The sequence below is a fragment of the Exiguobacterium sp. s34 genome, assembly GCF_018617435.1.
Taxonomy (GTDB): domain Bacteria; phylum Bacillota; class Bacilli; order Exiguobacteriales; family Exiguobacteriaceae; genus Exiguobacterium; species Exiguobacterium aestuarii.
The window spans coordinates 395995-453665 of sequence record NZ_JACSKE010000003.1 but is presented as its reverse complement, the minus strand read 5'-3'; the positions used below and the strand labels follow the sequence as shown (position 1 = coordinate 453665).

Genomic DNA, 57671 nt, shown 5'->3' with positions numbered 1-57671 from the left:
GTAGGGGAAGACATCTACACTCCAGGAGTGGCAGGAGACGGACTTCGTTCAATGTCGAACCCGGCTGCATATGGAGATCCAGATCACTACTCGAAACGTTACACAGGAACACAAGACAATGGTGGAGTTCACATCAACTCAGGTATCGTGAACAAAGCGGCATACCTCTTAGGTAACGGTGGATCGCATTACGGCGTATCTGTGCAAGGTGTAGGAGTCATGGAGATGGGTGACATCTACTACCGTGCGCTCAATGTTTACTTGACGCCAACATCAAACTTCTCAAGCCTCCGTCAAGCTGTCGTTCAATCGGCGAAAGATCTTTACGGTGCGACAAGCCCACAAGCGGTATCGGCTGCGAAATCATTTGATGCTGTCGGAATCTACTAAGAATCAATTTAAGAAATCCTTTCCGAATTGTTTCGGAAAGGATTTTTTGTGTCGATTTGGGGTAAATCAAATTGGAATGCTAAGTGAAAAGGAGAACCAAGATGAATCTAAAAAAATATATGGCCGCAGCGAGCACTCAAGTTCAATTAACGGATTATTCTACCCGTGTTGACGATCGACCTGATGATTCGGAATTGACCGATGAACTGATTCCGAATAGTGTGGAACGGTTGAAAGAACTGCATTGGAGACTATATGCCGAGAGCAAGACCGGTATCGTCGTCGTCTTGCAAGCACTTGATGCAGGCGGGAAAGACGAGGCGATCAGCTATATCTTTTCAAATTTGAACGCCCAAGGATTAAAGACGAATGCATTTCAGAAACCGTCTGATACGGAGAAAAAACATGACTACCTATGGCGAATGCACGATTTATTGCCAGAGCGCGGTCAAGTCGGAATCTTGAATCGTTCGCATTATGAAGAAGTGATTGCGCCTCGAGTTCATGACTTGTTAGGGGACGAGGTACTTCCGGATGAGGTTGATCAAGATAAAGTGTGGGAGATGCGATATCGCCAAATTAACGATTACGAATTGTATTTAAAAGAGAACGGGTTTGAAGTCATCAAGTTCTTCTTCAACGTTTCGAAGGAAAAACAGCGCGATCGTTTGCTTGAACGATTGAAAGATCCTAAAAAAAATTGGGAATTCTCATTTAGCGATGTGGAAGAGCGTCAATATTGGGATGATTATCAAAAGATATTCGAAGAGATGATCACGCACACATCAACAGACGTTTCTCCATGGTATATCTTGCCGGCCGATGATGAGTGGTACAGTCGTTACATCATTTCTTCCGTTATGATCGATGTCCTCGAACGAATTGATCCACAATATCCGACGTTTTCAGAAGAAGAGCAAGAACGTATCGATGAAGCGATTCAAATGCTTGAAAATGAATAACGGATGACGTTCTCGTGAACAATCAAAAATCCCCTTGCACTGAAAGCGAATTCAAGCTAAAGTGATACAGTAGAATAGAGGTCAGACATCTGTACAAAAGGGGTAATGAGTGTGGGTAACGTAAGTTTATTATTTGGTGGCGTCGCGCTATTTTTAAATAGTCTCGTCCTTCTCGGGAAGGTTGACATGAAGAGTGCTGGTGTTTTCAGTTTGTTCACTGGAATCTTGCAAACGTTTATCGCAACATGGTTACTGATTGGGGCAAGTCCTGAAGAACAGTTCGGTCTTGCAAGCATCTATCTGTTCGCGTTCACTTATTTATACGTTGGTGTGACGTTTATTTTGAACTTAGACGGACGTGGCGTCGGCTGGTTCTCATTATTCGTTTCTATCGCAGCCGCATTTTATGGGGTAATAGCGATTGCAGCAGCCGATCCAATGGGAGCGTTGACATGGTTTTTCTGGTCACTTTTATGGGGACTCTTCTTTTTCGGGATGGGTCTTGGCAAACCGAACGAGGCCATCACGGCACGTGTCGCTCTCGTATTGTCGTGGTTGACTCTGATCGTTCCTGCGATGATTGGGATGGCCGGACTCATGAACGGATTATACGACATCATCTGGTGGGCAGCGAGTGGGACAGCAATACTCTACTTCATCGTTTCGGTCAAACGAACGAAACAGGCAGTGGAAGTGGCTTAATACTATAAAAAAATCATAGAAGGTCATCTGGTGAAGTTTTATCACATCAGATGACCTTTTTGTATAGCGTGAAATAGTTTGTTATATACTATTTTAAAGAGAAAATGTTACGCAGAAAGAGGGGTATGGATTGGAAGCCTTGAAAGCATTGAAAAGTCGACTTGTAGACAATCGATTAGAAGTACAGAGGGAAGAGGGAGAGATTGAGACTTTATTATTTTTCTTCAATCAGCCTGCGACAGAACTTGAAATCAAACGATTACCAATAAGAACACCTGAGGACATGATGCACTTTTTGAAAATGCATAATGGCGCACGACTATTTGTCCACCCGGCATATGGGGGGGAATCCAACTCCTTTCTGTAGATGAAATCATCGAATATCGTGATGTATGGGAGTGTCCTGATCGTTTCATTCCCATAGGTACCGGTATGGATGGGGAATGGATTGTGTGCGAAATTGTCAACGAACATGAAAACTACATTTGGGTCGGTGAATTTTTGACTTACGAAGATGACATGGAAAAACTTCCGATGGATTATATACGGTGGCTCGACTATTTGATTGTCGCTCAAGGTGCTCATTTTTGGGATTGGTTCAGAAGGTAAAGATTGATTAGTAGTTTCTTCTATACATATTTGTTCTTGGTTGGCGCACTCTTCATGAGTGTGCTTTTTTCGCATCTATTTTGTGTCTAAAATGTGAAAAATGGGAATGATGAAGCTAAAGGAGGCGAAAGCAGATGAGTGATGGACTTGTATTATTACTCGGATTACTTTTATGTGGTTGGATGCTGTTTGCCGTCGTATTTGATGATAGAATAAAAAGAAGAATTTGATGACCCGTCTCGTAAGGAGACGGGTTTTTAATTGAGGAGTGAGATGTATGAAAAAAACACCTGTCGTCGTCATCGTCGGACCAACCGCGGTTGGAAAAACGAAGACGGGCATCGAACTGGCAAAAGCGTTCGACGGCGAGGTCGTCTCGGGTGATTCCGTTCAAGTGTACCGCGGCATGGACATCGGTTCGGCAAAAGTAACAAAAGAGGAAGCCGAAGGAATCCCGCATCATTTGATTGATATTTGTGACCCGGATGATGCAATGAGTGTGGCGGCATTTCAACAGTTGGCGCGTGCTGCCATCGATGATATTTATGCCCGTGGCAAGCTACCGATTATTGTCGGGGGGACAGGTTTATACATTCGTTCGATTTTATATGATTATGAATTTGTGGAACGACCTGTTGATGAGGAGCTGCGTGCTGAACTTGAACGAATGGCAGAAGTGGAGGGACCTGAAGCGCTTCATCAAAGATTGGCAAAACTCGATCCAGAACGTGCAGCGACAATTCATCCGAATAACGTCCGTCGCGTTGTCCGAGCGCTCGAAGTAGCGATGCAAGGAGATACGCAGACGACAGACAGTGCTCCTTCAGAACATTATGATTACCGACTGTTCATCCTACACGCAGACCGTGAACTTTTATATGACCGCATCAATCAACGAGTCGACGCGATGATGGAAGCTGGGCTTGTCGAAGAAGTAGAACGTTTGATTGCTGAAGGATATCGAGATACGCAAGCGATGCGGGCCATTGGATATAAAGAAATCATTCCATATGTAGAGGGCGACATCTCGAAAGATCGGGCGACAGACTTACTGAAACAACATACAAGACAGTTCGCAAAGAGACAGTTGACGTGGTTCCGGCATCAATTTGATGGAATTTGGGTCGATATGGGGCGAAAATCATTTGAACTATCATATAAAAATATTTATGATGATGTAGAGGGGTTTTTTCGAAAATTCCGATTATTTTAAAGAGATAAAGACTAGGGGGAATCCAGCATGAAAGCAAGTTACAACATTCAAGATCATTTTTTGAATCAACTCCGAAAAGAAATGGTACCAACGACCGTCTTTTTAGTGAGCGGGTTTCAAATTCGAGGTGTCATCAAATCGTTTGATAACTTTACCGTCATCGTTGAATCGGAAGGTCGTCAACAATTGATTTATAAGCATGCGATTTCGACATTTTCACCGGCACGTAACGTGACGTTGTATGAACCAGACGCAGTCGAAGTAACAGAAGGATAAGCATAAGAAAAGGAGCGGCACGGGGACCGCTCCTTTTCTTATGCTGTTTTTGTCGTTCCAGGTTGTTTGATTGCCTCCAAAACGCGCTGGATGGCACACCCACCGAGGAGTGAATCCATTTGTCCACAAATTTGTGTCGGCGTCGAACGGTGTAACAGCGTATATGTTCGCTTCCATGCGCGCTCTGACGATTGAATCCGGACAAGTAAGTCAGCATGGCTCAATTCTTTTAATTTATCAATGTTAAGACGATTCGTACGGGCGAAAGAGGATAAGATGACTGCCTTCGCAAGTGGAGTCTGAAGCGGATAACCGGACAGTTCGAGTGCGGCCATTGCCCCTTTCATCTCGTGCTCGACGATTTTGTCGAGTGACTCATCTTTTGCATATGGATTACCGGAAAGATGAGTGAGGGACTGTTCTAAGTCCTTGATCTCTACCGGACAACTAGATGCTTGTAAAATATGTTCGATGGATTGTTGCTCTTTTGCATAACGTGTCGCTTCCCCTGAGGCGATGAAACGTTCATACGTGTCGATTAATGAAATCATTATCGTTTCCCCCTTTGTAGAACTACCTTTATCGTACCAATAATCGTAAGCGCTTTCAATATAATGAATGTGAAATCGGGACCCTACTAGAAAGTATGTTCGCCTAATGAACGGAAACACGATACAATGTCAGAAGATGCGAGGAGGGAATGTTCATGAACTATTATCAACAAATTAATCCGGTCATCGGTTCATCAACGAACCATGAAAGATTTCAAATACCGAAAGTCGAAAAATCGAAAGAGCGATTAGATCAGCTAGCAGATGGAGCTCCCGTCCAGACGAAAGCACTCGTCAGTACGGTCGAAGTCAGAGAAGGAAAAAATGGAGCGAAGTGGCTTCAATTAACTGTCACGACGGCGAACGGAATGATGCGTGCGAAGCATTGGCTCCGTGGAAATGAAAGTGAGCTACTCCCGATCTATGAATCAGGCGTCATCGAATTGTCTGGGAAAATCGATGTCTATCCAAAACCGGACGGTGCAAAATCAATCACGATTGATCGAGTTCATCCGATTTCAAAAGATGAAGCGATTTCTTTACTTCCGGGATTACCGGGTGATGAGACGATGGAACAGTTTGCAGATGAATTGTTCAGCATAATCGATACGTTGTCACCGACCTATCAACAGATCGCCTATGGCCTCCTTGATTTCGTTTGGGATGATTTCGTACTATCACCAGCTGCACTTTACCATCATCATAATTACGCTGGAGGATTGCTGAAGCATACCGTTTGCATGTTACGTCTCGGATATCGGATTCAGGAACAGGACGACTATTTGGCGATGGTATTCCGTGTGATTAAAGAAGCCGAGCAGTTGCATAAAGTTGACCTTTGGAATACGATGAACGGTGTTAAAATCGAACAAGCTTATAAAGGGACGTTCGAATCATTGTATGCGGCCTGTGAAGCAATAGCAGAACGAAAAGAACCGTTAAATTGGGATGAGCTTGCACTAGGGATCCTCTTCCATGACATTGGAAAAATATATGAATACAGCCACCTCTTGTCGAGTCCGAACCGTTTTGAGAAATTATCGCCTGTCGAAGGGACAAGTGAGACGACTGGCATCTCCATCAACCCGATCGGAACATTGATTGGGCATATGCCGTATGGTGGCCTGTTATTCGAGGAAACGCTGCGCCGTACATCCGTTCGCTTGCCGATTGATGTGCATCATCGGGTTTGGCATATGATCTTATCGCATCACGGGAAACGTGAATGGGGCTCGAGTGTTTTACCGATGACGACAGAAGCGTGGATGCTTCATTTGATCGATTTACTAGACGCGCGCTATGAGAAATGGGCTCGCGCACACGAAGATTTGTAAGAAAAGGGTGGTATTATGATTCCCGTACAATTAGTGACCGGATTTTTAGGAGCAGGAAAGACGACGTATATGAATCGTCTACTCGCTGCGACGGATGAAAAGATTTGTTTGATCGTCAACGAACTTGGGGCGGTCAATATCGATGAACAGTTGATTGTAAAGATGGATCAAGAGCAAATCGAACTTTCGAATGGATGCATTTGTTGTTCGATTCAAAATGATTTGAGTAAGACGTTTTATCAACTCGTTGCAAAACAGGAAACCTTCGATCGCATCATCATCGAAACGACTGGTGTTGCCGATCCGGCACCAATTATCCAGACAATCTATTATGATGAGTACTTACGTCAACATTTTAAGATGAATGCCATCTTGACTGTCGTCGATGCCAGCCAAATGGAACGCGAACTGTTTAAGGAAGGCATCCATCAAATTGCTTATGCAGATTTAATTTTATTGAACAAGACGGATTTGGTCTCGGTAGAACAATTGCATGATGCCCGTGAACAGATTACTCAAATCAATCCGACCGTCCGTATCGTGGAAACGATTCAAACGGAAGGCGACTACGAACTACTTGAAAATACATTCCAACTTTCACGAGTCGATGAAGAACAATTGAGTCGACTGACAGAAGCGACTGCATCCGTCTCATCACTTCGAGCCATCACCTTGAATGCAGATCGTCCGCTCTCGCGTGAGCGTGTGACAAGGTACGTGCGTGAGGTACTGATGCATTATGAGGATTCGATTTATCGGATGAAAGCCATCGTCCGACTAAAAGACGAGAATCGAAAATTCGTCATTCAAGCAACGAATCAGCTCATGGGCGCGACCTTTGCGAATGAGTTACATGAAGGAGACCGTTCGGTATTCGTCTGGATTGGGAAGGAAATAGATGCCGAAGCGTTGGCACGAGGATTAAAAGCATGCGAGGTGGAGCAGGATGAAACTTATTCTAGTTGACGGATTTAACTTATTGTCACGCTATTATTTTGCGACTGAGCGTCGACGGGCACTCGACCCGGACGTGACGGTGAAAGGATTACTTCGAAAAGTTGATGCTTGGACGACAGACTTTTCACATATCGCCTTCTTTTGGGACGGGACAAGAGAGTCTACTCATCGTTACGCGTTGTATCCTGAATATAAAGCGACGCGCAACGGACTGCCGGAACCGCTCTTTGAAGATTATGTCAAATTAAGAGCAGCATTAGACGAACGAGGAATTTTACAGTCAGAGTTGACCGGGTATGAGGCAGACGACTTGATGGGAGCCGTTGCGACGGCGTTTCCTGGAGAATCGTATCTCTATTCCTCTGACCGTGACTTGTTGCAATTGTTGTCACCGAACGTGTTCCAAATCATGCCGAAAAAAGGTGAGGAGCAACTCGTCAATGAAAGTTTGTTTGAGTCGATGTATGGCGTGAAACCGTATCAGTTTGTCGACGTGAAAGCGTTGCAAGGTGATTCTTCGGATAATATCCCTGGCGTCCGCGGCATCGGTCCGAAGACGGCGACAATCCTGATTCAACATTACGATACAGTTGAAACACTGTACTTGCATGTGCAGAATGAAACGCTAGAGGCACCACACCAGAAATTTGCAAAAAAATTGGACGGACATGAAGAGATTGCACTCTTATCTAAACGTCTGTCACAGATTGATATCCATGCTCCGATTAATACGGACTGGGAGGCGTATCGATTTGGTTCACATTTATTTTGACGCAGCAACAAACCAGACATCTGGTGAGAACGGGATTGGTGTCTGGATCAAGTCATCAGACGGTAAGGTCTCGACGTATAAGCACCAAATGCAAGGTCTATCGACTGTCCATGCGGAGCTAGCGGCTTGTGCCTATGCGCTTGAACAGGCGCATAAGATACAAGGGGAGACGTCATTTATGCTCTACTCTGATGCTGAAGTGATTGTTCGTGCATTGGAGCAACGTTTCATGAAAGATGCATCGGCGAAACCGCTCTTTCTGAAAGCATTGATTGCGTATGATGATTTACCAAACGTCTTTTTGAAATGGATTCCGCGCGCGGAAAATCGTGCGGATGTGATTGCGCGTGAGGCGTTGAATGGAACAAAGTAAGCGACTAAGATCATTCTTGGTCGCTTTTTGGATTGAGTCATTTCTTTTTAGATGGTTTTTCGCTAAAATGAAAGCGTAGTCAACTATAGAGGGGGAATTTAGCATGGATTATCGTATCGAACGGGATACAATGGGGGAAATTAAAGTTCCAGCTACAGCGAAATGGGGAGCTCAAACACAGCGTAGTCTTGAAAACTTTAAGATTGGTGCAGAGAAGATGCCGCTTGAGATTGTATATGCCTTTGCCATTTTGAAAAAAGGTGCTGCTCTTGCCAATGCTGAGCTCGGGGTACTCGAAGAAGAGAAAGCTGAAATCATCGCGGAAGTAGCGGATGAGATTCTAGCAGGAAAGCATGACGCCGAATTTCCACTCGTCGTCTGGCAAACGGGATCTGGTACTCAATCAAACATGAACGTAAACGAGGTGATTGCGCATATCGCTAATGAAAAATTGAATGTACGCAATCAATCGATCACGATTCATCCAAATGATGACGTCAACAAATCGCAGAGTTCAAATGATACGTATCCGACAGCGATGCACATTGCTGCCATTCTTTCGGTACAAGATGACGTATTGCCGGCAATCGATTCTCTTTACCAAACACTTTCGCAAAAAGCAGAAGCATATATGGACATCGTTAAGATTGGACGGACACACCTTCAAGATGCGACACCCGTTACGCTCGGACAGGAGATCAGTGGTTGGGTACGTATGCTTGAACTCTCAAAACAAATGATCGAACGGACAATTGAACCACTGACTGAGCTTGCTCTCGGTGGAACAGCTGTCGGAACGGGAATCAACGCCCATCCAGATTTCGGGGATGTCGTGGCGAAGAAGATTTCTGAAGAAACAGGTAAGCCATTCGTGACGGCCGTGAATAAGTTCCACGCTCTCACAAGTCACGATCAACTCGTCTTTACACATGGTGCTTTAAAAGCGTTAGCGATGGATGCAATGAAGATTGCGAACGACGTGCGTTGGTTGGCATCGGGTCCACGTGCGGGAATCGGTGAAATCACGATTCCTGAAAATGAGCCAGGAAGTTCGATCATGCCAGGGAAAGTCAATCCGACACAAAGTGAGGCACTCACAATGGTTGCCGCACAAGTACTCGGTAATGATGCGACGATTGGTTTCGGGGCGAGCCAAGGAAACTTTGAGTTGAATGTCTTTAAACCGGTCATCATGTATAACTTCTTGCAAACATGTCGTCTATTGACTGACAGCTTGCATTCATTCAACGACCATTGTGCGGTCGGCATCGAGCCGAATCAAGACGTGATTTCTCGTAACGTTGAGCAGTCGCTCATGCTCGTCACTGCGCTCAACCCGCATATTGGATATGAGAATGCAGCGAAAATTGCCAAATTGGCACACAAAAATGGTACTTCTCTAAAAGAAGCGGCGTTGGAAACCGGTTTATTGACAGAAGAACAATTCAATCAATGGATTCGCCCGGAAGAGATGACGTCACCGAACTTAAAAGTGAAAAAATAACAGAAGGCGGTCGTAGGACCGCTTTTTGTATGTCTTTTTTAGGGCATAAGACCTATGTATATGTAAAACAATAGAAAATAAATAAGGAAATAGTTGTATTTTAACTTAATAAGTCGCATAATCGAAACATAAGAGAATTCGGGGAGTACGAACATAGGGGGGACGGATATGGAGCAAGGTCAACTCACTGAGCGTATACATATGATTTTGAAAAAAATATCAGAGTCTAGGCAAATTCCTAAAACAGATATCGAGTTTCTACTTGATTGGATGAAGAAGGAAGTACGACAACGACGTTTGATGCATCTTCTAGAAATCTTTAGTCGTGTCGAGTCTGATGCGAAGGAGTTGCCTAACGTCCTCACACAAGCAGAGGCGATGACTTTAATCTCTCCTGTGAAACGTTACATTCACACGGTTCTAGGAATCGAACAAGAAGAAGAGGACCTCGTTCTCATTTTATCTGCAAGCTTTTCGACATTCAGCCGCTATAAGTCGCGCGTAGAGAAGCTCGGGGCACGTCCTGTCTTCTTGCAAACACTCGAAGAAGCAGTCGAGTATGACTATGAGGACGTTCCGAAGGCGATCATCATGGATGTCGAACTATGGCCACAGTTTAAAGAGCGAGATATCCAATCGTTTGTGAGCAAGATGAGAAAATTATACGTTCCGCTCATCGTCATCGGAACGAATGAGCATTATCGACTCGCTGCCTATTCCTATGGATTCGATGATTATTGGGAATCGTGGGTACCGATGGAGGAGCGATTAGTCCGACTTGGGCTACATATCGAAAAGTCTCGTTTAGTTTCAAAAGCATTGCTTGTTGATGAACTGACCGGAGCGTTCAACCGTAAATATTTAAAGGCAACGTTCTCTCGCTTCATCTCGAGATTAGAACGTTCAGGCGAGAGCTTTGCCGTCGCTCTCCTCGATATCGACCACTTCAAACAATTGAACGACACGTTCGGTCATTCTTACGGAGATGACGTTCTTCATCGTGTATCGGAAGAAATTCGACACGCGATTCGTTCGAGTGATGAACTCATCCGTTACGGAGGAGAAGAATTTTTAATCCTCTTGAACGTATCAGACCGAGCAATCGTCGAATCAGTGTTAGAGCGTGTCCGTGCACGGATTGAAGAGATGGAATTCCCATACGATCATCACGTCACGGTATCAATTGGATACACTCGAGTTTGTCAGACTGGTTATACGCTTGGTGAGTGGTGTGCATATGCAGATGAGGCGTTATATAAAGCAAAACGTGATGGCCGAAATCGTGTCGTCCGCTATTCATCAGCTGTTCGCGAGGAAAAGCGGATTGCTTATGTGACCATGTCCGAGAATACATTCACATCGCTCGCGAACCGATTACCAAAAGAACATCGACGGTATGAAGTCGTGTACCGTCCTTATGAAGCATATTCTTGTAACGACAACATCGAGATGTTCGTCTTAGACGATACTCGTGCCCATGAAGCAAGAGGAACACTTTCTGCCGTAAAAGAACAGCGTGGTAAGTATAGTCACATCCTTGCGGTGTCCAAGCGAACTGCCTTCGAGCTTGAAGCGATTTATGATGACTATTCAGACGATGATCAAGATGAGGTTATTACGCAGAAAATTGAGCAGTGGTTAGAAAAACTACCTGACTAAAAAAGCAGACATCGACTATTCATCGATGTCTGCTTTGTCGTATTGTATGAACGAAAAGGCATAGGCATGCTTGTCGTCTTGCGGGTGATTCGATTGATGCGTGATCGTCCATGAACCGATTCGTTCTGGGTAAAACGTATCAGCCTCGAATGTCGATTCGACTTCAGTGGCATAGATTCGGCTTGTCACCGACATCGTTTGGTCATACAACGTGGCGCCGCCGATGACAAACCACTCCTCGTTTTGACTTTCTTCGACGAGACGTTCTAAATCATGCCATACTTCGATTTGATCTGCTTCAAACGAAGTATCAGACGTCACGACGATATTCCGTCGGTTCGGCAATGCCTTTCCGATTGATTCGAACGTTTTTCTTCCCATCACGACCGTTCCGCCAGAGGTGACGGTCTTGAAGTGCTTCAAATCATCCGGCAATCGCCATAACAAATCATTGTCTTTACCAATCTCCCGATTGAGTCCATATGCGACGACATGCGAAATCATACGCTCACTTCCCCTTTGATATGTGGATGCGGGTCATATCCGAGAATTTCAAAATCCTCAAAACGGAATGATTCGATGGAAGGAACGTCTCGAACAATTTTGAGTTGTGGTAATGGACGCGGGTCACGCGACAGTTGAAGCTCCACTTGTTCGAGGTGATTGTGATAGATATGAGCATCTCCGAGTGTATGCACGAAATCACCAACTTCGAGTCCCGTTACATGAGCGACCATGTGCGTCAACAGCGCATATGATGCAATATTGAACGGAACGCCTAAAAACGTGTCGGCACTCCGTTGGTATAACTGACAAGAGAGTTTCCCGTCAGCGACGTAAAATTGGAAGAGTAAATGACACGGCGGTAGGGCCATCTCATCGAGTTGTCCAGGATTCCATGCCGAGACAATCAAACGTCTCGAGTCAGGGTTTGTCTTGATTTGTTCAATCACTTGCGCCAACTGATCGACGGACGTACCATCCGGGCGCGGGAAAGAACGCCACTGTGAACCATATACTGGCCCAAGGTTCCCGTCTTCATCTGCCCATTCGTTCCAAATGCGGACACCGTTCTCTTGTAGATAACGAATGTTGGTTTCTCCCGAGATAAACCAAAGAAGTTCGTGAATGATCGAACGAGTATGTAACTTTTTCGTCGTGATGAGGGGGAACCCCTCTTGTAAATTAAATCGCATTTGATAGCCGAAAACGCTTGTCGTTCCTGTGCCGGTACGGTCTTCTTTCACTACCCCGTTTTCGAGGATATGTCGACATAAATCGTGATATTGCTTCATAAGGTGATGAACCTCCTTCTCAATCTCCAATGACTAAAGGTATCATAACATAACACAAGATATAGTATCTAGGAGCGGATTATATCCATATCCTGAAAAAACAATCGAGATTCTTCGTTTTCGCCACACTCGGTTTCGGGTATAATGGGGAATGAATAGAAGGAGGGGTTTGATGAAACTACAAGGAAAGAAAGTCCTTCAACTTGTCAGTGATGACTTCGAGGATTTAGAACTTTGGTATCCCGTACACCGTCTTCGTGAAGAAGGGGCGCACGTGATTTTAGCCGGAGAGAAGGCCGACCATGCGTATATCGGTAAATATGGTGTGCCAGCGAAGTCGGACGTATCATTTGATGATGTGGATATCACATCATTCGATGCGATTCTCGTACCGGGCGGCTGGTCACCTGACTTGTTGCGCCGTTTTGATTCGGTAAAAGGGTTCGTTCGTTATATGGATGAACAAAAGCGACCGATCGGTCAAATTTGTCACGCCGGATGGGTCTTGATTTCAGCAAATATTTTGGATGGTGTGAACGTTACGAGTACACCAGGAATCAAAGACGACATGGAGAACGCAGGTGCAATCTGGCATGACGAACCTGTTGTCGTTGATGGACATATCGTCTCAAGTCGTCGACCACCTGATTTACCAGACTACATGCGTGCGTTTATCGACGTATTCGCAAAACAGTAATTGACTCATAAAGGAGCTATACAACGTTGAACTTAAAATCGAATCCACTACTTCGTAAATCAATGCAGTCTACAGCTTACAGTGCCGAGCCGATGACGAAAGCAGGAACATGGTCAAAAGTGTTCACCTTGCTTCTTCTCGTGACAGCGGCAGCTGGAACGACATGGCTCGTCGTTCCTACAATCGGGGAAGGGCTCTTATTCCCGCTCATGATCGGGTCACTCATCCTCGGTTTTATCTTTGCGTTACTCATCACGTTCAAGCCGAATACGGCACCAATCGTAGCTCCTCTTTACGGAATCATCGAAGGGGTCTTCGTCGGTTCGATTTCATACTTCTTTGAAGCGATGGTCCCTGGTATCGTCGGTCGTGCCGTCATGACGACGTTCGTCGTCGCCTTTGCGATGTGGTTTGTCTATACGACAGGACTTGTCAAAGTGACGCAAAAGTTCAGAGCCGGGGTCATGGCTGCCATGTTTACAGTCATGCTGTTATATCTCGTCCAACTCGTCATGAGCCTATTCGGTTCAGGGTTGGCATTTATGACAGGTTCTAGCCCGCTTGCGATTGGTGTACAATTTGTCATTGTCATCGTCGCCTCGCTCGCACTCGTCTTAGACTTTGATTTCATCGCTCGTCAAGTCGAGGAACGGGCTCCAAAACAATTAGAATGGGTGGCGGCGTTCGGATTAATCGTCACGCTCGTCTGGTTGTATATTGAATTGTTAGACTTATTGTATCGTCTAGCGATGAGAGAATAATGATCAATCATCGATCCATCGGGTCGATGATTTTTTCACGAAAGGATGTGTTGATCTGTCTGTAAGGACAGATTCATGATGAAGAAAATTGTGATTATCGGGTCGGGAATCGTTGGTATCTCGACAGCCTATCATTTAGCTGGGAAAGCTGACGTGACGGTCATCGACCGCAAAGAAGAAGGTCGTGCGACAGATGCGGCGGCAGGCATCGTATGCCCGTGGATCGCGCAGCGCCGTAACAAAGCATGGTACGCACTTGCTAAAGGAGGTGCGAATTATTATCCTCAGGTCGTGAAAGAGTTAGAAACAGAAGGAGAGACAGAGACCGGTTACAAACGTGTCGGAACACTAGCCCTCCATGAAGAAACAAAACTCGATCAAATGATGGAGCGGACGATGATTCGTCGCGAAGAGGCACCAGAAATCGGTGAACTAGAACGATTGACCGCCGAAGAGGCGCAACGTCGTTTTCCTCCATTGTCGGATGAATATGATGCGCTTCTTGTCACGGGTGGGGCACGTGTGGACGGCGGGAAGTTCCGGGCTGCACTCGAGCGAGTCGCCATGAAACGCGGTATAGCATTTGTAAACGGTTCGGCACGTTTGACTGGCGGGGATACAATTGGCGTTGAATGTGACGGGGTTGTGTATGAGGCGGATGAAATCATCATTGCGGCAGGGGCGTGGCTACCGGAACTGTTACAGCCTCTCGGATATACGGTTCGTGTCGACGGAGAGAAAGCGCAGCTCGTTCACGTCCAGTTAAAAGATACCGACGCGTCGGATTGGCCGGTCGTCATGCCGCCACGGCGCCGTTATTTACTTGGATTTGAAGACGGGAAGGTCGTCATCGGCTCCACCCACGAAAAAGGAAAAGCGTTCGATGTTCGACCGACCGCGATAGGCGTTCACGAAGTGCTAAGCAAAGGACTTGAGTCAGCACCAGGGCTTGCAGAAGCAGAACTCATCGAAACGAAAGTCGGTTTCCGTCCAGTCACCCCGAACTCGATTCCAGTGCTCGGGAGAGTTCCCGGTGCTGAAAAATTGGTTGTGGCGAACGGATTAGGGTCATCCGGTTTAACAGTTGGTCCGTTCATCGGTAAAGTGTTGAGTGACCTCGTCCTGACGGGTGATTGTGAAATAGATCTTTCCCTTTATCCGATAGAAGATTTTATATTTAAAGCATAAGTTGAGGTGGTTGTCTGTTCATAGACAGCCACCTCTTTAGCGTTTGATGATGCCATTCAAAAAGAAATGAAAATAGTCTTCCATTGTCTCTTTCATATCCCCGATTGAAAAATGAGGATCAGATAGGATAGCCTGTTGCATCAATTGGACGTAACGTAAATAAGAACTGGTCGATAACGTGGCATCGATTGCGCCTTGTTGTTTCCCATATTCAATCAATCTAGCGAAGGATGCATAGCCACGGGACGCCAACTGTTCCCAGTTCGGATCTTGCTGAATCATCGTGGTGACGGTCTCGTCAAAAAGAACAGCTGTTTTGATTTTACGTTTCAAAATATCGACGAGTAACGTCTCAAACGGAGCGTTCGACTCAAGTTGCGCATCAATCCAATTCATTTGTTCCTCCGTCATCTGATTCAATACTTCCACCATGACTTGTTCTTTCGAACCAAAGTAATTATAGATCGACACAGGAGAGACATGTGCTTGCTTGGCGAGTTCACTTACGGTAAATCGAGATTGCTTCTCTGTCATCAAGTCATAGGCGGCACTTAAGATGGCCTGTCGTTTTTCTTCAGTGCGTTTTGCGAATCCATCCATTCGTCAGAGCGCTCCTTCCTCTAGTTTTGTAATAAATATACCATTTCCATTTCAAAAAAGAACGTGATATACTAGTTTTGTAATCATATCAATTATATATTTCAAAAAAGGAGGGTTTGTGATGATTCGGATTGAGCGATTAACGAAACGATTCGATGCAACTCACGGCATTTTTGATGTATCACTTCAAGTGTCACCAGGAACGATCTTCGGATTCATCGGACCGAACGGAGCCGGCAAGTCAACAACGATTCGTCATCTGATGGGTCTGTTGAAACCAAGTGAAGGCAGAGCAACCATTAACGGGTTTGACTGCTGGAAAGAAACCGAGCAGGTCAAGCAAAACGTTGGATATTTGCCGGGGGAAATCAACTACCCTCAAAATATGACCGGAGAAGAAATCATTCGATTGACGCGTCATTTACACAAGACGGATGCCAAACGAGAACAACGACTTCGTGAACGTTTCGCATTCGATGAGTCGACGAAAGTCCGGAAGATGTCCAAAGGGATGAAACAAAAGCTCGCCATCATCACCTGCTTCATGAAGGAGGCGCCCGTCTATCTCCTAGATGAGCCGACGAGTGGACTCGATCCACTCATGCAGGAACGATTGATTGATTGGCTCATTGAAGAAAAACAAGCAGGAAAGGCGATTCTCATGAGTTCACACCACTTCCCGGAAATGGAGCGGACGTGCGATCGTGCCGCATTGATTAAAGACGGCCGTATCATCATCGAGGAAGATATGGAAGAGCTTCGGCAGCATAGCGTGAAACGGTATCGAATCGAATTTGCGACGGAGGATGAGGCAATCCGATTCACTGAAACTTCTGGGACGAGAGATGGTGCACACGTTGAAGTCGCCATCACATCGCCACAAGATTTGAACAACTTGATTCGAACGCTTACCAACTTTGAAATTCGTTCATTAGAAAGTGGCGCAGACGAACTCGAACATTTATTTATGCAGTATTACGGGGAGGCGACATAAATGTTAATACGCTCCATGTTTAAACAGAATCGGAGTTGGATTCTCGGTTATTCGGTCGGGACGAGTGTCTACCTATTCTTTTTGGCTGCGATTTTCCCGTCCATTCAGGAGACGGGATTAATTGAAGCAAAATTAGAGTCGCTGCCGCCTGAGTTGCTCGAAGTGTTTCAAATCGATGCGACGATGGCGATGGATAATCTACTCAACTTACTGTCGAGTAATTATTATGGATTGATTTTCTATGTACTTGCCGTATTGTTTGCGTTGACGTTTGCCTCAAAACTATTGGCAAAACCGGTCGATTCAGGGGAAATCATGTTGTATATGGCTGCCCCCATTTCTCGTGTCACGTATGTGTTGTCCACGTTTATCATCCTCATCATAGCGGTAGTTCTATTTGTCGGATTGAATGGCCTCAGTCTCATGGCAGCAGATCTATTGTTCGATTTACAAATCGACTATACGATTCTATGGATGCTTCAATTAAATGGGGCTCTCATGCTACTCGTATTAGGTGTCGTCGCCTATATGCTGGCCAGTTTGTTTGATGATAGTAGTAAATCTTATATGGTGACCGGCGGAATCTTCACGTTCTTCTTGATGGTGAATATTATTAACGGAGTAAGTGAGCAGTTTGAATGGTTAGGAAACATCTCCTTCTTCTCTCTCTTCGATGCTCCGTCCATCATGCGTGAAGAGTTCGGTGGCGTTCACTTTATTTGGTTAATCGGCTTATTGATTGTTTTTTCATCTCTTTCATTCATCCGATTTACCCGAAAAGATTTAACGATTTAGTTTTCCGAAATAAATTGTCGGGTATGATACAATCAGCTCGTTAGAAAGAAAAGGGGATGAATGAAATGCTATATGCTACGTTACGAAACAAAGTAGAGATTCCGATGATTGGGTTTGGTGTGTGGCAAGTCGACAATGAGACGGAAGCACCAGCCGCTGTCGTCGAGGCGCTGAAGACAGGATACCGTCATATCGATACGGCTGCCATCTATAAAAACGAAGAAGGTGTCGCAAAAGGAATTAAAATCTCGGGAGTCGACCGTTCTGACCTATTCATCACATCGAAAATTTGGAATGATGATATCCGTGAAGGGAAGACGAAAGAAGCGTTTGAAGACTCATTGAAGCGCCTTGAGACAGACTATTTGGATCTTTGTCTTCTTCACTGGCCGGTAGATGGTTTCGTCGATGCATGGAAAGACCTCATCGACTTATATGAAGCAGGAAAAATCAAGGCAATTGGTGTGTCCAACTTTAAGGAACATCATCTAGAAGCGTTAAAAGAGGAAGGGTTGATGACACCACTCATCAATCAGGTAGAACTTCATCCTCAGCTTCCACAACCGGATTTATTGGACTATTGCCAAGATGAAGGCATCCAAATCGAGGCATGGAGTCCTCTTATGCAAGGTAAGTTCCTAGACATCCCAACTTTCTCTGAGATTGCAGAGAAGCACGGGAAGACACCAGCGCAAGTAGTACTTCGTTGGCATCTCGAATCGGGTCATGTGGCATTGCCAAAATCGGTGACACCGCACCGAATCCGTGAAAACTTCGATGTATTCGACTTTTCACTCGATGCGGACGATTTAGCGAAAATCGACCAAGTGGCGACAGGTGAACGCCTTGGGCCAGACCCGGATGAAATCGACTTTTAATAGAGGGGGGCTCGCATATGCGAGCCCCTTTCTACGTGTAGAGTCACATGGATGCGGGTAAAGATTGTTATGTTGCTAAAAGGAGGTGTTTGGTCTTCATTTCGAAGATCGTGCATATGGACTTATCAAAATGGCCAATTGTGAACTGGGTCGCTTTTTTGGCGACCATCGTCATCAATTACTTTGCGAGCGGTGACAATGCCGCAGTTTCAGACCGAATCGATATCTATTTTAAACCGGCGGGTTACGCCTTCTCGATTTGGGGTGTCATCTATGTGGCGTTACTTGTATGGTTAGTCTTACAACTAAAGAAAGGAACGACGGCGAATCGGCAGGCTGAGCGCATGAAAGCAGGATTCCTCATTTCTTGTGTGTTGAACGGATTATGGCTCCTTGCATTTACGAATGAGTGGTTCGTGCTCTCCCTTGTGATTATGGTTTCGTTCCTAGCGTCTCTTTGCTGGCTGTACTACATCGCCTTCCGGACATCCACGAGCTGGCTCGACCGCTTCCCGTTCTCGATTTATATCGGTTGGGTATCGGTCGCGACAATCGTCAATACGTTCGTCGTGATGAAGACGGAACGAATCACGTCGTTCTTAGGCCTTGATGAACTTGCTTGGACCTCGCTCATGCTCATGGTCGGTGTCGTTTTGGCACTTCTTTTCATGTGGTGGCATCATGATTTCATCTACCCACTCGTATTCGTTTGGGCGTATATCGGTATTTTTGCGAGAATTGAAGAGGGGACATTATATGTCGTCATCGTCAGTGCGCTCGCGTTGCTCGCAATCGGGTATATCGGTTTGATCTTGTGGAAGCGTCCTAAATCGTTTCTCCATCATCCGCGAAAAACAGTACAACAATGAATAAAGAAAAGGATATCTTTATAGATATCCTTTTTTTGTGTTCGTAAGAACCTATAAATAAATAATATTCGTGGATATTTATTCTTTATCTAACATAACTAAAACGATAAAACCTGTTGATATCAGTTGTGTATACGCTTTCATAGACGTTTCCAGACATTTCTATTATGCAAAAATACATACAGTCCACTTGATTTTTCAGAATATTTAGAACAGAATGTTAATTACGAAACTGTGAGTGAAAGGGGTCGATGATATGAGTCGAGTTGGACTGTATGACTCAAGATTTGAAAAAGACGCATGCGGGATTGGATTATACGTCAATCTACACGGACTAAAAAAACATGAGATTGTCCGTAAATCCCTCTCGATGTTATGCAACTTGGAGCACCGAGGAGGACAAGGTGTCATCGATGCCGGCGATGGTGCAGGTATCATGACCGAAATCCCACATGAATTGTTTACGCAAACGATGAACCTTCCGTCACTCGGTCGCTACGCTGTCGGAATGGTTTTTTTTCAGCCATCTGAAGATCGACTACAAGAAAAAATCAAATTGATGGAGTGTATGGCGGATGAATTAGACTGCTCGACCATCGAGTGGCGAGAAGTTCCCGTGGATTCGACGCAAATCGGAGAACATGCACGTGTGACACAACCAGTCATCTATCAGTGGTTTATCTCATGTCCGTTCCTCGATGAAGATGCGAATGAACGTGTGTTCTATGAACTCCGTCGAAAGATTGAAAAAGTCGAATCGTTACACTTATATATTGCAAGTCTATCGACAAAAACGATTGTTTATAAAGGGATGTTGACGCCTGTTCAAATCGACGCTTTTTATTTGGACTTGCAATCTCCACACTACAAGAGCACGTTCGGAATCGTCCATTCACGATTCTCAACAAATACGTTTCCTTCCTGGGAACGAGCCCATCCGAACCGCATGATCGTCCACAACGGAGAAATCAATACGTTACGAGGCAATATTGATGCGATGCGCGCGCGCGAAGGGGTCACATCGACAGACTTGTTTGAAGACGTGAACCATCTGTTTCCTGTCCTTCAGGAGGACGGGAGTGACTCATCGATGCTCGATAATGCCTTCGAATTCTTTACACGTACCGGTCGATCGATTGCGCATACAGCGATGATGTTGATTCCTGAACCGTTTGTAGAAGGAAAGATGGAGCCGTTCAAACGTGACTTCTATCAATACCATTCGTCGATTATGGAGCCATGGGATGGTCCGACAGGGGTCGTCTTCACGGACGGGCGACAAATCGGAGCAATCTTAGACCGAAACGGGTTAAGGCCGATGCGTTACGTCGAGACGTTGGATGGAGAGTTGATTCTGTCATCAGAGACAGGGGTCATCCCAGTCGACGCCGAAAACGTGAAATCAAAACAGCGACTACGACCTGGACAATTGCTTTTGATTGACTTGATCGAGAAGCGTTTGATTCCGGACGAGGAGATTAAAGAGACGATTGCGAAGTCCGAGCCGTATCATAAATGGCTCAAACAAATGATGAAAATAGAGGACAGAGGTGTTCAGGAGCAGAGTGTCTTAGAACTCGAACGTGTGCAACGTGCATTCGGGTATACAAAAGAGGACATTGAACAGTACATGATTCCGTTGATCCAAGACGAGAAAGATCCAATTGGATCGATGGGACACGATCAACCGATTGCTGTTCTTTCCACACGCCCTCGATCGCTCTTCCATTACTTCAAACAACACTTCGCTCAAGTGACGAATCCGCCAATCGATGCCTTACGGGAGAAAATCGTCACGGCGACATTTACTTGGATCGGTCCGCAAGGAGATCCGGTCCATACCGGACGTGGCCATGCCAAACGAGTATGGTTGGATCATCCAATCATTGACGGTGCGACACTCAATCAAATCGATGAGCGACTCAAGCTCACACGCGTCGATACAACGTTCGAGGATGATTTAGAGGCGTCGCTTGAAGCCCTTTTACAAAACGTCAGCCAGGTCGTACGAAATGGCGCGAACGTAATCGTTCTATCTGATCGCCTCATGTCACATGACCGGATTGCCATGCCTGCGCTTCTCGTACTCAGTGCGGTGCACCAACACTTGATTCGGGAGAACTTGCGGTCGAACTGTAGTCTCGTCTGTGAGAGTGGAGAAGTTCGAGAAGTGCATCAGGCAGCGACTTTGATCGGATATGGGGCCGATGCGGTATATCCTTACGTTGCCTATGCGACGATTCAACACTTGGTGGAGAATGAGCAGATTGTTCATTCATTTGAAGAGGCTGTTCGCTCGTACCAAAAGGCGGTCGTTGAGGGGATCGTCAAAATCATGTCAAAAATGGGAATCTCGACGTTTCAAAGTTATCGCGGGGCTCAAATTTTCGAAGCTGTCGGCCTCGACCGAGATATGATTGAAACACATTTCCGGGGAACGACGTCTCAACTATCAGGGATTGGATTCATTGAATTAGAAGATGAGGCGAAAACGCTCCATAAATCTGCCTATACGACGAATCGTCCCCTTGAAGCGGGCAGTGATTTTCAGTGGCGTTCAGACGGGGAAGAACATGCGTTCAATCCGAAGACGATTCATTTGTTGCAACGCGCTTGCCGTGAAAACGAACGAAAATATTATGATGCCTACGTGAAATTGCACGAGTCTTCGGGACAGTTCATCCGTCAATTGTTCGCCTTTAAAGCACAAAGTCCTGTGGCACTTGATGATGTTGAACCAATCACCGCAATTGTAAGTCGCTTTAAAACGGGAGCGATGTCGTTCGGGTCATTGTCGAAAGAAGCACACGAGACGCTCGCCATCGCGATGAACCAAATCGGTGCGAAAAGTAACTCGGGTGAGGGTGGGGAAGACCGTACCCGCTTCGTGCCGGACGAGTTTGGAAATGAACGGATCAGTCGTATCAAACAAGTGGCGAGTGGACGTTTCGGTGTGACGGCCGAATATTTGTACCATGCCGATGAGATTCAAATCAAGATGGCCCAAGGTGCAAAACCTGGGGAAGGCGGACAACTTCCAGGGAACAAGGTGTATCCATGGGTCGCTGAAGTCCGGGGGTCGGTTCCAGGCGTCGGTCTCATTTCGCCGCCTCCGCATCACGATATTTATTCAATTGAGGATTTAGCGCAACTGATTTTTGACTTGAAGCATGTGAACCCGAATGCAAAAATCAGTGTCAAACTCGTCTCGAAATCAGGAGTTGGAACGATCGCAGCGGGCGTGGCGAAAGCGAACGCGGATACGATTGTCATTAGTGGATACGATGGCGGAACCGGTGCATCTCCGAAGACGTCCATCAAGCATACAGGACTCCCGTGGGAACTCGGTCTCCTCGAGACACATCAAACGCTCGCATTGAATGGGCTACGAGGTAGAGTCACGCTCGAGACAGACGGGAAGCTCATGACTGGCCGCGATATCGTCATGGCGGCAATCTTCGGGGCGGAAGAGTTTGCATTCGCGACAGCACCACTCGTCGTCCTCGGATGTATCATGATGCGCGCTTGTCACTTAGATACTTGCCCGGTCGGTGTCGCGACACAAGACCCCGTACTTCGTCAGAAATTTATGGGGAAACCGGAACATGTCGTCAATTTGATGACGTTCTTGGCTGAGGAAGTCCGAGAAATTTTAGCATCACTCGGTGTGACATCGCTTGACGACGTGATCGGTCGGACGGATTTACTCGAAGAAAGTGAATGGAAGACGAATCATCCGAAAGCGGGGCGTTTAGATTTGTCCCCGATGCTCTCGATGCCGACTCCGTTACCAGAACGAGAAGAACTACCGCATCCGGCATACCGCTCTTATGACCATCGCAAGCTCATCCCTGCTGTATCACGCTCCATCACTTCTACCCAACCGACGTTCTTCGTAGGGCGGGTCCGAAATACGGATCGGGCGGTCGGAACGCAGTTAGGGTTTGAAGTGACGAAAGTTCATGGTCAGGTTGGCCTACCGGACGATACGATCTCGCTTCGGCTTAGCGGATCTGCCGGACAGAGTCTAGGAGCATTTTTACCAAGCGGGATCACCATCTCTGTCATCGGGGATGCGAATGACTATATCGGCAAAGGCTTGAGTGGTGGGAAACTTGCTTTGATCGCTGAAAAGCATGCCCCGTTCGATGAAAGTGAACAAATGATTGCCGGTAACGTCTGCTTATACGGAGCGACGAGCGGTCAGGCGTTCTTTAACGGGCACGTCGGTGAGCGATTCGCCGTTCGTAACTCTGGTGCGACGGCAGTCGTAGAAGGCGTTGGGGATCACGGGTGTGAATATATGACCGGAGGAACGGTCCTTGTACTTGGACAGATCGGACGAAATTTTGCAGCCGGTATGTCTGGTGGTACAGCTTATATTTACGGCACGCAAGCCTATGAACAACTCGTGAATAAAGAACTCGTCTCCGTCGTACAAGAACTGGATGATGAGGACATGGAACAAATTTATGCGCTTCTCGAAGCACATCAATTCCACACGGACAGTGTAAAAGCGCGGACGATTTTAGAGACATTTGAACAAGTACGTTCACACTTTGTGAAAGTCGTTCCGAGAGACTATGCGAACGTCTTAGACGTAATGCGTCAAATTGAGGCGAATCGTCCGGAATTGAGTGAGGCCGACCGAGCACTTGAATTGTTCCGTGTCGTGACTGAAGGAGGTACCGTATGAAACATAACTTTTTGAACATCGCGCGAACGACGCTGCCAGAACGTCATGTCGAGGAGCGGGTGAGGGATTATGATGAATATGCGTCTCGTATGAATGATCAATCCGTCCAACAACAAGCCGCACGCTGTATGGACTGCGGCACACCTTTCTGTCACGTCGGCGATTTGATTGGTCAGGAGACGATCGGTTGTCCGATCCACAACTATATCCCAGAATGGAACAAGCTCGTCACGAAAGCGGACTGGATGGGTGCTTACCATCGATTGATGGAGACGAACAACTTCCCCGAGTTCACGGGAAGAGTTTGTCCTGCACCGTGTGAAGGATCATGTACACTCGGGATCAGTGAAGATCCGGTTGCCATCAAATCGATTGAGCGAACGATCATTGACCGGGCATTTGAAGAAGGCTGGGTAAAACCGAGACCGGTCCATCGAAAAACCGGGATGACGGTCGCCATCATTGGAAGTGGTCCAGCCGGGTTGGCTGCAGCCGATCAATTGAATCAACTTGGGCACTCTGTCACGATTATCGAAAAGGCGGATGAAGCTGGAGGGCTCCTCATGTATGGAATCCCGAACATGAAACTTGATAAAGATGTCGTAAGACGTCGTGTTCGTTTACTCGAACAAGAGGGCATCGTCATCCGGACGAACGTGGAAGTCGGTACCGACGTGACGGTCGAATCGCTTCGGAGCGATTACGATGCGGTCATCTTTGCGACAGGGGCTCAGAAACAACGCACGCTCGGGATTGACGGCGATGATGCTGTTGGCGTTGAAATGGCGATGGATTATTTGACGGCATCGATGCATGAACGTAAAGGAGCTTCTCTCGCCTCCGTTTACGATGCCAAAGATAAAAACGTCATCGTCATCGGAGGTGGAGATACAGGAGCCGATTGCGTGGCGACGGCGATTCGTCAAGGCGCAAAATCAGTCGTTCAGTTTGGGAAGCACCCATCAAAAGGGTTGCTTCGTGCCCCTGAGAAACCTTGGCCGCTTCAACCTGACACGCTCACGACCGATTATGCGTACGCTGAATCACTCGAGGTCTATGAGAAAGACCCGAGGACGTACTTGATTCGCTCCAACCAAATCGTTACGCAAGAAGGGCGAGTCACCGGAATCGAAACGGAACGAATGACGAAAGTGGTCAACCCAGATGGTCAAGCGACATTCTTCGTAGAAGAAGACTCGATGGAGACGTACCCTGCGGACCTTGTCCTCGTCGCAATCGGATTTGAGCGTCCGGAGCACGAGTTGAGAAAAATTGGTGTCGAGAAGACGAAGGATTTTCATACAGCAGTGGACAACGTCTTTGTCGCTGGGGATGCGAAACGAGGTCAAAGCTTAATCGTATGGGCAATTCGAGAAGGACGAGAAGTGGCGGAAGTGGTCGATGCGTATCTCGATACTTGCAAGACCGTCTTAAAAACCTCATCATAAAAAGGAGCGACTGCCGTCGCTCCTTATCTTTTGTTTAGGAGGAGTTTTATGTTCACCGAAATCCTCATGTATACGGGAATCTGGTTTATTCTCATCCTGATTTTATTAGGGACCATTTATTCACGACGGAAAAAATGATCAAAGCACCATCGCGGCAATCACACCGAAGATGATGAGTGGAATGTTGTAGTGTAAGAACGTTGGCCAAACAGTTTCGCGAAGGTGATCGTGTTGACCGTCAGCGTTCAATCCACTCGTAGGACCGAGTGTCGAGTCACTCGCAGGACTTCCGGCGTCACCAAGAGCACCTGCAGTCCCGATGATAGCAATCGTCGCCTCGACAGAGAAGCCGTACTGTACACAAAGCGGTACGAAAATCGCCGCAATGATTGGAACGGTTGAGAAACTCGACCCGATTCCAAGTGTGATGACGAGTCCGACGAGTAACATGACGAGCGCCGCAATCATTTTAGAATCACCCATCAAATTGCTCGCGCCATTGACAAGCGGATCGATTGCGCCTGTTTCACGAATGACGGCTGCAAATCCACTAGCGGCAATCATGACGAAACCGATAAATGCCATCATGCGCATCCCGCTCGTGAAAATGTCATCGGCTTCTGACCATGGGATGAGGCGGAAGATGGAAAGCAAGATCAATCCTGTCACCGCCGATGCAATCATCGACTCCGTCTGCAATTGGACGATGAGGACGATTAGAACAACGACGAGCGTCATGATCATCTTGAAACCACTCATTTGACGAACTTCATAATCAGTTGGTCCTAGTGCGATTGTTTCGTACGAACGCGGTTTCCGGTAGTGAATGAACGCGGCAATCAAACCAACGACCATCCCTAATGCTGGGATTCCCATAATCGAGACGATGTTGACGTCTTCGACAGCCAAACCGTTCGCTTCGACGTTTGCAATCAAAATTTCGTTCAAGTAAATCCCGCCGAACCCGACAGGTAGCAACATATAAGGTGTCACGAGACCGAACGTCAAGATGGTTGCGACGAGACGGCGATCTAATTTCAATTCATTGAATAAGACGAGTAACGGCGGAATCACGATCGGAATAAAGGCGATGTGAATCGGAAGCACGTTCTGTGAGCTGATTGACAACAATAAGAGAAGCGACAATAAGAACGCTTTGACATAACTCACGCGTTTGCCTGATACGTCACGACCTGACATCGCGATCAACTTCTCAGCTAAGACGTCCGGTAGACCCGTCTTCGATAATCCGACGGCAAATGCACCGAGAAGTGCGTAACTAAGGGCGATGCTCGCTCCGCCGCCAAGACCGTCGCTGAAAGCGGTCAACGTATCGTTAAACCCAAGCCCTCCAACAAGCCCTCCGACTAGCGCAGCTAATATTAAGGACAATACAATGTGCACACGACTGATGGCGAGTGCAAACAAGACGATAACAGCAAGTAGTACTGCGTTCATATTGATCCAACACCTTTCACATTTTCTTTCTCTTGGTATCACTTTAATATGATAAAGACTTTTTGAAATTTAACATATGACGTGACCCTTGTCAAATCGAATATGAAAAAAGCGATAACTCGTGAAAGTTATCGCTGGCATGTTACATGTCGACGTTGTGATAGACTTGGCGCACATCTTCCAAGTCTTCGAGAACATCGATTAATTTTTCAAACTGTTCTTTCGATTCGTCATCGAGCGATACCTCATTTTGTGGAAGCATCGTCAACTCCGCTACGGCAAACTCTTCAACCCCAGCAGCCTTGAACGCAGTCTGAACAGCATGGAACGCTTCTGGCTCGGCATAGACGATGACCGTCTCGTCTTCCTCGATGACGTCACGGACGTCAAGGTCGTGTTCCATCATCAGTTCAAGGACGTCATCTGCCGACATTTGGTTCACACCGATGACTGCTGTCGCATCAAACATGTACGCGACCGAACCGCTGACACCCATGTTTCCTCCGTTTTTACCGAATGCGGCACGGACTTCAGATGCTGTACGGTTCACGTTATTAGTCAACGTATCGACGATGACCATCGCACCGTTCGGTCCGAATCCTTCATAACGAAGTTCATCGAAGTTTTCCTCGTCGCCACCTTTTGCCTTATCGATGGCGCGATCGATGATTGCACGAGGCACGTTATACGTTTTCGCACGCTCCACAACGAACTTTAATGACTGGTTCAACTCAGGATCAGGTTCCCCTTGACGGGCGGCCACATAAATCTCGCGACCGAACTTCGCATAGACGCGACTCGTGTTAGCGTCCTTCGACGCCTTCTTCTCTTTAATGTTGTTCCATTTACGACCCATTACATGTCATCTCTCTTTCCATTTGTACGTAGATTCATTACAGATTATATAAGAAGTTGCGTGAATTGACGAGAGAAGTTTTACTCGTCACCTTTATCCATCTTCTCAACAATCTCGGTGAGCGTCTTCAGACTGTCAATGAGTCGATCGGTTTCATCTTCATTTAGAAAGGCGAGACGTTCCTCGAAGAGTCTGCGGAACGAGTCTCTCCGTTCGAGTAAAATACGTTCACCTTTCTCTGTCAACTGATTCCAAATGACCCGACGATCCCGTTCGTCCGGTACGCGTGTGATATAGCCCTCATTCAATAGTTTCGTGATGAGCGGGGTGACGTTCGGCGGTGCGATGGAGAGTGTCTCGCTAATTCGACCGTTCGTGACAGCCCCCTCGTCCTCAATCAACATCAATAGATGGAAATGAGAGAAGTTCAAGTTCGGGATTTGTGGAAAATCAGATCGACGTAGCAGTTTACGACGAATTAAAGGGATCAGTTTGACGAACTGGTCCGCTGCATCTTGTTTCGGCATAGTAGATTCACTTCCTAGTTAGGTTCTACTTTCATTATACACGAGTTAGGTGCAGTTGAACCTAAAAACGGGTTGATGTGACGATTGATACAGCATAGAAGAGATACAACAGACACAATTAATGTAAGCGTTTACATGGATAGTGACTTACATTTTCATGAAAACGCATTCGATTTTACTGAGGACGCATATAAAAATCAAGAGCTATCAACAAAAGGCGAAAAAATATTGTGAAAGAGTTCACAATGTTGTCACCCACAAAATCTGAAAAACATTGTATTCTATGAATGTGAAGGAAAGCACAATCTCTTGAAAGCAGTCATCACATTGTGTCTTCCATCAAGTCAATATGTTCATTAAAAGCTCTCAATTATGAGGAGGAACCTAACATGGCAGTCAAAGAGAAAGCAAAAGTAGAAACTACGGCAGAACAAATGGTGGATACGCTCGTAGCGGGTGCACACGTCGCACTCGATACGTTGATGACGTTCGACCAAGAGAAAATCGATCATATCGTACAAGCGATGGCGCTCGCTGGACTTGAGCAACACGTCGCACTTGCGAAATTAGCACATACAGAAACAGGTCGCGGTGTCTTTGAAGACAAAATGATCAAAAACATCTTTGCGACAGAATATATTTACAACTCACTCCGTGGAGAAAAAACGGTTGGCGTCCTTGAAGACGATGTTCAAAACGGAATCACGTACATCGCGGAACCAGTCGGTGTCGTCGCTGGGGTCACACCGGTCACAAACCCTACATCGACCACGATGTTCAAAGCAATCATCGCCATCAAGACACGTAACCCAATTATCTTCGCCTTCCACCCATCGGCTCAACAATGCTCAAGTGAAGCTGCACGTGTCCTTCGTGACGCAGCGGTAGCGGCAGGTGCTCCTGAAAACTTGATCCAATGGGTTGAAGTTCCATCGCTCGACGCTACAAAAGCACTCATGAACCACCCTGGTGTGGCAATGGTTCTTGCGACTGGTGGGGCAGCGATGGTCAAATCCGCTTACTCGACTGGTAAACCAGCACTCGGTGTCGGACCTGGTAACGTACCGGCCTATATCGACAAGACTGCGAAAGTGAAACGTGCCATCTCTGACGTCATCCTTTCAAAAACGTTCGACAACGGTATGATTTGTGCGTCGGAACAAGCGATCATCGTCGACCAGGAAGTATACGAAGAAGTGAAGGCCGAAATGACGGCACTTGGTTGCTACTTCTGCTCACCTGAAGAAAAAGCAAAACTTGAAACACTCGTAATCCGCACGGACACATGCGCGGTTAACCCGGAAATCGTAGGGAAGCCAGCAGCGTGGATCGCTGAAAAAGCAGGACTCAAAGTACCAGCTGATACGAAAATCTTGATTGCTGAACTTGAAACGGTCGGCGCAACTGAACTTCTTTCTCATGAGAAATTGAGCCCGGTTCTCGGTGCTTATAAAGTACAATCGCGTGAAGAAGGATTCGCCATCGCTGAAAAAATGCTCGAAATCGGTGGTCTTGGTCATACAGCGGTCATCCACTCAACAGATGACGATGCGATCCTCGAATTCGGTCTTCGCATGAAAGCTTGCCGCATCATCGTCAACTCACCTTCAGCACATGGTGGAATCGGTGACCTTTATAACGAAATGACCCCATCACTCACGCTCGGTTGTGGGTCTTACGGTAAGAACTCCGTCTCAGAAAACGTGACGGCGAAACATCTACTCAACGTGAAAAAGGTGGCGAGACGTCGCGTGAATATGCAATGGTTCAAAGTACCTGAAAAAATCTATTTCGAGAAAAACTCAGTACAGTACCTTCAATCACTCACATCGAAAAAACGGGCGATGATCGTCACTGATGAAATGATGGTCAAACTCGGATTCGCTGACAAAGTTATCAAAAACTTGCCTGCAGGCGTCGAGTATCGCATCTTTGACCAAGTCGAACCAGACCCATCTGTTGAGACGGTCATGAACGGTGCCGAAGCGATGCGTCACTTCCAGCCAGACATGATTATCGCACTTGGTGGAGGTTCACCGATGGATGCTGCGAAAGGGATGTGGCTCTTCTACGAACGTCCAGAAGAGAAATTCTCAAACCTTCGTCAGAAATTCATGGATATTCGTAAACGGACTTACAAGTTCCCGACACTCGGTAACAAATCAATGTTCATTGCAATCCCGACAACTTCTGGTACAGGATCTGAAGTGACACCATTCACCGTCATCACAGACAAAAAACGTAACGTGAAATATCCGATTGCTGACTACGCGATCACACCAGACGTTGCAATCGTCGACCCTGAGTTCGTCATGACCGTACCAGCATCGATTACGGCTGACACAGGAATGGACGTCATGACACACGCAATCGAAGCATACGTTTCAGTCATGGCGAACGATTACACGGACGGCCTTTGCCTCCGCGCCATCAAGATGATTTTCGACTACCTACCAAAAGCGTATGAAAACGGTAGCGACGCGGAAGCACGTCAGAAAGTGCATAACGCTTCAACGATGGCTGGAATGGCATTCGCGAACGCTTTCCTCGGTATCAACCACTCGATCGCTCACAAAATCGGTGGAGAGTTCCACGTACCACACGGTCGTACGAATGCAATTCTTATGCCACACGTCATCCGTTACAACGCTACACGCCCATCAAAACTTGCGGCGTTCCCGAAATATGAGTCATTTATCGCAGACGAGCGTTACGCAGAAATCGCACGTTACCTCGGACTTCCAGCAAGCACGACAGCTGAAGGTGTCGAGTCACTCGTCCAAGCGATTATCGAGCTCGGTCAACGGTTGAACATCAAACTATCGTTCAAAGCGCAAGGCATCAAGAAAGCAGAACTCGATGCGAAGATTGACAAAATGGCAGTCGACGCTTTCGAAGATCAATGTACGACGGCGAATCCGAAAATGCCGCTCGTCGAAGAATTAAAAGAGATTATGTACGCAGCGTACGAAGGTGTATAAGTAAAGAATCGATCAAAGTGCCCGTTCGAGAGAGCGGGCACTTTTTTATTGTTTCCTAAATACAAAAATAAATCCCAAAATTATATTGAAATTGATGAAAAATTAAATAGTCACAATATAAATAGCAATTTATAATAAAACTTGGCATACATAGCTAATTACCTTATAGAGTGGAGAATTTAGAATGTTATTAATCATCGGTCTGCTACGCTCGGTAGCGACAGTATTCCTCTTTTTCAACCCGATTCATCCGACGCCGATTGAGACGGCTGAATATTTTTCGTCAATCGACCGAAGTGCAGACAGTTGGGAAAGTGCCGACTTTTTTGAAACATTAGGAACCGATTTACAGGTTGAAATGGATCGAATCGTTCACTACACAGAGCGAACGACTTATTGGTCCGAACTCCTGATTGAGGGCGAGACGTTTGAAGGGTATTCGAACATGTTGTTTGAAAAACCGTTTAAAGGTAAGGTTTTACATATGCAATGGGGACAAAACATTCCCGACGTCAAAGGAAGAGTGATCGTATTACCGACGACCGAGTTTTCCTACGAAAACGGAGAAGATGCGTACACGATCGACTACGCTGGAGAGATTTTGAATGACCGAGAAGCGAACGCTTATTTGTCATTACTTGCTTCAAAAGGGGCTGCTGGATACATCATCACACCGTATGAAAATAACTCATCTGATATGGGTTATTTGATTACATCATCCTATTTACCACTAGACGGTACAGGGATAGACTCGGAAACGGCAGAACAGCTGAAGGATGATCAAACCGTAAGGGTCAAGCCCTACCACGAAGAAATCCCATATGTCGAATTTGTTCAAACGGGTAAGTCAGACAAGGAAATCATCATCATGTCACGACTTGATTCAACATGGCACGGCGCACATTATTTATCTACGGTCGGTCCCTCAACTGTTTTATACCACCTGATGCAGGTGATGAATGCTGAGTTGCCTGAGCACACGATTCGATATGTCTTTTTGAACGGGAATGGTAACTCGAAAGAAGCGAGTGACGATTATCTTGAACGTCTGACGAATCGAACAGAGAAAATCGATGCGGTCGTCATGCTCGATATTCTTGGAACAGGGGACGGTCCCTTGTTCGTTCGGACGAAAGGAATGAAATCTTATTCTCTGCTTGAGGAGGAGCCGTTTGAAGAATTAGAAGTTCGCTCGTTAGCGAGTTCCCCTGGCGATGCATATGATGAAGCGAAACTCACATATCTCACGTTAAGTGACTCACTTGAAGGGAGTTGGCATGTGCTGACGGAGAAAGATTCCTTTGAACGCCTTTCAGAAGAAGGAATATCCAATGCTGTCGATTTTCTTCACGCTTGGCTGACAAATTAATTACACACATAATGTCGCTGTCCGATGAGACAGCGACATATTTTTTTGGTGGCCGGTTTCGGGTATGATAGAAGTGGAGGCGATACGATGAAACAAGAGATGACGATTACGACAGCATATGGAACGATTGCAGGAACTTTTCTTTCACATGAGGAGCCTCGGGCGACCATTGTCATGTTGAGCGGGAGCGGACCGAGTGACCGTGACGGAAATATGGGTGGCGTCGGTTTTAATACGTACGCCAAGTTAGCTGAGGCACTATACGATCATGGTTACAACGTGTTCCGATACGATAAGCAAGGAATCGGGAAGTCGGATGGTGACTTTAATAAGGTCGGTCTACATGATTTGATTAACGATGCGATTCTTGTGGTGCGAACGATTCGGCAACTAGCGGACGTGAACCATCTCTATATACTTGGCCACAGCGAGGGAGCAGTCCTCGCACCTGCCGTTCAGCTTGAAACGAAAGCGGATGGACTCATTTTATTATCAGGATTCCATGAGTCATCGAAACAGATGTTTTTGTATCAAGCAGACGCCTTAGCAAAGGATGTCGAACGGGTCAAAGGATTGAAAGGCATGTTTTACCGAGTGACAGGTGTGGCGAAAAAAGTAAGGCAACGACAGGATGATTTGCTCGAGCGATCTTTACGTACGAACGTATCCGCATTTAAATATCGGGGACAAGTCGTGAACGCGAAATGGATTCGCGAACATGCCTCGTATGACGTACGAGAGCGGTTAGAACATGTCACAGTTCCGGTCCTTGCGATTACAGGGGGACGTGACGTTCAAGTCCCACCGGAACACGTCCATATGATTCAGACGAAAGGGGAAGTTACGTCCTCTATCATCGATGACATGAATCACCTTCTCGTGGAGCGAGATTCGCCGCATTCTCTTCTGACGCTTCATAAAGAATACCGCGAGGCGATTGATGAACCAATTCATCCAAAACTCGTGCAAGAAGTGGTGGAGTGGTTAAGAAAACAGTCATAAACACAAAAAACGGTCATTTATTGACCGTTTTTTGTGTTATAATTGTGACAGATTGAATGTATCTGAATGTTTTTGAATGATTTTAGTTGTTTTTATAATGAAAACGCTTTATATTAGACGTATGGAGGGAACAAGATGTTAACGAAACAACGACATCAGTTGATTTTACAACGCTTATCTGAGCAGAAAGTCGTCAAATTGAAAGAGTTGGTTGATTTGACGGATTCATCCGAGTCGACGATTCGCCGTGATTTGACGGACCTCGAAGCGGAAGGATATCTGGTAAGGGTGCACGGGGGAGCGACACTCATCGCGACTCCTGACGAAGAACCGACATTTGAAGAGAAACGAGATCGTTTCGTCGATGAAAAAGTTGCGATTGCACGGAAGGCCGCAACATTCATCGAAGACGGCATGTCGATCTACTTAGATGCCGGTACAACGACGCAGGCAATGGTTCCGTTTTTAGAAGGAAAGAAAATTGTCGTCGTCACAAACAGTCTACCGATAGCGAATGAATTATTTGATCTTGATATTAAGACGTTTGTGATTGGCGGAGAATTGAAACGGTCGACTCAGGCGCTCGTCGGATACAACGCGCGTGAGAGCATGATGAACTATCGAGTTGACCTCGCTTTCCTCGGAATGAACGGAATCGACCTTGACGCAGGCTACACGACACCAGACCCAGAAGAAGCGCTTGTCAAAAAGACGGCAATTGAATTAGCACAGACGTCATACGTGCTCGCGGACGCATCGAAAATCGGGAAACGAACGTTCAGCCGAGTCGCCACGTTAGACGCTGCGCAATTGATCACATCAAGCGATGCATCAATGAGTTCCATCCAAACAATAACAAAGGTGGTGAATGCGAAATGATTTACACGTTAACACTCAACCCTTCTATTGATTACTATGTGACATTACCAGAAGTAAATTTAGGAGAAGTGAACCGAATCGAAGAAACGACCGAACGAGCAGGTGGAAAAGGGATCAACGTTTCGATCGTACTTCGAGAATATGAAAAAGAAACGAAAGCTCTTGGCTTTATCGGTGGAACGACAGGAGACTTCATCAAAAAGTCGCTCGTCGACCATGGCGTACACACGGACTTCGTCGAAGTGAACGGAAATACCCGAATCAACGTCAAGATTCGTGCTAAAGAAGAGACCGAATTGAACGCGAGCGGACCGAATATCACGGATGGTGAACTCGAACATTTACAAGACAAGTTCGACCAAGTCGATGAAGGTGACATCGTCGTTCTTGCAGGGAGTATCCCAAGCAATTTACCAGACTCGTTATACCGGACAATCGCTGAATCGATTCGTGAAAAAGGTGCCGACTTCGTCGTCGATACGACGAAAGATGCCATGCTTGAAGTCCTTTCGCTCGAACCGTTGATGATCAAACCGAACCATCACGAGTTAGGCGAACTGTTCGATACAGAGATCGAGACGTTTGAGGACGCTCTTCCTTATGCGGAGCAGCTCGTCGAACGTGGCGCGAAAAACGTCATCATTTCATTTGCAGGTGATGGAGCACTACTCGTCAACAAAAACGGCGCGGTTACGGCGAACACACCGGTCGGGAAACTCGTCAACTCAGTCGGTGCCGGAGACTCACTCGTTGCCGGTTTTGTCGCAAACGTCAAAGAAAAAGGCGAACAGGAGGCGTTCCGCTACGCTGTCACAACAGGTAGTGCGTCCGCATATACGTTTGGTCTTTGTTCAAAACAAGATATTGACCGATTGATCGATCAAGTACAACTTACACCACTTAAACGAATGGAGGAAACAACATGAAAATCACGGACTTGCTCCAACGCGATACGATTCAATTGAATCTTCGCGCCAGCTCTAAGCGTGAGGTCATCGAAGAACTCGTCGATGTCCTAGACCGTGCCGGCAAACTATCTGACCGTAACGGATATCGTGACGCCATCTTAAAACGTGAAAGCGAGAGCACGACAGGACTTGGAGAAGGGATTGCCATCCCCCACGCGAAAACGAGCGCCGTCAAAACACCAGCCATCGCTTTCGGTCGTTCAGAAGGCCTCGATTATGAAGCGTTAGACGGTCAACCAAGTCGTCTCTTCTTCATGATTGCAGCTGGGGAGAACGCAAATAACGAACACCTTGAAACGCTCTCTAAATTATCGGTCTACTTGATGGACCCAGCATTCCAAGACCGCCTTTATGCAGCAACTTCTGAAAGCGATGTCATCCGTGCCATCGAGGAGAAGGAAGCGGCTGAAGAGAAGCCAGAAGTCGTCAAACCTACGAATGAAGATGCACCGTTTATCTTAGCAGTCACGGCTTGTCCGACAGGAATCGCCCATACGTATATGGCAGCGGACAGCTTGAAACAAAAGGCGGAAGCGATGGGCGTCGATATTAAAGTCGAAACGAACGGTTCTACTGGAGTGAAAAACGAACTTACACGTGCAGATATCGATCGTGCAACAGCAATCATCGTCGCAGCAGATAAAGCCGTAGAAATGGATCGTTTCGCTGGAAAGCGTGTCATTGAAGTACCGGTCGCGCAAGGAATCCGTAAACCAGAAGAACTCATCAATCGCGCCGTCAATCAAGATGCGCCGGTATATGAAGCTTCAAAAACATCTGGTGCACCGAAAGAACAACGTACAGGTATCTACAAGCACTTGATGAGCGGTGTATCTGCAATGCTCCCACTCGTTGTGGCTGGTGGTCTCTTGATCGCGATCAGCTTCTTCTGGGGCATCAACTCGGCGAACCCGGATGACCCGTCTTACAATGAATTTGCCGCCCAGTTAATGACAATCGGTGGAGCTGCCTTCGGTTTCCTCGTTCCGATTCTCGCTGGTTTCATCGCCATGTCGATTGCCGATCGTCCAGGTCTCGCGCCAGGTCTCGTCGCAGGGGTACTTGCAAGTCAAGGGAACGCCGGATTCCTCGGTGGTCTCATCGCCGGTTTCTTGGCAGGTTATGTTGTTCTCTTCTTGAAGAAGGCACTTGCGAAGTTGCCAGCTTCACTTGAAGGAATCAAGCCGGTCCTCTTATATCCGCTACTCGGATCGTTTATTTCAGGTATGGTCATGTTGCTCGTCGTCAATGAACCGATTGCAGCACTGATGACATGGTTAATGGATACGTTGAACAGCATGAGCGGCGCAAACGCCATCCTTCTTGGTGTCATCGTCGGTGGTATGATGGCAGTCGACATGGGTGGTCCGATCAACAAGACGGCATACGTGTTCGGTACGGCAGCCCTCACAGCTGGAAACCAAGAAGTCATGGCAGCCGTCATGGCGGGTGGAATGGTGCCACCAATTCTTGTCGCACTCGCATCGACTGTATTCGCTCGTCAGAAATTCTCGAAACAAGAGCGTGAAGCAGGTAAGACTGCCTATATCATGGGAGCCTCATTCATCACCGAAGCGGCCATCCCGTTCGCTGCAGCGGATCCGATTCGCGTCTTACCATCTGCAATCCTCGGCTCTGCAATCGCAGGTGGATTGTCAGCATTCTTCACGATTCAATTGCCAGCCCCACACGGCGGAATCTTCGTCTTCCCACTTCTTGAAGGAGCTGGAAATGTCGCGATGAGCATGGGACTCTATGCCCTTGCCATCTTGACAGGTGCCCTCGTCGGCGCATTGCTCCTCTCATTCTTGAAGAAGCCGTTAACGTCGTCTACACCGGTCCAATCAAAAGAAGTCGCATAACGCTTGAAGAGCCGTTGCCTCGGTCGAGGTGACGGCTCTTTTTTGTGGTAGAAGAACGACGAAAATTCACATAATCTCGGATTGCAAGTTGGGGATTTGTGGTAAACTATTTGTAAAGCTTCGGGTTAGGAGGGGGTCACATTGGACATTCGGGTCGCCAAACCAGATGATGTGTATGGGATTGCGAGAGTGCGTGTGAACGGATGGCGAACGACCTATCGGGGGATCGTGCCGACTGAATATTTGCTAAAAGTATCGTCCGGTTCCATCGAATGGGCAGAACGGTTGCGGACAGCGCTTCGTCAACAGGAAGTAGCCGGCTTTGTGGCGACTGTGGATGATGAGATTGTAGGCTTCGTCCTTTACGGAGAAGAGCGTACGGGTGAGTACCCGGACCACACGAACGAAGTGTATGCCATTTATATTTTGGAGAATCATCAAGGGAACGGAATCGGGTCCGCTCTCCTTGAGCACGCCGTACAGTCGATGTGCGAGGCGGGACTTTTGATTTGGGCGCTTGAGATGAATCCGTTCCGCACATTTTATGAGCGGAAACAAGGGCAAGTCATCGACCAAAAGGATCGGGAGTTTGGTGAATTGTTACTCCGCGAAGTGGCGTATGGTTGGGAAACGACCCGTCATGATTCGATTATGGGTGCCTAAGCTTAGAGACTGTAGAATGTTCTACGGTCTTTTTTTGTGCCGATCTGAGCTTTTTTATCTATAGCGATTCATTCTGCCTTTGAGCTACAATCATAAACATACATGAAATAAATTCACCGTTTCATCTTCTATGTTCAATAAATCATAGTAATGTGCGTCTAGTTATAATTTGGGAACTCATATTGCTACTTCATGTGTGGTGACAAAATGGTATTCAAATCACCTAGTTAAATTAGGGGGAAGTAGTGAAAATTTGTTTTTTAAGGGTAAGAGAAAATGATAAATTTTGATCAAGAAATCCAAAAGATACAAACTATGGCACAATCGCCAAAGAAGCTATTCCTTGCAATCCGTGCCGCCAGAGAATTAGTCCGAGAGTACCCAGACGAATTCATCGCCTGGACGACTCTCATTAGCGCTGAAATGGATACGCCGGAAGAAGACTATGAGAGTGCCTCTAAACACTTATTCGAAGCATTTGATAAGTTTCCGGAGCATTCGATTTTCTTCGCCCTCGGCGTATATCTTGAATCAACTTTCGTCTATCCAGTATTAGACGAAGCAAAGATTGAAGAGATCAAGTCGATGCTGAATAAAATGGATGCTAAGTCAAAAGGGATCCTCTACTATTCAATGGCCAATCTACATGAATTCGAACATCCAGAACAGTATGAATCGTATCTGTTAAAAGCGATAACGGAGTACCCAGAATTTCCTCGTTACTATCTTTGTCTTGGACGGTACTATATCTCAAACGATAATATTGAAAAGGGAAAACTGTACGTAAGAGAAGGTTTGCTAAGAGTAAAAGAGTGTCTTAATGAATCATCACTCCATGACTTTGAAATTTCTCTATATTCGTTCATTGATGAAGAAATCGGTGGACTTTATATGTTCGAGGAGTCTTATCAGGAATATAAAGAAATGTGCTCATGAATCAATTAAAAATAGTGTTGTTCCATTATTTAAACTCTTCTATACTGAATTGAACAAAAAATTCCAAATGAAGGGTTGGGGAAAGATGGAACATCGGAAAATCTGTATTAAGTTAAGTGGAGCCGCTCTAGCTGGTGATGGAACGGATAATTTTGATGAAATGAGTCTCAGCCTGATTGCAGAGGAAATATTGTCACTCGCAAAGAGTGGGGTTGAAGTTTGCGTCATGGTCGGCGGGGGCAACCTCTTCCGAGGGAATCAAGCAGAAGCGTGGGGCATCAATCGCGTCGAGGCAGATCATATCGGCACTCTCGGTACCGTCATGAATTCATTGATGTTGCGGGGCATCTTGAAACGAGACGTCGATCAAGAAGTTCGCGTCATGACGTCAATCCCGATGCCGAGCGTTGCCGAGCCATACATTCAACTTCGTGCCATCAATCATTTGAAAAAAGGATATATCGTCATTTTCGCAGGCGGTAACGGTCAACCGTTCGTTTCTTCAGACTATCCGGCCGTTCAGCGTGCAATCGAAGTGGGGTGTGATGCCTTATTCGTCGCAAAAAACGGTGTTTCTGGCGTATTTGATCGAGACCCACAATTGGATGCAGCGGCTCGTCAATATGAAACCCTTCACTATAACGACGTCATCTCCCATGATTTGAAAGTGATGGACCAATCAGCGTTACTACTCGCAAGGGATCACGGATTGCCGATTCACTTGTTCGATTTCAAGGAGCGGAATGCGATTCAACGAATCCTTCAAGGAGAGACGATCGGGACGATGATTCACCACCATGACACGCAACTTTTGCAGAAATGAGGGAACGATATGTATGAAGAAAAAGAGGGTCGAGTCATCGGCACAAACGGAATACCTGTCTCGTATTCATTTCTCCAGTCTAATTCGTCATCCGACACCCTCGTGATCTTGTTGCCGGGATACGGATATACGAATGATTCCCCGATGTTTCGCTATACGACAGCGCTTTGTTTAGAGAATGGATTGAACGTCCTTGAGGTCAACTACAACTATCGGGATGAGCGATATGAATCAGTCGATGTATCAGTGGCGATTGTTAACGATGTTCGGCTCGTCATCGATCAACTGCTACAATCCCATTCCTTTAATAAATACATAATCATCGGAAAATCGCTCGGTACGATTGCGATGACGAGTGAACGTGGCCGTCATGTGTTTCGCGACGCCGAACTGGTCTGGTTGACACCGTTGTTGAAACGAAATGACGTATACGAAGCGATCTTGTCTCATGAGGGAAAACAGCTCGTTCTCATGGGTACGGAAGACCAACACTACATACTTGAACGAATCAAGAATCTTGAGCATGAGGCATTGACTGAACTCGAGATTGTCGAACAGATGAACCATAGTCTCGAGTACACAGGAGACACATACCGGTCACTACGCTTACTCGAAACACTTCTCAAACGCGTTGAGGAATTTGTCGTTATACCATAAAGTTATTAGGTTGTGAGTATTCTTACGATACTCACGACGATTTGCAAGGGGGAATCGATATGGAATTTACCACTGAACGTCTAGAAATCAGACCATTCAAGAAGGACGATCTGTATGCTACATTTGATATTTATAAAAATCCTGACGTGTGTAGATATCTCTTACATGACCCTTGGACATCTGAGAATATGAATGAAGCGTTTGCTAAAAAATTGACCAATTCTACCCTTACCGAAACAAGTCCATTGAATTTGGCGGTTGTCCTTCAAGATGAAGTGATCGGGGATCTCACAGTTTGGTATACGGGGATAAAAGAAACTGTCGAGATTGGCTATTGCTTCGCTGATTCTCACTCTGGGAAAGGGTTCGCTACTGAAGCAGTTAGAGGATTGGTCAAAGAGTTGTTTAACGAGTTCAACATACATCGAATACAAGCCAATCTTGATGCAAGGAATGTCGCTTCCCAAACATTATGCGAGCGAATTGGAATGAGAAAAGAAGCTCATTTCTTGAAGGACTATTGGAATAAAAATGAATGGACCGATAGCATGGTGTATGGAATATTGCATGAGGAATTCAAGAAGTGATAAGACAATCAGTAAAAAATGGTACAAGAAAAGGAGATGACAACGTCACCTCCTTTTTCATTTATAATTGTTCAACGACCGTTTTCGGGTCGACACGTTCTGTATAGTCAGCGGGCACATCACTGAATGAAATCGTACCATCCGGTTGGATGATAAACGTCGCTGGCTTCGGAAGCTGCCAGTCCTCATTGCCGTTATGTGCATCGACGTGGAGACCAGATGCTTCATAAATCTCAATCAAATAATCCGGCATATCAAAAACGAGGTCAAATTGACGTGCGACTTGATTATCCACGTCGCTCAACACGTAAAAGTCGAGCTCGTTCTTCTCTTTCGTAGATAGTGAGTAATCAGGTGTCTCTGGGCTGATCGCCACGAGTGTGGCACCCTTTTCCTCAATTTTGACTAATTCACGCTGATACGCTCGAAGTTCGAGGTTGCAGTATGGGCACCATCCACCACGATAAAACGTGACGATGACAGGTCCTTTCTCGAGAAGTGCCTTCAAGCCGACGTTTGTCCCGTCTGCATGAGGCAATTCAAACATCGGTGCTCGATCGCCGACGGTTAGTCCCGATGCAATCCCTGAATCTTTCAATTCTTGCGTCGCTTGTGCCATCAATCGCTGCTTTTCGGCCGGTGCTTTTTGCTTGAATTGATCTTTGTACGCTTTAATTTCTTCCAATAATGTATTCATGCTTTTGCCCCCTTTTCCGATATGTTAACTGAATAAAATACAGATTGCGAATATAATGATTTCTTTCTATATTGATTCTTGGAGTGAAACTCCATTTCAGGTTCCGAAAAATAATTTTCGAATAATTCAATCAATGATCAACATCTATTTTTCCTAACCGATATTGTAGGTAACGAAAGGAGTGTTCGGTCTATCAGACCGATCCTTCTTCAACATTCTATTCGGGGTAAGGAGATGTTTTATGAGACAGAAACGTACCATCAGCATCAAACAAAAATTGATTGTCTTATCAGTCTTATTATTGCTCATTCCGGCGACATTGATCGGGGTCGTCGCATACGCGCAGGCAAAGCAAAAGATTGAGTCACAAATGATCCAGTCTGCCAATTCGGGAGTAGACCGGATGAACAACGAAGTGACAAATTTAATTGCGCCGATTCAAACGGACATTTCATTCTTCTCCAATCGGCTCGATGCTTCTATCTATGAAGAAGGTGAAGAAAATCAGGCGTTAGCAGAAAAGTTCACGGAGTATTTAGAAACACATCCAAAAGTGACGAACATTTATTTTGCATCAGCAGCGGGGGCGATGACGATTTATCCTGAACAGGAATTGCCTGAAGGGTATGATCCTCGTACCCGTCCTTGGTATGAGGCGGCAGAGGCAAGTGGGCAAGAGGTCGCCATCACGAATCCCTACGTCGACGCCGCCTCTCAGAAAATGATGATCACGGTCTCAAAAAAGACAGCGGACGGTCGTGGTGTCGTTGCGGTTGACGTCGATGTCAATGATATTGCTGACGTCGCATCGAGTATTCAAATCGGTCAGGAAGGATATGTGGCGATCTTTGATGAGGCACAACAAGTCGTCATTCATCCATCGATTGAAGTCGGAGAAAAGTCTACCGAGGCTTCGACAGAGTCATTATTTGCAACAGATGAGGGAATTCTATCAGTAGAGGAGAACGGAGAGGGTGTCGAGAAAGCGTTCGTGACGAACCCACTCACTGGATGGAAAATCACAGGTACACTTTATGACGGTGAGATTCAAGACGAGACTGTCGGTATTCTTTGGACGACCGTATTCGTCATCGTCGGTATGTTCGGTGTGGCAGCGGTGCTCTTGTACTTCGTGCTCCGGTCGATTTTACGCCCATTGCGCTTATTGACGGAAGGCGCTGAACGGATTAAGTCCGGCGATTTGACTGAACCAATCCCTGTCTTATCGAATGATGAGATCGGTCGCGTTTCAGAGAGTTTTAATGAGATGAGTGCCTCACTACGGATGGTGTTGCTACGTCTAGACGATTCAATCAGTCAAGTCGCGGCATCTTCGCAGGAATTGATGGCAAACTCCGCGCACAATACCGCTTCGTCAGAACAGATTGCTCGTGCGGTCGATCAGATGGCGGTCAGTGCCGATGGTTCAAAACGTCAACTTGATGACAATGCGACATCGCTACAAGCCATCACATCCGGAATTATGCGTATCTCAGAGAGCTCGATGGACGTGTCTGAACTATCACGCGAGACGTCAAATGAAGCGGAAGATGGGTCGACGACAGTGAGAGAGAACGTCAAGCAGATGCAGGCAATTGATGCATCAGTCGTGACGTTTGAAGGCGTCATTCAATCGTTGGCACATCGCTCGAGTGAAATCGGCGAAATCGTCTCGGTCATCAACGGGATTGCGGAACAGACGAACCTGCTCGCATTGAACGCAGCGATTGAAGCGGCGCGGGCTGGCGAGAACGGGAAAGGATTCGCCGTCGTCGCGAGCGAGGTTCGGAAACTTGCGGAGCAGTCTCAACAGTCAACGAAACAAATTGCGGCATTGATTGATCGTATTAAACAGGAAACGGAGCAATCCGTTCATTTGATGCAAGAAGTATCTACCCACACGAAAGCCGGACTTATTTCTTCAGAAATGACGGCAGACCGATTTGAGAAAATTAAAGAGCGGACAGTCGCTATGACCCCGAGAATCGAAGACGTGACGGCAACTGTCGAGGAGATTGCAGCGAACGTTCAGGAAGTGGCGGCGACTGCATCTCAAATCGCGGACATCGCCGACGAGAACTCGAGTACCTCTAAGCAAGTCGCAGCAACGACAGATGATCAATTGAAATCGATTGAAGAGGTGTCACAATCGGCGAAAGCACTTGCGACGATGGCAGAGGAACTACAGGACCTTGTCTCACGATTCAAGTTATAAAATGACAAAGAAGCAGAGCGTTCAGCTCTGCTTCTTTCTTATAGAATCGGACTGAGGAGTCGTGAGACCCCTTCGCGTAAGCGAACCGTCCATTTTCGCTTTTCATAGTCTTCCATCGTATACGTTCGACTGACTGCAGTGTCTGTCTCAAATAAGGAAACAAGTTCGAGGGCGACGCGTTCATCATAAATGACTGCGTTGACTTCAAAGTTGAGACGAAAGCTTCGGGCATCCAAATTCGTCGTTCCGACCGTCGCAATCTCATCATCGACGACGAGCGTCTTCGCGTGAAGAAAACCTTCATCATACAGATAGACGTTTGCCCCATAGTCGAGCAATTCTCCGAGGAAGGAGAGCGATGCCCACATGACGAACGGGTGGTCCGGTTTTCCTGGGATCATGATGTCCATTTGAACGCCGGAGTTGAGTGCCATTTTACATGCATCCATAAAACTCGTATCAGGTATGAAGTAAGGGGTTTGGATGACGACCCGTCGTTTCGCCGACATGATCATTTTAATCATCATATTTTTTAAATGTTCCGTATCCGAGTTCGGACCGCTCGTGACGATTTGCATCGGGGAGTTGTCCTTAATCTCATGTTTCGCAAAGCAGAACGTATTTTCCGGATCATGCTTGCGGTGACCTGAGTAATTCCAGTCCAGGATGAATCGGTGTTGAAGATTATAGACGACGTCTCCTTCAACACGCAAATGGGTGTCGCGCCAGTATCCGAACTTCTCAACGAGTCCGAGATATTCGGTCCCGACGTTAAAGCCACCGACATAGCCGATCTTCCCATCAATGATGACGACTTTTCGGTGATTTCGGTTGTTTAACTTAAAGTTGATCATTCCGAGCGTCGGTGGGAAGAAGACACGTACCTCCCCATCATTCGCAATCAACTCTTTAAAGTCTGAATTACGGAGACTGCGAGAGCCGACTGCGTCGTAAAGGAGTCGGACTTTGACACCCGCTTTCGCTCGTTCAATCAATTCCTTTAACAGCGCCTGTCCGAGAGCATCGCGCTGAATGATATAGTACTGGATATTGATTTCCGTTTCGGCAGAGCGGATGTCATCCATTAACGCTTTGAACTTTTGTTCACCGTCATGCAAGATGAGGGAGCGGTTATGTACACTAATCAATGATTTTGAAGATCGCAAGTTCATTTGTAGCAGTTGATCATACTTTTCAAATAACGGTTGAGCAATCTGCGTTTGAGGCGTGTGAATCTGTTCGAGCTGTGCTTCAACTTGAAGCGCATGAAAAGAACGTTCTTCTACACTCAAATTATAGAAGTTATCCTTCTTAAGCTGTCTCCCGAGGAAAAGGTAGATGATAAATCCGAGCACCGGCAAGAAAAACAAAACGAGTAACCAGGCCCAGGTCGCGCCGACGTCACGTCTTTCGGCAAAAATGACGGCGAGTGCGAACAATAAGTTTAACCCGAGGACAATATATAGCCCCGAACTGAAAAGAATGGACCAATCCAACGACATACACCCCTTAAAATTGATTTATGGCTTAATCATACATCAAATGCGGGAATAGGTTGCTATCAAATGAAATAGGGGGAGAAGATCATGAACATGGAAGTAGTATGGAAGCAAGGCATGGCGTTTGAGACGCATACGCCATCGGGGCATACAGTCACCCTCGATGCGTCAGAGGACGTGGGTGGACTTGATACAGGACCACGTCCGACCGAGATGTTGCTTCACGCGACAGCGTCCTGCACCGGAATCGATATCGTATCGATTTTGCATAAGATGCGTCAACCGTTAGAATCGTTCGAAATGAAGATTGATGGGGTAAGGGCAATCGATCATCCAAAACGCTTTACAGCCATTCACATCTTGTATATCCTGAAAGGCGACTTGTCTGAAGAACGGGTGCGACGTGCGATTGAACTGTCCGTTGAACGATATTGTTCCGTCTCCCACAGCTTGTACGCTACCTTGTCCTATAGCTATCAGTTGAACGAAGGTGAGGTCATTCCGTTCGAACTTCAACAGTGAGCAAGATGGTTGAAAGGTAAAGTGTTCTCCGTTATATTTGTATTTCAAATACTGTATAACTAAAGGAGGACGTTATGATTCGACTCGCGACGAAGCGCGATGCCAAAAACATCGCGAACCTAATCGAACAACGAGCCGTAGCGCTAAATGAACAAGGAAGCGACCAATGGACCGAATATTTGGAACAGGACCTCGTAGAGCGTGTGCGCACTGACATTACAGAAGGCAGTGTATATGTCTTTGAAGATGACCAACAAATTTTAGCTTCAATCGCATTGTTACCTCCAGACGCCTGGGATGATAACTTATGGGACGACAGTGAGCGTGGACAATATATCCATCGAATCGTCGTCAGCGAAAAGCTGAAAGGTCGCGGCGTCGGTCAGCAGCTCATGGAGCATGTACTAGAGGAAGCCGATGAAGATGAACCAATTCGTCTCGATTGTGTCGCTGACAATGAATTTCTAAATAGTTATTATCCACGTTTTGGTTTCGTCTTTGTCGATTCACGAAACGGGTACAATACGTTCGAATACAGATTAGATGAGAGCATGAGTGCATAAGGGTCTTTGGACCCTTTTTTTGATATAATGATGAAAGTGAAAAAGGAGGAGTTTCGATGATTAAAACTGTCTTGGTAGGTTTCGGCTTTTCAGCGAACACGTTCCATTTGCCGTTTTTAAAGGCGATTGACACTTTTGAAGTGAGCGGTGTCGTGTCATCACGCCCGGAAGAAGTACAGGCTGAATTACCTGGTGCAACGGTATATGCGTCGTTAGAGGAGGCACTACAATCGGATGCTACATTGTATGTGATTACCACACCATCGCATTTACATAAAGAGATGATCGTTGACTGTCTCAAGGCTGGGAAAGATGTGCTAGTTGAAAAACCTGCATTCCTGACAACGGAAGAAGGATATGAGTTGATGGAACTTGAAGCGAAATCGAGGGGGATCGTCAACGTCTATCAGAATCGTCGTTATGACGGAGATTTCTTAACAATCAAGTCACTACTCGACTCGAATGAATTAGGGGACTGGAAGGTAGTGGAATCGCGTTTTGATCGTTTCCGTCCAAATGTTCGGGACCGTTGGCGTGAAAATGCAGGACCGGGTGCAGGGATCTTGTTTGACCTAGGAAGTCATCTTATCGATCAGACGCTCGCTTTGTTTGGAAAGCCGGACAAAATTCAAGCGGATGTGATGATTCAACGTGTGGGTGGACAGTCTGACGATGGATTCTGTGTGACATTCTATTATGGAGAGAAGCGAGTTTACCTTCGCTCGAACCCATTCATCGCTGGAGAGACTCCACGATTCGAAGTGCATGGGACGAAGGGAAGTTTCATGAAATTTGGTCTCGACCCACAGGAAGAAGCGTTGAAACAAGGGAAATTAGCAAGTGACGTGTTAGAGACTGGGATTTTATCGACGGACGAGGTCGAAACGATTCAAGTCGAGAAAGGCAGCTATTTTAAGTATTATGAACAGTTGGCTGAAAGTTATCAGACGCGTCAGCCTATCATATCTCTAAAAGATGCGACACTCACGACGCACTTGATTGAACTTGCTCGACAATCGTCCGAGACGGGTCAAGTGATGTCAGTAGATTGATTTCCATAAGATTTCTAAAAGAACGAATTCGCCTGAGTGTGAGTTCGTTCTTTTTTTGAACAAAAACGTAAAAAGAAATAACGATATTTATTTCGTAAATTACTTTAAACGGATATTGATTGTTAACAACAAAAAGTTAAATTCTTCACTGGTGTGCTCATCCTTTAATGGGAAAAGTGGTTATGGAAATCACTTACTGAAAAGGGGATGAGATGATGGAATTCAAAATCATCAAAGACCAAATGGAATGGGAAAAATGGTTGGATTTAACAACATGCGATGCGTATGATCATTTTGATTATGTCAACGTGAATTGTGAATCGAACGACTCACCAGAGCTGTTTCTTGCCATCACATCGAAAGGGATGCTTGTATATCCATATATCCGTCGCCGAATCAATGAAAAATATGATGATCTTGTAACAGCTTACGGATATGGTGGTCCGTTTCGTGTTGGAACGTTCACAGATGATGAAGTGAAAGTCGCAAGGCAACATTTCATTAAACGTAAGGAGAACGAGAAAACTGTGACCGAAACGATTCGTTATCATCCATTAAGAATTGATGAGGTCATTATGGAAACATTCGGGAGAGCAGTTCCAGTACGAAAGACTGTCCATGTCCAACTAGATGAACCGTATGAATACTTGACTGAGCGGTTCCATAAAATGACGAAACGAAACGTGAAACGAGCCATCCGTGAACAGTTGACTGTTGTGCGTGGTGACGCATCTGACATTCACACATTTATGCATCTTTATGAGGCGACCATGAATCGTCGGGATGCAATTGAAGACTACTATTATCCTGATTCTTATTTCACTCAGTTACTGACGAGCGAATCATTCGAAACCGAGTTTCTATTTGCAGTTTTTGAAAATACCGTGATTGCAGGAGTATTAGTCTTATATGGTGACGAGGGAGCAAACTACCACTTAGGAGGGTCTCTCAAAGACTATTTACCTCTCCGTCCTAACCATTTCCTATTCAGTGAAATGATTCGTCGTGCGGGTGAAAAGGGTAAACTTCATCTGCATCTCGGAGGAGGGGCCGCCGGTCAAGATGCACTCTATGACTTTAAATTGAGTTTTTCCGGAGATGAGCCGCTTCCTTACTACATTGGTCAATTTGTATTCAACGAACAGGTTTATCAGCAATTAAATGCAAAGCACATTCAATTGCATGGATTATCTGATTATTTCCCAATCTATCGCACCCCTGTCAGAATAGAGGCCCCACTTCCGAAAGCAAAATAAAAATCGATGCCGCTGAACAAACCGTTCGAGCGTGCATCGATTTTTTTATGCGGCATCTTCTTCTGTTGATTCAACTTTTTCCGTATGACGGACAATCGGGAAGTTTTTAAAGAGTCGACTTCCAATCAATCCGAATCCGATTCCGAGGATGAATAAAACAACAGCTGTCAGTGTGACGGTCTGCCAGTCGTTGAAGCCATACATGACGAGTAGACCAGGAATACCCGCAGCCGACCCGGGCGCATCATTGATCATACCGGTCATCGCTACAATCAATCCTGCGATTGCACCCCCTACAAAGTTCACACTATAGATTGGGATTGGATTCGCCGAGATGAGGTCGGCCTGTGTCAACGGTTCAATGGCTACAGAAAGCTGGTCTTTTTTCGTACCGATTTTCAGTTGACGGAACAACAGGTAGTTCATCGAAATGGATGCAGTCAACGCGAGAGCGGCAATCGCCATCGGCACACCTGTCAATCCGAGCATCGCCGTCAAAGCCATTGAGCTGAGAGGTGACGTCGACACGACAGTAACGATTCCACCGAGAACGAGTCCCATGACGACCGGGTTTTGCGTCGCGGCGAGTTCGATGACTGCACCGATTTGTGCAAGTGTATTTGAAACCAGTGGGTCCACGCCAGTAGCGACGAGACGTGCGAGCGGTGCCATCACGATGACGTAGAAAATCATATCGACACCTGTCGGAAGATAGCGATTGATTCGTGTGCCAGCCAGAGCCAGGATATATCCTGCGAAAAATCCAGGAAGGATCCCGAAACCAGACACGGATAATCCGATCATTAAGCTATAGACGGGGTTGATTCCGAGTGCGATGGCAACGAGTGCCGCGGCAGCAGGACCAGATAATGAACCGGCTGCCTGCCCGACTTCTTCATATAAAGGGAGTGGCAGTAATCCGCCGATGGCATATGCGTTGAATGCTTCGACGAGGAAGCTTGCGATTGCCGCACCTGCCAATGCGCCCATCGCTTTCATTCCGAATGGCGCCTTGTAACTGAAAAGTGTGAACAAGGCGAGGATGAGCAGTAAAAGTGCAATTCCTTGAATAATGACCATAAACTCTTCCTTCTTTCTATCTATCTGTATTCATTCATAATTTCTTCTATATTCAATGATTGAAAGACTTCTGTAAAGCCATTTTCATCAGAAAAATCAAAATTGATTCATGATACCGTTTACATGAAGAAACAAAAAATCATGGGAGCGTTTTCTTTGAAAAATGACATCAATTATACAAGTTTGGACGTGTCGAGCCGCATCAGATTGGGAACAGATAGGGGATAGATGTTTCATAAAGTATTGGTCGAGGAGGAAAGAACATGCAGAACGAGAACAGGGAATGGCATGCGCTCGAAGTAGACGAGGTTCAATCCCACGTGGAGACGGATGTGGAATCAGGTCTCTCGAAGCAAACGGTCACCAATCGGCAGGAGGAGTTCGGAAAGAACGTTCTACCTGAAAAGGAGAAGACGCCTGAAATCATAAAATTTTTAAGACAGTTCAATGATATTCTCGTTTACGTCCTTTTAGGAGCGGCAGTTGTCACCGGTTTTCTTGGCGAATATATCGATACGATTGTCATCGTCTTGGTTGTGACGGTCATCGGAGTTGTCGGTTATCTTCAAGAGAACAAAGCTGAGGAAGCGCTAGAAGGAATCAAAAAGTTGTTGGAAACGAAAGCGACCGTCATTCGTGACGGTAAACAATCCGAGATTGACTCAAGTGATCTTGTGGTCGGAGACGTTCTCGTGCTCGCTGCCGGTGATAAAGTGCCAGCTGATGCACGGGTCGTTCAGGCAGAAAAATTCAAAGTGGAGGAATCCGCATTGACGGGTGAAGCCACGACGGTCGAGAAAAAGCCAGACGTTGTTAAAGAAGAAGCCGTACTCGCTGATCGAAAAAACATGGTCTATTCGGGAACGAGTGTGGCGACAGGAAGTGCCAAAGCAATTGTCACAGCAATCGGAGAAGGCACTGAACTAGGTCAGATCAATGCGTCCATTTCAGAAGTGCAAACCGTGAAGACGCCGCTCATTCGTCAAACGACGAAATTTGGTCAGACCGTATCAATCGCTATCTTGATTATTTCTGTCATTATTTATGCGTTTGGGTATTTCTTACGAGATTATGAGCCAGTCGAACTTATGTTGACGACGATTGGTCTAGCAGTCGCGGCCATTCCGGAAGGATTACCAGCTGTCATCTCCATTATCTTGGCGCTCGGGGTCCGAAATATGGCAGAGCAAAAAGCAATTGTTCGAAGTCTGCCGTCTGTTGAAACGTTAGGCGCAGTCTCGGTCATCTGTACCGATAAGACCGGAACGTTGACGAAAAACGAGATGACCGTCAAACAAATCGTGACGGCGAAACATGACATTGAAGTCTCTGGAAGTGGATATGCACCGAACGGAGACTTAGAATTGAACGGCCAACCGTTTGACTTGGATGACGATGAGTCAATGATTGACCTATTAACTGTCGGAAAGACGTGTAACGATGCACAGTTGAACGAAGAAGATGGGGATTGGGTCATCAATGGGGACCCGACCGAGGCGTGTTTATTAACTGTCGCTGAGAAAGCAGAGCGCCCAATCGAGCGTCTCAAAGTCATCTCTAAAATTCCTTTTGATTCAGAGTACAAGTACATGGCGACGCTCGTTGAATATAAAAACGAGCGCATGATCTTCGTCAAAGGGGCTCCGGATCGCTTGTTTGATATGGCGGCAACAGATGGCTTCAAACAAGAGTATTGGGATGAAAAGCGAAAAGAGATTGCCGACCGTGGTCAACGCGTCCTCGGTGCCGGATTAAAACGTGTCGACAGTTCAAAACAGTCGATTGACCATGAAGATGTTGAAAATGGTTTAACTTTCCTCGGTTTATTCGGTATCGTCGATCCGCCACGTCAAGAAGCAATCGATGCGGTAGTCGCGTGTCGCGATGCTGGAATCCGAATTAAAATGATCACAGGTGACCATAAGGATACGGCCGTCGCCATCGCAAAAGAGCTTGGTATGGAAGTTGAAGGGGCGCTCGAAGGTCGAGAGCTGACAGACATGTCTGATGAAGAAATCAAAGAAGCATCGATTCATAACGATGTATTCGCGCGAACGAGTCCGAACGATAAACTTCGTCTCGTGAAAGGGTTACAAGAGAATGGATTGATCACCTCGATGACCGGAGACGGTGTGAATGATGCACCAGCCTTAAAACGTGCCGATATTGGGGTCGCAATGGGGATTAAAGGGACGGAAGTCGCAAAAGAAGCGTCTCAAATGGTTCTTGTCGATGATAACTTTAAAACAATCTACAATGCTGTCCGGGAAGGTCGTCGCGTATACGACAACCTGAAGAAAACAATCCTTTTCTTGCTTCCTACGAACGGAGGACAGGCATTACTCGTTGCGATGAGTATCTTACTCGGGGCAGCAGCTCCGCTCAGCCCTGTTCAAATCTTATGGGTCAACATGGTCGTCGCGATTACCTTGTCATTGGCAATTGCCTTTGAACCGTTAGAGGAGAGCACGATGAAGCGACCTCCAAGACCGGCCAACGTGCCGCTTCTCAGCCGATATTACATCTTCCGTGTCACGTTTGTGTCAATCCTGATTGGGGGCGGTAGTTTATGGATTAACTACATGCTTGGTGATTTTGATTACTCGACCGAAAAATTACAAACAATCACCTTAAATGCGATCGTTATGGCACAGTTGTTCCACTTGTATAATTGTCGAACAGAATTGGTACCTGCATTTAATCGTCGTTTCTTCGATAATAAGATCGCGTTTCTCGTATCTGGGTTGCTTATCGCTCTTCAAATGTTCATCACGTACGTTCCGTTCATGCACACGTTGTTCGGAACTGCACCACTTACGTTAGAGGATTGGATTTACCCAGTATCGTTTGGGGCAGTCGTGTTTATCATCGTTGAGATTGAAAAAGCGATCTCAAGACGAGTAATTGGGAATCAAAACATACACTGATACGTTTCATGAATGAGGAAAACGGATAAACTGATGGAGTAAAGATGAAGGAGGGATACGATGAAACGAGATGAATCACAACCAGGGGTACATCCAGATCCAATTCCGGATGATGAATCGAATCCGGCACAAAAACCGGCTCCGACCCAACATCCTGATCCAAATCCCGAAGAAGAATCGGATGAATAAACGCCATGTCTATGATAAAAACCTCCCCGTCTAATAGACGAGGAGGTTTTTCATATCGAGATTACTTATTCGTTTTAGAGGAACGGCTGTTTTGCAGACGATTAAATTTCTTTTCATCGGTGTGCTCCGTGATGACAAAGTCACCGACAGGACATTCCCACTTTCCTTTCCCAACAACGCATTCACGCAACGAGACTTGATCATCATACAGATCAAGCTCTAACGTTTCTTTTAAAAATTGATCTACTTTTTGATTGGGCACTTTTACATACTCATTTAAGACAAGTTCTTCATTTTTAACAGTCACATAAGACGTGACCTGAAAATAGCGCATGTGATGATCTCCTTTAAATACAAAACTAATATCAAGTATAACGGTTCAAAAGAAAAAGGGGAATCAATGTTTCATTTCGGCGCGTTCACGTTTTGGTGGTGCTTCGTTAAAAGGTTTTTGATGACGGATCATGAGCCAGAAAATCAAGCCGAACAGTGGAATGTATGGAAGCGGCCAAAGGCTCATCTTATATCGTTTCGCATCGCGGTTCATTAACGTGATCTGAATAAATGCCAACAAGAAGAAATCGACGGTCATCGTTCGGACAAACTGATTATTCTCCACATACGACCAATATTCTGCAACATTCCCGGTATTCGCGGCAGCGATGAACAATCCAATCGTCACTATTAGCAAGACGACGCCAAGAATGCGGGTCGGAAGCGGTTTGACGGGAGTCGGATAAGGTGATTGTCTTGCGAACGCCAAATAGGGAGCGAGTAAGAAGCCACCAACGAAAAAGCTACTGATGGCAGCAATGAGTGGATTCGGCTTGAGCTGGTTCACTTCTGACCAAAGAAGTGGGAACATCGCTAACGGGAACACACCTAAAATGCTGAATAAAGAGAGGGAATAGCCTTCATAGGCATCCGTGTTATACGTCACAAAATCAAGTAAGAATCGCCCATCAAACGGTACGTTCGGGCCAAAAATAGCCAATGCAATGGCCACGCCCCATGGGATTAATAGAAATTTTCTTGTCATACGAACACCTCGCCCAATAATAGTCGTAATAGTAGTATACCCTCTTTTGGAAACACGAAAAAATGAGAAGATGCAATGGCGCATGTTCTCATTTATTTTCACGTGCATACATTTTAATCATCGTGACGAGTTGCTGAGTTTCGTCCATTTTGGCATCCAGTAAAATACCATAATCATACAATGACCCTAATTGGCTGCGATGTCTGACATGACCGACCAGTTCAATAGGTTGGAGGGTCGGAACGAGATCGAGGACGAAGTGGACCTGTAAATCATCGGAAAGCGGGAAAAGATAATCTGATCGCAACTTCAGTCCATGGGAGCTCACATTCAATAGAAGTCCCTCTCCGTCATAAAGTTCTTTCTCTTCCCAAACGAGTCGATAAGGGATCGTACGGGGATTTGGTAGAATATAGCGAAAAGTTTCCTGTCTGCGATAACGCATCAATTCACCCCATTTCTCTATTCTTTATATCGGACATTTACGATTCGAAATGAAGAGGAAATATGTATAATCTAAAAGTAAGCTCGCTTTACAAATATGAAAACGCTTTCTATAATAGGTGTACGATTTGAATAGGGAGGAGATCAGATGAATGTACATGATTTACTCCGACGTTACTCGATTCAAACACCAGTCATCTATGAAAAAAAACGTAACGGGGAGTGGGTTAAACTCGAGCGTTTGCCTGTCTATACGATTCTTGAAGTCGAAACGAACGATCAAACGATCGAAGCGGTCGCCATTGATCCGTTCAAAGCCATCACCGTCTGTCGTGAGTCGGCATCGATTGAAGAAGCCCGTCCGTATGCTGTTCGTATCCAAATAGAACGACCATGATAAAAGCCGTAACTTCGAAATTGAAGTTACGGCTTGTTTTATGCTGCATGTTGTTCGGCTTCATCTTGCGGATTCGTACGTTTCGCGTAATACATGAACGGTGTCGCCATCCAAGCAATCACGAACTTCGCCACGTACGTCGTAATGAAGATATTCCACCAAATCTCCCAATCCATTCCCCAGAAAGCGATGATACAGAATGTGAACGTATCAATTAATTGTGAGAGCACAGTCGAACCTGTCGTTCTGAGCCAAAGTTTTTTCTCGCCCGTTTTGGCGCGAATCTTCGAGTAGACGAAGACGTCAAACAATTGCGAGACGAGGTAAGCAGCAAGGCTACCGAGCGTGATCAACGGAAGCATCGAGAAGAGTGCCTCAAAACTTTCGTGCATGAAGAGCGCTTCTTCGAACGGTTCATATAATAGGGCGTACTGCATAAGTACCGTCGAAACGATCAAAATGAAGAACCCGAGCCATACCCCTTTTCGAGCCGCAGCTCGTCCGTGTTTTTCGTTCAAAATGTCAGTCGCTAAATAGAGCGAACCGTAGACGATGTTACCAAGCGTAAAAATGTATCCGCCAATTACAATCTGTTGTGTGACTTGAATATTTGCGACGACCGAAGCCATCGCAATCCAAGCATATAATCCGACCCGTCCAAACAATTTGTAACTGAGGACGAGAAGACCGAGTGTAAGGATGGCAGAAGGAATCCATAACCATTCGTTTAGCATGAATCATGCTCCTTCCTCTAACTATTCAATGATTTCAACTTTTCAAGTTTATAGAGGAACGGAAATGATGTCAAGGTGATGTACGCTCAGGCTGATATATGATCCATGCGATACGAACGCAGTTATACTCCGCTCAGTTCGATGTTCAAACCTTTTACAATACTAAATGCGCTCCCGAGCACGTCTGCTTGTTCTCTCCAAGTCAACTGATGCTTCGTTTCTTTGAAGTGCTTGATCACGTCTTGCGAATAGGTTAATGATCGAAGGACGGAATCGATTTCAACGTGTTGAATATGATTGATGTCGAATTGTTTTAAGTGTTCGAGCCCAACTCGTAATTCTTCGACGTTAGTAGTGGTTTGATCCAAACGATTTTGTAGGTCGATGGATTCAGTCGAGTCAGGGTTCTCACATGTGGCTTTACATGCCCAAAGACTTTCTGATCCGTCAGCGAATGTGGCGAGCACATCACTACTTTCTGATCGTAAGTATCCCCAGAAGATATCAATTTCTTCTTGGGTTGGTTCGCCTTTAAAAAATAGAGTTAATTCTCCGACGGTTTCTTCGGATGTTTCAATGGTGTTTTCTGTAACTGGTTCAGGTTTTGAGTCCTGATTAGGACTAGGCGAACAAGCTGCTAATAAAATCATGACGGTGCCTATTCCAAGTGCTCGTTTCATCGAAACCCTCCTGTAAAAGATATGGTAATCCAAATTGTACCATTGATTGTCGTTAGAATGTTCATCAAAAACGATATAGGGAAGGGAAGTTAAAAAAAGCACCTCCTGTCATAAACAGGAAGTGCTCTAAACCGCTTCGTTGAGCGGTATGTTTGATGCCTCCGACGAGAATCGAACTCGTGCTGCAGCATTACCATTTCCATTTTGGTATTTAGTGGAAGAATGTCCAGACTCGGTATGGCGTGGTTGAGCCATTCTGTGAATCGTTATTGTAAGTTATTGGTGTTTAAAACTGTGAATTCGCCTGTGCATGGGCGGTAAGTGTGCACATTACTGTGCACAAAATTAGTAGCCGTAGACGTCCAAAAATTGCTTGACCGTAACAGGGTCAAACTCTAAATCATCGTAAAATGAGTCAACTACTAGCAGAACATCATCATAGGTATCCGCATTCCATTCAGATGTTCCAAGAATTGATTCGTACTTGTTTAACTTATCTTTTAAATCGTCAAGTTTACCTATTGCTCCGGATAATTCTTTCGAAGCCTCGACATCGTTAAAACTATTTGCGGCGATAACTGCTTGTTCGCGCGTGGACTCAATGATTGCAAGTGCTGCATCAGCAGTTAAAAAGTCGGCGTCCATTGATGCGTAAACTGAGTCCGATAAATCATTAATTTCATCTTCAATCGCCATAAAACCAGCAATGACGTTCTCGGCACTCTGTAAGGCTTCAGGAGACTCTTCATTTGTGATAGGTTCGCCGTTGTTGTTTGTAGAAGCTTCGACGTGATAATCGTCCTCATCTTCTTCAATATTACTTTCGGTAACTGGGGTGGTACCTCCGAAGTCATAAACGTCGTAACGATAGTTTTCAGGATCTTTGAACGCTGGCATGTTGTAGCGAATTTCGTCATCAGCATTCAAGTATAGGGATCCGTAGATTCCATAACCAGAAGCGTTCTCATAAAATTTATATGGGTTCAAAGAGACTACATCGGGATAATTATCGAAGTTGATTGAACTGATTGCGCTCTTGAAGTAAAGAACACGGATCATCCCTTTCTCTTCTTCGTTACCCTTATCATCCACGAGAGTTCCGCTCCGTTCGAAGGCAAATGAACCGTAGTGATTATTCCCATCCAGTGCAGCTAAAAGTTTAGTTGAGTCATTCGCAAAAGTATTAATTAGTGAACTTTCGTCCCAGAAGCTTGACTCCGGATCATACTCAATGATGACAATATCATCTTTAAAACGAACATCTAGCACGTCTGGTTCAATTTCTT

General features: G+C 45.9%; 55 protein-coding genes (2 of these 55 only partly in view). 39 read left to right on the top strand and 16 right to left on the bottom strand.

Annotated features, from left to right (window positions below):
* The 5 genes from KNO87_RS09375 to hfq all read left to right on the top strand — a co-directional run.
* A protein-coding gene (locus KNO87_RS09375; protein ID WP_214795331.1) for a M4 family metallopeptidase crosses the window boundary here: on the top strand, window positions 1–390 show its 3' portion. Its footprint begins 1140 nt before the window's first position; 390 of the gene's 1530 nt are visible here — the last part of the coding sequence; its start codon lies off the left edge, out of view; it ends in the stop codon at window positions 388–390.
* Between the two features lie 101 nt (window positions 391–491).
* Window positions 492–1352, top strand: coding sequence for a PPK2 family polyphosphate kinase (locus KNO87_RS09370; RefSeq protein WP_214795329.1), 861 nt, complete (start codon window positions 492–494; stop codon window positions 1350–1352).
* 111 nt (window positions 1353–1463) lie between these two features.
* Complete coding sequence (locus KNO87_RS09365) at window positions 1464–2054, top strand: AmiS/UreI family transporter (protein ID WP_214795327.1); 591 nt, start codon at window positions 1464–1466, stop codon at window positions 2052–2054.
* A gap of 886 nt (window positions 2055–2940) precedes the next feature.
* On the top strand, window positions 2941–3876 hold the full coding sequence (gene miaA, locus KNO87_RS09360; RefSeq protein ID WP_214795325.1) for a tRNA (adenosine(37)-N6)-dimethylallyltransferase MiaA: 936 nt from the start codon (window positions 2941–2943) through the stop codon (window positions 3874–3876).
* Between the two features lie 27 nt (window positions 3877–3903).
* A complete protein-coding gene (gene hfq / locus KNO87_RS09355) occupies window positions 3904–4152 on the top strand; it encodes an RNA chaperone Hfq (RefSeq protein ID WP_012726185.1) in 249 nt (82 codons plus the stop codon).
* Window positions 4153–4190: 38 nt separating this feature from the next.
* Here the strand turns inward: hfq and KNO87_RS09350 are convergent, their stop codons facing one another.
* Window positions 4191–4703 carry a hypothetical protein gene (locus KNO87_RS09350; protein ID WP_214788390.1) on the bottom strand — a complete coding sequence of 171 codons (513 nt, stop codon included), beginning with the start codon at window positions 4701–4703 and terminating at the stop codon, window positions 4191–4193.
* Window positions 4704–4858: 155 nt separating this feature from the next.
* Here KNO87_RS09350 and KNO87_RS09345 point away from each other — a divergent pair, with 155 nt between their 5' ends.
* The 6 genes from KNO87_RS09345 to KNO87_RS09320 all read left to right on the top strand — a co-directional run bounded on the left by KNO87_RS09345 (window position 4859) and on the right by KNO87_RS09320 (window position 11302).
* Window positions 4859–6037 carry an HD domain-containing protein gene (locus tag KNO87_RS09345; RefSeq protein ID WP_214795323.1) on the top strand — a complete coding sequence of 393 codons (1179 nt, stop codon included), beginning with the start codon at window positions 4859–4861 and terminating at the stop codon, window positions 6035–6037.
* Between the two features lie 15 nt (window positions 6038–6052).
* Window positions 6053–7003, top strand: coding sequence for a CobW family GTP-binding protein (locus KNO87_RS09340; protein WP_214795321.1), 951 nt, complete (start codon window positions 6053–6055; stop codon window positions 7001–7003).
* Window positions 6984–7766: a 5'-3' exonuclease gene (locus KNO87_RS09335; protein WP_214788381.1), complete on the top strand. Its 783-nt coding sequence runs from the start codon at window positions 6984–6986 to the stop codon at window positions 7764–7766. Before KNO87_RS09340 ends, KNO87_RS09335 begins: the two co-directional genes overlap by 20 nt.
* The gene (locus tag KNO87_RS09330) at window positions 7747–8139 is read left to right on the top strand and encodes a reverse transcriptase-like protein (RefSeq protein ID WP_214795318.1); all 393 of its coding nucleotides are present in this window, start codon (window positions 7747–7749) and stop codon (window positions 8137–8139) included. The genes KNO87_RS09335 and KNO87_RS09330 overlap by 20 nt, the downstream gene beginning before the upstream one ends.
* Window positions 8140–8242: 103 nt before the next feature.
* Complete coding sequence (fumC, locus tag KNO87_RS09325; protein WP_214795316.1) at window positions 8243–9643, top strand: class II fumarate hydratase; 1401 nt, start codon at window positions 8243–8245, stop codon at window positions 9641–9643.
* A gap of 168 nt (window positions 9644–9811) precedes the next feature.
* A complete protein-coding gene (locus tag KNO87_RS09320) occupies window positions 9812–11302 on the top strand; it encodes a GGDEF domain-containing protein (RefSeq protein WP_214795314.1) in 1491 nt (496 codons plus the stop codon).
* Between the two features lie 15 nt (window positions 11303–11317).
* Here the strand turns inward: KNO87_RS09320 and KNO87_RS09315 are convergent, their stop codons facing one another.
* On the bottom strand, window positions 11318–11806 hold the full coding sequence (locus KNO87_RS09315; protein ID WP_214795312.1) for a dihydrofolate reductase: 489 nt from the start codon (window positions 11804–11806) through the stop codon (window positions 11318–11320).
* The gene (locus KNO87_RS09310; protein ID WP_214795310.1) at window positions 11803–12597 is read right to left on the bottom strand and encodes a thymidylate synthase; all 795 of its coding nucleotides are present in this window, start codon (window positions 12595–12597) and stop codon (window positions 11803–11805) included. Before KNO87_RS09310 ends, KNO87_RS09315 begins: the two co-directional genes overlap by 4 nt.
* A gap of 172 nt (window positions 12598–12769) precedes the next feature.
* On the opposite strand from KNO87_RS09310, the gene KNO87_RS09305 reads away from it, so the two are divergent.
* From KNO87_RS09305 to KNO87_RS09295, 3 genes are all read left to right on the top strand, one after another.
* On the top strand, window positions 12770–13294 hold the full coding sequence (locus KNO87_RS09305) for a type 1 glutamine amidotransferase domain-containing protein (RefSeq protein WP_214788362.1): 525 nt from the start codon (window positions 12770–12772) through the stop codon (window positions 13292–13294).
* A gap of 26 nt (window positions 13295–13320) precedes the next feature.
* Window positions 13321–14055, top strand: a complete 735-nt coding sequence (locus tag KNO87_RS09300) for a Bax inhibitor-1/YccA family protein (RefSeq protein WP_214795308.1) — start codon at window positions 13321–13323, stop codon at window positions 14053–14055.
* A gap of 78 nt (window positions 14056–14133) precedes the next feature.
* Entirely contained in the window at window positions 14134–15243 is a 1110-nt protein-coding gene (locus KNO87_RS09295; RefSeq protein ID WP_214795306.1) for an NAD(P)/FAD-dependent oxidoreductase, read from the top strand.
* A 36-nt stretch (window positions 15244–15279) separates the two neighbouring features.
* On the opposite strand, the gene KNO87_RS09290 is transcribed toward KNO87_RS09295, so the two are convergent.
* Window positions 15280–15843 (bottom strand): TetR/AcrR family transcriptional regulator, encoded by a 564-nt coding sequence (locus KNO87_RS09290; protein WP_214795304.1) that lies wholly within the window; start codon window positions 15841–15843, stop codon window positions 15280–15282.
* Between the two features lie 121 nt (window positions 15844–15964).
* Here KNO87_RS09290 and KNO87_RS09285 point away from each other — a divergent pair, with 121 nt between their 5' ends.
* The 6 genes from KNO87_RS09285 (at window position 15965) to KNO87_RS09260 (ending at window position 25523) form a co-directional block, all read left to right on the top strand.
* Window positions 15965–16837: an ABC transporter ATP-binding protein gene (locus tag KNO87_RS09285; protein WP_214795302.1), complete on the top strand. Its 873-nt coding sequence runs from the start codon at window positions 15965–15967 to the stop codon at window positions 16835–16837.
* Complete coding sequence (locus tag KNO87_RS09280) at window positions 16838–17632, top strand: ABC transporter permease subunit (RefSeq protein ID WP_214795300.1); 795 nt, start codon at window positions 16838–16840, stop codon at window positions 17630–17632.
* 65 nt (window positions 17633–17697) lie between these two features.
* Entirely contained in the window at window positions 17698–18510 is an 813-nt protein-coding gene (locus tag KNO87_RS09275; protein ID WP_214788345.1) for an aldo/keto reductase, read from the top strand.
* Between the two features lie 116 nt (window positions 18511–18626).
* Complete coding sequence (locus tag KNO87_RS09270) at window positions 18627–19379, top strand: tryptophan-rich sensory protein (RefSeq protein WP_214795298.1); 753 nt, start codon at window positions 18627–18629, stop codon at window positions 19377–19379.
* Between the two features lie 256 nt (window positions 19380–19635).
* A complete protein-coding gene (gltB, locus tag KNO87_RS09265; RefSeq protein WP_214795297.1) occupies window positions 19636–24075 on the top strand; it encodes a glutamate synthase large subunit in 4440 nt (1479 codons plus the stop codon).
* Window positions 24072–25523 carry a glutamate synthase subunit beta gene (locus KNO87_RS09260; RefSeq protein WP_214795295.1) on the top strand — a complete coding sequence of 484 codons (1452 nt, stop codon included), beginning with the start codon at window positions 24072–24074 and terminating at the stop codon, window positions 25521–25523. Before gltB ends, KNO87_RS09260 begins: the two co-directional genes overlap by 4 nt.
* 138 nt (window positions 25524–25661) lie before the next feature.
* On the opposite strand, the gene KNO87_RS09255 is transcribed toward KNO87_RS09260, so the two are convergent.
* The 3 genes from KNO87_RS09255 to KNO87_RS09245 form a co-directional block, all read right to left on the bottom strand.
* On the bottom strand, window positions 25662–26981 hold the full coding sequence (locus tag KNO87_RS09255; protein WP_214795293.1) for a Na+/H+ antiporter family protein: 1320 nt from the start codon (window positions 26979–26981) through the stop codon (window positions 25662–25664).
* A 142-nt stretch (window positions 26982–27123) separates the two neighbouring features.
* Window positions 27124–27837 (bottom strand): YebC/PmpR family DNA-binding transcriptional regulator, encoded by a 714-nt coding sequence (locus KNO87_RS09250; RefSeq protein ID WP_214795291.1) that lies wholly within the window; start codon window positions 27835–27837, stop codon window positions 27124–27126.
* 80 nt (window positions 27838–27917) lie between these two features.
* Entirely contained in the window at window positions 27918–28364 is a 447-nt protein-coding gene (locus KNO87_RS09245; RefSeq protein WP_031423822.1) for a MarR family winged helix-turn-helix transcriptional regulator, read from the bottom strand.
* A gap of 389 nt (window positions 28365–28753) precedes the next feature.
* On the opposite strand from KNO87_RS09245, the gene adhE reads away from it, so the two are divergent.
* The 11 genes from adhE (at window position 28754) to KNO87_RS09190 (ending at window position 41091) form a co-directional block, all read left to right on the top strand.
* Window positions 28754–31345, top strand: coding sequence for a bifunctional acetaldehyde-CoA/alcohol dehydrogenase (gene adhE / locus KNO87_RS09240; protein ID WP_214795289.1), 2592 nt, complete (start codon window positions 28754–28756; stop codon window positions 31343–31345).
* A gap of 184 nt (window positions 31346–31529) precedes the next feature.
* Window positions 31530–32714, top strand: a complete 1185-nt coding sequence (locus tag KNO87_RS09235) for a zinc-binding metallopeptidase family protein (RefSeq protein WP_214795287.1) — start codon at window positions 31530–31532, stop codon at window positions 32712–32714.
* 87 nt (window positions 32715–32801) lie between these two features.
* Window positions 32802–33716 carry an alpha/beta hydrolase gene (locus KNO87_RS09230; protein ID WP_214795285.1) on the top strand — a complete coding sequence of 305 codons (915 nt, stop codon included), beginning with the start codon at window positions 32802–32804 and terminating at the stop codon, window positions 33714–33716.
* Between the two features lie 135 nt (window positions 33717–33851).
* Window positions 33852–34595: a DeoR/GlpR family DNA-binding transcription regulator gene (locus tag KNO87_RS09225; RefSeq protein WP_214795283.1), complete on the top strand. Its 744-nt coding sequence runs from the start codon at window positions 33852–33854 to the stop codon at window positions 34593–34595.
* Window positions 34592–35521, top strand: coding sequence for a 1-phosphofructokinase (gene pfkB / locus KNO87_RS09220; RefSeq protein WP_214795281.1), 930 nt, complete (start codon window positions 34592–34594; stop codon window positions 35519–35521). Before KNO87_RS09225 ends, pfkB begins: the two co-directional genes overlap by 4 nt.
* Window positions 35518–37425, top strand: a complete 1908-nt coding sequence (locus KNO87_RS09215; protein WP_214795279.1) for a PTS fructose transporter subunit IIABC — start codon at window positions 35518–35520, stop codon at window positions 37423–37425. Before pfkB ends, KNO87_RS09215 begins: the two co-directional genes overlap by 4 nt.
* A gap of 141 nt (window positions 37426–37566) precedes the next feature.
* On the top strand, window positions 37567–38088 hold the full coding sequence (locus KNO87_RS09210; RefSeq protein WP_214788312.1) for a GNAT family N-acetyltransferase: 522 nt from the start codon (window positions 37567–37569) through the stop codon (window positions 38086–38088).
* A gap of 315 nt (window positions 38089–38403) precedes the next feature.
* Window positions 38404–39024, top strand: a complete 621-nt coding sequence (locus KNO87_RS09205) for a hypothetical protein (RefSeq protein WP_214795277.1) — start codon at window positions 38404–38406, stop codon at window positions 39022–39024.
* Between the two features lie 85 nt (window positions 39025–39109).
* Window positions 39110–39847 carry a UMP kinase gene (gene pyrH, locus KNO87_RS09200; RefSeq protein WP_214795275.1) on the top strand — a complete coding sequence of 246 codons (738 nt, stop codon included), beginning with the start codon at window positions 39110–39112 and terminating at the stop codon, window positions 39845–39847.
* Between the two features lie 9 nt (window positions 39848–39856).
* Window positions 39857–40504, top strand: coding sequence for an alpha/beta family hydrolase (locus KNO87_RS09195; RefSeq protein ID WP_214795273.1), 648 nt, complete (start codon window positions 39857–39859; stop codon window positions 40502–40504).
* 59 nt (window positions 40505–40563) lie between these two features.
* Window positions 40564–41091: a GNAT family N-acetyltransferase gene (locus KNO87_RS09190; protein WP_214795271.1), complete on the top strand. Its 528-nt coding sequence runs from the start codon at window positions 40564–40566 to the stop codon at window positions 41089–41091.
* Window positions 41092–41152: 61 nt separating this feature from the next.
* Here KNO87_RS09190 and KNO87_RS09185 read toward each other — a convergent pair whose 3' ends face one another.
* On the bottom strand, window positions 41153–41788 hold the full coding sequence (locus KNO87_RS09185; RefSeq protein WP_214795269.1) for a peroxiredoxin-like family protein: 636 nt from the start codon (window positions 41786–41788) through the stop codon (window positions 41153–41155).
* A 241-nt stretch (window positions 41789–42029) separates the two neighbouring features.
* On the opposite strand from KNO87_RS09185, the gene KNO87_RS09180 reads away from it, so the two are divergent.
* Complete coding sequence (locus tag KNO87_RS09180) at window positions 42030–44003, top strand: methyl-accepting chemotaxis protein (RefSeq protein WP_214795267.1); 1974 nt, start codon at window positions 42030–42032, stop codon at window positions 44001–44003.
* Between the two features lie 38 nt (window positions 44004–44041).
* Here the strand turns inward: KNO87_RS09180 and cls are convergent, their stop codons facing one another.
* The gene (gene cls, locus KNO87_RS09175) at window positions 44042–45505 is read right to left on the bottom strand and encodes a cardiolipin synthase (protein ID WP_483298049.1); all 1464 of its coding nucleotides are present in this window, start codon (window positions 45503–45505) and stop codon (window positions 44042–44044) included.
* Between the two features lie 84 nt (window positions 45506–45589).
* Here cls and KNO87_RS09170 point away from each other — a divergent pair, with 84 nt between their 5' ends.
* The 4 genes from KNO87_RS09170 (at window position 45590) to KNO87_RS09155 (ending at window position 48895) form a co-directional block, all read left to right on the top strand.
* A complete protein-coding gene (locus tag KNO87_RS09170; RefSeq protein WP_214795263.1) occupies window positions 45590–46024 on the top strand; it encodes an OsmC family protein in 435 nt (144 codons plus the stop codon).
* A gap of 74 nt (window positions 46025–46098) precedes the next feature.
* Window positions 46099–46587 (top strand): GNAT family N-acetyltransferase, encoded by a 489-nt coding sequence (locus KNO87_RS09165; protein WP_214795260.1) that lies wholly within the window; start codon window positions 46099–46101, stop codon window positions 46585–46587.
* Between the two features lie 56 nt (window positions 46588–46643).
* Window positions 46644–47639, top strand: coding sequence for a Gfo/Idh/MocA family oxidoreductase (locus KNO87_RS09160; protein WP_214795256.1), 996 nt, complete (start codon window positions 46644–46646; stop codon window positions 47637–47639).
* Between the two features lie 215 nt (window positions 47640–47854).
* On the top strand, window positions 47855–48895 hold the full coding sequence (locus KNO87_RS09155) for a GNAT family N-acetyltransferase (RefSeq protein WP_214795253.1): 1041 nt from the start codon (window positions 47855–47857) through the stop codon (window positions 48893–48895).
* 45 nt (window positions 48896–48940) lie between these two features.
* Here the strand turns inward: KNO87_RS09155 and KNO87_RS09150 are convergent, their stop codons facing one another.
* Window positions 48941–49975, bottom strand: a complete 1035-nt coding sequence (locus KNO87_RS09150) for a PTS sugar transporter subunit IIC (protein WP_214745183.1) — start codon at window positions 49973–49975, stop codon at window positions 48941–48943.
* Window positions 49976–50238: 263 nt separating this feature from the next.
* Here KNO87_RS09150 and KNO87_RS09145 point away from each other — a divergent pair, with 263 nt between their 5' ends.
* Window positions 50239–52902 (top strand): cation-transporting P-type ATPase, encoded by a 2664-nt coding sequence (locus KNO87_RS09145; protein ID WP_214795251.1) that lies wholly within the window; start codon window positions 50239–50241, stop codon window positions 52900–52902.
* Between the two features lie 60 nt (window positions 52903–52962).
* Window positions 52963–53091 (top strand): hypothetical protein, encoded by a 129-nt coding sequence (locus KNO87_RS15515; RefSeq protein WP_285800647.1) that lies wholly within the window; start codon window positions 52963–52965, stop codon window positions 53089–53091.
* Between the two features lie 61 nt (window positions 53092–53152).
* Here KNO87_RS15515 and KNO87_RS09140 read toward each other — a convergent pair whose 3' ends face one another.
* From KNO87_RS09140 to KNO87_RS09130, 3 genes are all read right to left on the bottom strand, one after another.
* A complete protein-coding gene (locus KNO87_RS09140; protein WP_214788274.1) occupies window positions 53153–53425 on the bottom strand; it encodes a hypothetical protein in 273 nt (90 codons plus the stop codon).
* A 63-nt stretch (window positions 53426–53488) separates the two neighbouring features.
* Window positions 53489–54130, bottom strand: a complete 642-nt coding sequence (locus KNO87_RS09135) for a hypothetical protein (RefSeq protein ID WP_214795249.1) — start codon at window positions 54128–54130, stop codon at window positions 53489–53491.
* A gap of 88 nt (window positions 54131–54218) precedes the next feature.
* Window positions 54219–54575, bottom strand: a complete 357-nt coding sequence (locus KNO87_RS09130) for a PilZ domain-containing protein (RefSeq protein WP_214788268.1) — start codon at window positions 54573–54575, stop codon at window positions 54219–54221.
* Between the two features lie 147 nt (window positions 54576–54722).
* On the opposite strand from KNO87_RS09130, the gene KNO87_RS09125 reads away from it, so the two are divergent.
* Window positions 54723–54971, top strand: coding sequence for a hypothetical protein (locus tag KNO87_RS09125; RefSeq protein ID WP_214788265.1), 249 nt, complete (start codon window positions 54723–54725; stop codon window positions 54969–54971).
* A 38-nt stretch (window positions 54972–55009) separates the two neighbouring features.
* On the opposite strand, the gene KNO87_RS09120 is transcribed toward KNO87_RS09125, so the two are convergent.
* From KNO87_RS09120 to KNO87_RS09110, 3 genes are all read right to left on the bottom strand, one after another.
* Complete coding sequence (locus KNO87_RS09120; RefSeq protein WP_214795247.1) at window positions 55010–55705, bottom strand: queuosine precursor transporter; 696 nt, start codon at window positions 55703–55705, stop codon at window positions 55010–55012.
* A gap of 122 nt (window positions 55706–55827) precedes the next feature.
* Window positions 55828–56385, bottom strand: coding sequence for a hypothetical protein (locus KNO87_RS09115; protein ID WP_214795245.1), 558 nt, complete (start codon window positions 56383–56385; stop codon window positions 55828–55830).
* Between the two features lie 345 nt (window positions 56386–56730).
* Window positions 56731–57671 carry the 3' portion of a hypothetical protein gene (locus KNO87_RS09110; protein WP_214795243.1) on the bottom strand. Its footprint extends 202 nt past the window's final position, so 941 of the gene's 1143 nt are visible here — the last part of the coding sequence; its start codon lies beyond the right edge, outside the window — the gene reads right to left on this strand; the stop codon is at window positions 56731–56733.

Excerpts from the sequence above, each read along its gene's own strand:
- KNO87_RS09320 (WP_214795314.1), top strand. The coding sequence starts at position 9,812 with ATGGAGCAAGGTCAACTCACTGAGCGTATACATATGATTTTGAAAAAA.
- KNO87_RS15515 (WP_285800647.1), top strand. The coding sequence starts at position 52,963 with ATGAAACGAGATGAATCACAACCAGGGGTACATCCAGATCCAATTCCG.
- KNO87_RS09165 (WP_214795260.1), top strand. The coding sequence starts at position 46,099 with ATGATTCGACTCGCGACGAAGCGCGATGCCAAAAACATCGCGAACCTA.
- KNO87_RS09295 (WP_214795306.1), top strand. The coding sequence starts at position 14,134 with ATGAAGAAAATTGTGATTATCGGGTCGGGAATCGTTGGTATCTCGACA.
- KNO87_RS09340 (WP_214795321.1), top strand. The coding sequence starts at position 6,053 with ATGATTCCCGTACAATTAGTGACCGGATTTTTAGGAGCAGGAAAGACG.
- KNO87_RS09345 (WP_214795323.1), top strand. The coding sequence starts at position 4,859 with ATGAACTATTATCAACAAATTAATCCGGTCATCGGTTCATCAACGAAC.
- KNO87_RS09230 (WP_214795285.1), top strand. The coding sequence starts at position 32,802 with ATGAAACAAGAGATGACGATTACGACAGCATATGGAACGATTGCAGGA.
- cls (WP_483298049.1), bottom strand. The coding sequence starts at position 45,505 with ATGTCGTTGGATTGGTCCATTCTTTTCAGTTCGGGGCTATATATTGTC.
- KNO87_RS09310 (WP_214795310.1), bottom strand. The coding sequence starts at position 12,597 with ATGAAGCAATATCACGATTTATGTCGACATATCCTCGAAAACGGGGTA.
- KNO87_RS09115 (WP_214795245.1), bottom strand. The coding sequence starts at position 56,385 with ATGAAACGAGCACTTGGAATAGGCACCGTCATGATTTTATTAGCAGCT.
- KNO87_RS09190 (WP_214795271.1), top strand. The coding sequence starts at position 40,564 with ATGGAATTTACCACTGAACGTCTAGAAATCAGACCATTCAAGAAGGAC.
- pyrH (WP_214795275.1), top strand. The coding sequence starts at position 39,110 with ATGGAACATCGGAAAATCTGTATTAAGTTAAGTGGAGCCGCTCTAGCT.
- KNO87_RS09215 (WP_214795279.1), top strand. The coding sequence starts at position 35,518 with ATGAAAATCACGGACTTGCTCCAACGCGATACGATTCAATTGAATCTT.
- pfkB (WP_214795281.1), top strand. The coding sequence starts at position 34,592 with ATGATTTACACGTTAACACTCAACCCTTCTATTGATTACTATGTGACA.
- miaA (WP_214795325.1), top strand. The coding sequence starts at position 2,941 with ATGAAAAAAACACCTGTCGTCGTCATCGTCGGACCAACCGCGGTTGGA.
- KNO87_RS09120 (WP_214795247.1), bottom strand. The coding sequence starts at position 55,705 with ATGCTAAACGAATGGTTATGGATTCCTTCTGCCATCCTTACACTCGGT.
- KNO87_RS09245 (WP_031423822.1), bottom strand. The coding sequence starts at position 28,364 with ATGCCGAAACAAGATGCAGCGGACCAGTTCGTCAAACTGATCCCTTTA.
- KNO87_RS09255 (WP_214795293.1), bottom strand. The coding sequence starts at position 26,981 with ATGAACGCAGTACTACTTGCTGTTATCGTCTTGTTTGCACTCGCCATC.
- KNO87_RS09275 (WP_214788345.1), top strand. The coding sequence starts at position 17,698 with ATGCTATATGCTACGTTACGAAACAAAGTAGAGATTCCGATGATTGGG.
- KNO87_RS09135 (WP_214795249.1), bottom strand. The coding sequence starts at position 54,130 with ATGACAAGAAAATTTCTATTAATCCCATGGGGCGTGGCCATTGCATTG.
- KNO87_RS09180 (WP_214795267.1), top strand. The coding sequence starts at position 42,030 with ATGAGACAGAAACGTACCATCAGCATCAAACAAAAATTGATTGTCTTA.
- adhE (WP_214795289.1), top strand. The coding sequence starts at position 28,754 with ATGGCAGTCAAAGAGAAAGCAAAAGTAGAAACTACGGCAGAACAAATG.
- KNO87_RS09370 (WP_214795329.1), top strand. The coding sequence starts at position 492 with ATGAATCTAAAAAAATATATGGCCGCAGCGAGCACTCAAGTTCAATTA.
- KNO87_RS09235 (WP_214795287.1), top strand. The coding sequence starts at position 31,530 with ATGTTATTAATCATCGGTCTGCTACGCTCGGTAGCGACAGTATTCCTC.
- KNO87_RS09130 (WP_214788268.1), bottom strand. The coding sequence starts at position 54,575 with ATGCGTTATCGCAGACAGGAAACTTTTCGCTATATTCTACCAAATCCC.
- KNO87_RS09150 (WP_214745183.1), bottom strand. The coding sequence starts at position 49,975 with ATGGTCATTATTCAAGGAATTGCACTTTTACTGCTCATCCTCGCCTTG.
- KNO87_RS09315 (WP_214795312.1), bottom strand. The coding sequence starts at position 11,806 with ATGATTTCGCATGTCGTCGCATATGGACTCAATCGGGAGATTGGTAAA.
- KNO87_RS09260 (WP_214795295.1), top strand. The coding sequence starts at position 24,072 with ATGAAACATAACTTTTTGAACATCGCGCGAACGACGCTGCCAGAACGT.
- KNO87_RS09140 (WP_214788274.1), bottom strand. The coding sequence starts at position 53,425 with ATGCGCTATTTTCAGGTCACGTCTTATGTGACTGTTAAAAATGAAGAA.
- KNO87_RS09195 (WP_214795273.1), top strand. The coding sequence starts at position 39,857 with ATGTATGAAGAAAAAGAGGGTCGAGTCATCGGCACAAACGGAATACCT.
- KNO87_RS09155 (WP_214795253.1), top strand. The coding sequence starts at position 47,855 with ATGGAATTCAAAATCATCAAAGACCAAATGGAATGGGAAAAATGGTTG.
- gltB (WP_214795297.1), top strand. The coding sequence starts at position 19,636 with ATGAGTCGAGTTGGACTGTATGACTCAAGATTTGAAAAAGACGCATGC.
- KNO87_RS09350 (WP_214788390.1), bottom strand. The coding sequence starts at position 4,703 with ATGATTTCATTAATCGACACGTATGAACGTTTCATCGCCTCAGGGGAA.
- KNO87_RS09125 (WP_214788265.1), top strand. The coding sequence starts at position 54,723 with ATGAATGTACATGATTTACTCCGACGTTACTCGATTCAAACACCAGTC.
- KNO87_RS09225 (WP_214795283.1), top strand. The coding sequence starts at position 33,852 with ATGTTAACGAAACAACGACATCAGTTGATTTTACAACGCTTATCTGAG.
- KNO87_RS09290 (WP_214795304.1), bottom strand. The coding sequence starts at position 15,843 with ATGGATGGATTCGCAAAACGCACTGAAGAAAAACGACAGGCCATCTTA.
- KNO87_RS09145 (WP_214795251.1), top strand. The coding sequence starts at position 50,239 with ATGCAGAACGAGAACAGGGAATGGCATGCGCTCGAAGTAGACGAGGTT.
- KNO87_RS09250 (WP_214795291.1), bottom strand. The coding sequence starts at position 27,837 with ATGGGTCGTAAATGGAACAACATTAAAGAGAAGAAGGCGTCGAAGGAC.
- KNO87_RS09285 (WP_214795302.1), top strand. The coding sequence starts at position 15,965 with ATGATTCGGATTGAGCGATTAACGAAACGATTCGATGCAACTCACGGC.
- KNO87_RS09270 (WP_214795298.1), top strand. The coding sequence starts at position 18,627 with ATGGACTTATCAAAATGGCCAATTGTGAACTGGGTCGCTTTTTTGGCG.
- KNO87_RS09170 (WP_214795263.1), top strand. The coding sequence starts at position 45,590 with ATGAACATGGAAGTAGTATGGAAGCAAGGCATGGCGTTTGAGACGCAT.
- fumC (WP_214795316.1), top strand. The coding sequence starts at position 8,243 with ATGGATTATCGTATCGAACGGGATACAATGGGGGAAATTAAAGTTCCA.
- KNO87_RS09185 (WP_214795269.1), bottom strand. The coding sequence starts at position 41,788 with ATGAATACATTATTGGAAGAAATTAAAGCGTACAAAGATCAATTCAAG.
- KNO87_RS09305 (WP_214788362.1), top strand. The coding sequence starts at position 12,770 with ATGAAACTACAAGGAAAGAAAGTCCTTCAACTTGTCAGTGATGACTTC.
- KNO87_RS09205 (WP_214795277.1), top strand. The coding sequence starts at position 38,404 with ATGGCACAATCGCCAAAGAAGCTATTCCTTGCAATCCGTGCCGCCAGA.
- KNO87_RS09280 (WP_214795300.1), top strand. The coding sequence starts at position 16,838 with ATGTTAATACGCTCCATGTTTAAACAGAATCGGAGTTGGATTCTCGGT.
- hfq (WP_012726185.1), top strand. The coding sequence starts at position 3,904 with ATGAAAGCAAGTTACAACATTCAAGATCATTTTTTGAATCAACTCCGA.
- KNO87_RS09335 (WP_214788381.1), top strand. The coding sequence starts at position 6,984 with ATGAAACTTATTCTAGTTGACGGATTTAACTTATTGTCACGCTATTAT.
- KNO87_RS09160 (WP_214795256.1), top strand. The coding sequence starts at position 46,644 with ATGATTAAAACTGTCTTGGTAGGTTTCGGCTTTTCAGCGAACACGTTC.